At 40.5% G+C, this 57,671-nt stretch carries 51 protein-coding genes, 3 tRNA genes and 3 pseudogenes (1 of these 57 running past the window's edge); 24 read left to right on the forward strand and 33 right to left on the reverse strand.

Annotated features, from left to right (window positions below):
• Nucleotides 1-100: 100 nt before the first annotated feature.
• Nucleotides 101-571: pseudogene (locus H6G41_RS10575) on the reverse strand (2OG-Fe dioxygenase family protein); the annotation flags it as partial.
• Nucleotides 572-1,046: 475 nt separating this feature from the next.
• Nucleotides 1,047-1,715, reverse strand: coding sequence for a 2OG-Fe dioxygenase family protein (locus H6G41_RS10580; RefSeq protein ID WP_190746160.1), 669 nt, complete (start codon nucleotides 1,713-1,715; stop codon nucleotides 1,047-1,049).
• A 240-nt stretch (nucleotides 1,716-1,955) separates the two neighbouring features.
• On the opposite strand from H6G41_RS10580, the gene sfsA reads away from it, so the two are divergent.
• Nucleotides 1,956-2,681: a DNA/RNA nuclease SfsA gene (gene sfsA / locus H6G41_RS10585; RefSeq protein ID WP_190746269.1), complete on the forward strand. Its 726-nt coding sequence runs from the start codon at nucleotides 1,956-1,958 to the stop codon at nucleotides 2,679-2,681.
• An 82-nt stretch (nucleotides 2,682-2,763) separates the two neighbouring features.
• Here sfsA and H6G41_RS10590 read toward each other — a convergent pair whose 3' ends face one another.
• The 6 genes and pseudogenes from H6G41_RS10590 to nifH form a co-directional block, all read right to left on the reverse strand.
• Nucleotides 2,764-4,302, reverse strand: coding sequence for a slipin family protein (locus tag H6G41_RS10590; protein WP_190746161.1), 1,539 nt, complete (start codon nucleotides 4,300-4,302; stop codon nucleotides 2,764-2,766).
• Nucleotides 4,303-4,350: 48 nt separating this feature from the next.
• Nucleotides 4,351-4,674 (reverse strand): annotated as a pseudogene (locus H6G41_RS10595) (YdeI family protein); the annotation flags it as partial.
• Nucleotides 4,675-5,752: 1,078 nt separating this feature from the next.
• Nucleotides 5,753-5,827, reverse strand: a tRNA-Leu gene (locus H6G41_RS10600).
• 26 nt (nucleotides 5,828-5,853) lie between these two features.
• Nucleotides 5,854-5,928 (reverse strand) — tRNA-Thr (locus H6G41_RS10605).
• Between the two features lie 2 nt (nucleotides 5,929-5,930).
• Nucleotides 5,931-6,001 (reverse strand) — tRNA-His (locus H6G41_RS10610).
• Between the two features lie 266 nt (nucleotides 6,002-6,267).
• The gene (gene nifH / locus H6G41_RS10615; protein ID WP_190746162.1) at nucleotides 6,268-7,158 is read right to left on the reverse strand and encodes a nitrogenase iron protein; all 891 of its coding nucleotides are present in this window, start codon (nucleotides 7,156-7,158) and stop codon (nucleotides 6,268-6,270) included.
• Between the two features lie 1,725 nt (nucleotides 7,159-8,883).
• On the opposite strand from nifH, the gene H6G41_RS10620 reads away from it, so the two are divergent.
• From H6G41_RS10620 to H6G41_RS10630, 3 genes are all read left to right on the forward strand, one after another.
• A complete protein-coding gene (locus H6G41_RS10620) occupies nucleotides 8,884-9,183 on the forward strand; it encodes an RNA-binding protein (RefSeq protein ID WP_190746163.1) in 300 nt (99 codons plus the stop codon).
• A 217-nt stretch (nucleotides 9,184-9,400) separates the two neighbouring features.
• On the forward strand, nucleotides 9,401-9,595 hold the full coding sequence (rpsU, locus tag H6G41_RS10625) for a 30S ribosomal protein S21 (RefSeq protein WP_190746164.1): 195 nt from the start codon (nucleotides 9,401-9,403) through the stop codon (nucleotides 9,593-9,595).
• 74 nt (nucleotides 9,596-9,669) lie between these two features.
• A complete protein-coding gene (locus H6G41_RS10630; RefSeq protein ID WP_242037879.1) occupies nucleotides 9,670-10,206 on the forward strand; it encodes a hypothetical protein in 537 nt (178 codons plus the stop codon).
• Between the two features lie 40 nt (nucleotides 10,207-10,246).
• Here the strand turns inward: H6G41_RS10630 and H6G41_RS10635 are convergent, their stop codons facing one another.
• The 7 genes from H6G41_RS10635 to H6G41_RS10665 all read right to left on the reverse strand — a co-directional run bounded on the left by H6G41_RS10635 (nucleotide 10,247) and on the right by H6G41_RS10665 (nucleotide 18,480).
• On the reverse strand, nucleotides 10,247-10,756 hold the full coding sequence (locus H6G41_RS10635) for a hypothetical protein (protein ID WP_190746165.1): 510 nt from the start codon (nucleotides 10,754-10,756) through the stop codon (nucleotides 10,247-10,249).
• Between the two features lie 121 nt (nucleotides 10,757-10,877).
• Nucleotides 10,878-11,210, reverse strand: coding sequence for a thioredoxin (gene trxA / locus H6G41_RS10640; RefSeq protein WP_190746166.1), 333 nt, complete (start codon nucleotides 11,208-11,210; stop codon nucleotides 10,878-10,880).
• A 254-nt stretch (nucleotides 11,211-11,464) separates the two neighbouring features.
• The gene (locus tag H6G41_RS10645) at nucleotides 11,465-11,770 is read right to left on the reverse strand and encodes an RNA-binding protein (protein ID WP_190746167.1); all 306 of its coding nucleotides are present in this window, start codon (nucleotides 11,768-11,770) and stop codon (nucleotides 11,465-11,467) included.
• A gap of 174 nt (nucleotides 11,771-11,944) precedes the next feature.
• On the reverse strand, nucleotides 11,945-12,154 hold the full coding sequence (locus H6G41_RS10650; protein ID WP_190746168.1) for a hypothetical protein: 210 nt from the start codon (nucleotides 12,152-12,154) through the stop codon (nucleotides 11,945-11,947).
• A 147-nt stretch (nucleotides 12,155-12,301) separates the two neighbouring features.
• A complete protein-coding gene (locus H6G41_RS10655) occupies nucleotides 12,302-12,556 on the reverse strand; it encodes an RNA-binding protein (RefSeq protein WP_190746169.1) in 255 nt (84 codons plus the stop codon).
• 1,231 nt (nucleotides 12,557-13,787) lie between these two features.
• On the reverse strand, nucleotides 13,788-14,681 hold the full coding sequence (locus H6G41_RS10660; RefSeq protein ID WP_190746170.1) for an aminoglycoside phosphotransferase family protein: 894 nt from the start codon (nucleotides 14,679-14,681) through the stop codon (nucleotides 13,788-13,790).
• Nucleotides 14,662-18,480: a PAS domain S-box protein gene (locus H6G41_RS10665; protein WP_199316125.1), complete on the reverse strand. Its 3,819-nt coding sequence runs from the start codon at nucleotides 18,478-18,480 to the stop codon at nucleotides 14,662-14,664. The genes H6G41_RS10660 and H6G41_RS10665 overlap by 20 nt, the downstream gene beginning before the upstream one ends.
• Here H6G41_RS10665 and H6G41_RS35725 point away from each other — a divergent pair.
• On the forward strand, nucleotides 18,479-18,604 hold the full coding sequence (locus H6G41_RS35725; RefSeq protein ID WP_277878090.1) for a hypothetical protein: 126 nt from the start codon (nucleotides 18,479-18,481) through the stop codon (nucleotides 18,602-18,604). The genes H6G41_RS10665 and H6G41_RS35725 overlap by 2 nt on opposite strands.
• A 292-nt stretch (nucleotides 18,605-18,896) precedes the next feature.
• On the opposite strand, the gene H6G41_RS10670 is transcribed toward H6G41_RS35725, so the two are convergent.
• Nucleotides 18,897-19,874, reverse strand: a complete 978-nt coding sequence (locus H6G41_RS10670; RefSeq protein ID WP_190746172.1) for a carbohydrate kinase — start codon at nucleotides 19,872-19,874, stop codon at nucleotides 18,897-18,899.
• A gap of 353 nt (nucleotides 19,875-20,227) precedes the next feature.
• Here H6G41_RS10670 and H6G41_RS10675 point away from each other — a divergent pair, with 353 nt between their 5' ends.
• The 4 genes from H6G41_RS10675 (at nucleotide 20,228) to H6G41_RS10690 (ending at nucleotide 25,187) form a co-directional block, all read left to right on the forward strand.
• Complete coding sequence (locus H6G41_RS10675; RefSeq protein WP_096603268.1) at nucleotides 20,228-20,491, forward strand: helix-turn-helix transcriptional regulator; 264 nt, start codon at nucleotides 20,228-20,230, stop codon at nucleotides 20,489-20,491.
• A gap of 546 nt (nucleotides 20,492-21,037) precedes the next feature.
• Nucleotides 21,038-21,745 carry a DUF6391 domain-containing protein gene (locus H6G41_RS10680; protein ID WP_190746173.1) on the forward strand — a complete coding sequence of 236 codons (708 nt, stop codon included), beginning with the start codon at nucleotides 21,038-21,040 and terminating at the stop codon, nucleotides 21,743-21,745.
• 129 nt (nucleotides 21,746-21,874) lie between these two features.
• Entirely contained in the window at nucleotides 21,875-22,873 is a 999-nt protein-coding gene (locus H6G41_RS10685; protein ID WP_190746174.1) for a glycosyltransferase, read from the forward strand.
• Between the two features lie 379 nt (nucleotides 22,874-23,252).
• Complete coding sequence (locus tag H6G41_RS10690) at nucleotides 23,253-25,187, forward strand: DUF1565 domain-containing protein (protein ID WP_190746175.1); 1,935 nt, start codon at nucleotides 23,253-23,255, stop codon at nucleotides 25,185-25,187.
• Between the two features lie 297 nt (nucleotides 25,188-25,484).
• Here the strand turns inward: H6G41_RS10690 and tkt are convergent, their stop codons facing one another.
• The 3 genes from tkt to H6G41_RS10705 form a co-directional block, all read right to left on the reverse strand.
• The gene (tkt, locus tag H6G41_RS10695; protein WP_190746176.1) at nucleotides 25,485-27,497 is read right to left on the reverse strand and encodes a transketolase; all 2,013 of its coding nucleotides are present in this window, start codon (nucleotides 27,495-27,497) and stop codon (nucleotides 25,485-25,487) included.
• A 337-nt stretch (nucleotides 27,498-27,834) separates the two neighbouring features.
• Nucleotides 27,835-29,082 carry a beta-ketoacyl-ACP synthase II gene (gene fabF / locus H6G41_RS10700; RefSeq protein ID WP_190746177.1) on the reverse strand — a complete coding sequence of 416 codons (1,248 nt, stop codon included), beginning with the start codon at nucleotides 29,080-29,082 and terminating at the stop codon, nucleotides 27,835-27,837.
• Between the two features lie 157 nt (nucleotides 29,083-29,239).
• Complete coding sequence (locus tag H6G41_RS10705) at nucleotides 29,240-29,491, reverse strand: acyl carrier protein (protein WP_190746178.1); 252 nt, start codon at nucleotides 29,489-29,491, stop codon at nucleotides 29,240-29,242.
• A gap of 298 nt (nucleotides 29,492-29,789) precedes the next feature.
• On the opposite strand from H6G41_RS10705, the gene H6G41_RS10710 reads away from it, so the two are divergent.
• On the forward strand, nucleotides 29,790-30,695 hold the full coding sequence (locus H6G41_RS10710) for a CoB--CoM heterodisulfide reductase iron-sulfur subunit B family protein (protein WP_190746179.1): 906 nt from the start codon (nucleotides 29,790-29,792) through the stop codon (nucleotides 30,693-30,695).
• Between the two features lie 151 nt (nucleotides 30,696-30,846).
• Here H6G41_RS10710 and H6G41_RS10715 read toward each other — a convergent pair whose 3' ends face one another.
• The 6 genes from H6G41_RS10715 to H6G41_RS10740 all read right to left on the reverse strand — a co-directional run bounded on the left by H6G41_RS10715 (nucleotide 30,847) and on the right by H6G41_RS10740 (nucleotide 36,090).
• The gene (locus H6G41_RS10715; protein ID WP_190746180.1) at nucleotides 30,847-31,350 is read right to left on the reverse strand and encodes an Hsp20/alpha crystallin family protein; all 504 of its coding nucleotides are present in this window, start codon (nucleotides 31,348-31,350) and stop codon (nucleotides 30,847-30,849) included.
• 210 nt (nucleotides 31,351-31,560) lie between these two features.
• Nucleotides 31,561-32,604, reverse strand: coding sequence for a UDP-3-O-(3-hydroxymyristoyl)glucosamine N-acyltransferase (gene lpxD / locus H6G41_RS10720; protein ID WP_190746181.1), 1,044 nt, complete (start codon nucleotides 32,602-32,604; stop codon nucleotides 31,561-31,563).
• 132 nt (nucleotides 32,605-32,736) lie between these two features.
• Nucleotides 32,737-33,294 carry a hypothetical protein gene (locus H6G41_RS10725; protein ID WP_190746182.1) on the reverse strand — a complete coding sequence of 186 codons (558 nt, stop codon included), beginning with the start codon at nucleotides 33,292-33,294 and terminating at the stop codon, nucleotides 32,737-32,739.
• A complete protein-coding gene (locus H6G41_RS10730; protein WP_190746183.1) occupies nucleotides 33,285-34,118 on the reverse strand; it encodes a DUF692 domain-containing protein in 834 nt (277 codons plus the stop codon). The genes H6G41_RS10725 and H6G41_RS10730 overlap by 10 nt, the downstream gene beginning before the upstream one ends.
• 5 nt (nucleotides 34,119-34,123) lie before the next feature.
• The gene (locus H6G41_RS10735; protein ID WP_190746184.1) at nucleotides 34,124-35,092 is read right to left on the reverse strand and encodes a TIGR04222 domain-containing membrane protein; all 969 of its coding nucleotides are present in this window, start codon (nucleotides 35,090-35,092) and stop codon (nucleotides 34,124-34,126) included.
• 206 nt (nucleotides 35,093-35,298) lie between these two features.
• Nucleotides 35,299-36,090 carry an ion transporter gene (locus H6G41_RS10740; RefSeq protein WP_190746185.1) on the reverse strand — a complete coding sequence of 264 codons (792 nt, stop codon included), beginning with the start codon at nucleotides 36,088-36,090 and terminating at the stop codon, nucleotides 35,299-35,301.
• A 91-nt stretch (nucleotides 36,091-36,181) separates the two neighbouring features.
• On the opposite strand from H6G41_RS10740, the gene H6G41_RS10745 reads away from it, so the two are divergent.
• Nucleotides 36,182-36,607: a nucleoside deaminase gene (locus H6G41_RS10745; protein WP_190746186.1), complete on the forward strand. Its 426-nt coding sequence runs from the start codon at nucleotides 36,182-36,184 to the stop codon at nucleotides 36,605-36,607.
• 55 nt (nucleotides 36,608-36,662) lie between these two features.
• On the opposite strand, the gene H6G41_RS10750 is transcribed toward H6G41_RS10745, so the two are convergent.
• Both H6G41_RS10750 and H6G41_RS10755 read right to left on the reverse strand, forming a co-directional pair.
• Nucleotides 36,663-37,325, reverse strand: a complete 663-nt coding sequence (locus H6G41_RS10750) for a response regulator transcription factor (RefSeq protein WP_190746187.1) — start codon at nucleotides 37,323-37,325, stop codon at nucleotides 36,663-36,665.
• A complete protein-coding gene (locus tag H6G41_RS10755) occupies nucleotides 37,322-38,557 on the reverse strand; it encodes a sensor histidine kinase (protein ID WP_190746188.1) in 1,236 nt (411 codons plus the stop codon). Before H6G41_RS10755 ends, H6G41_RS10750 begins: the two co-directional genes overlap by 4 nt.
• A gap of 232 nt (nucleotides 38,558-38,789) precedes the next feature.
• Here H6G41_RS10755 and H6G41_RS10760 point away from each other — a divergent pair, with 232 nt between their 5' ends.
• Nucleotides 38,790-39,341, forward strand: a complete 552-nt coding sequence (locus H6G41_RS10760) for a Spy/CpxP family protein refolding chaperone (protein WP_190746189.1) — start codon at nucleotides 38,790-38,792, stop codon at nucleotides 39,339-39,341.
• Between the two features lie 364 nt (nucleotides 39,342-39,705).
• Here the strand turns inward: H6G41_RS10760 and hemL are convergent, their stop codons facing one another.
• Nucleotides 39,706-41,004, reverse strand: coding sequence for a glutamate-1-semialdehyde 2,1-aminomutase (gene hemL / locus H6G41_RS10765; protein WP_190746190.1), 1,299 nt, complete (start codon nucleotides 41,002-41,004; stop codon nucleotides 39,706-39,708).
• 107 nt (nucleotides 41,005-41,111) lie between these two features.
• Between hemL and H6G41_RS10770 the strand changes: the two genes are divergently transcribed.
• The 5 genes and pseudogenes from H6G41_RS10770 to H6G41_RS10790 form a co-directional block, all read left to right on the forward strand.
• The gene (locus tag H6G41_RS10770) at nucleotides 41,112-41,300 is read left to right on the forward strand and encodes a ChaB family protein (protein ID WP_190746191.1); all 189 of its coding nucleotides are present in this window, start codon (nucleotides 41,112-41,114) and stop codon (nucleotides 41,298-41,300) included.
• 100 nt (nucleotides 41,301-41,400) lie between these two features.
• Nucleotides 41,401-42,051: a bifunctional phosphoribosyl-AMP cyclohydrolase/phosphoribosyl-ATP diphosphatase HisIE gene (hisIE, locus tag H6G41_RS10775; RefSeq protein WP_190746192.1), complete on the forward strand. Its 651-nt coding sequence runs from the start codon at nucleotides 41,401-41,403 to the stop codon at nucleotides 42,049-42,051.
• A gap of 51 nt (nucleotides 42,052-42,102) precedes the next feature.
• A complete protein-coding gene (locus H6G41_RS10780) occupies nucleotides 42,103-42,255 on the forward strand; it encodes a hypothetical protein (RefSeq protein WP_190746193.1) in 153 nt (50 codons plus the stop codon).
• Between the two features lie 527 nt (nucleotides 42,256-42,782).
• The gene (locus H6G41_RS10785; RefSeq protein ID WP_190746194.1) at nucleotides 42,783-42,980 is read left to right on the forward strand and encodes a DUF2811 domain-containing protein; all 198 of its coding nucleotides are present in this window, start codon (nucleotides 42,783-42,785) and stop codon (nucleotides 42,978-42,980) included.
• A 326-nt stretch (nucleotides 42,981-43,306) separates the two neighbouring features.
• Nucleotides 43,307-43,585, forward strand: a pseudogene (locus H6G41_RS10790) (zinc ribbon domain-containing protein); the annotation flags it as partial.
• Nucleotides 43,586-44,198: 613 nt separating this feature from the next.
• Here the strand turns inward: H6G41_RS10790 and H6G41_RS10795 are convergent.
• Nucleotides 44,199-44,918, reverse strand: a complete 720-nt coding sequence (locus H6G41_RS10795) for a response regulator transcription factor (protein WP_190746195.1) — start codon at nucleotides 44,916-44,918, stop codon at nucleotides 44,199-44,201.
• 681 nt (nucleotides 44,919-45,599) lie between these two features.
• Between H6G41_RS10795 and H6G41_RS10800 the strand changes: the two genes are divergently transcribed.
• Nucleotides 45,600-46,226 (forward strand): CPP1-like family protein, encoded by a 627-nt coding sequence (locus H6G41_RS10800; protein WP_190746196.1) that lies wholly within the window; start codon nucleotides 45,600-45,602, stop codon nucleotides 46,224-46,226.
• A gap of 146 nt (nucleotides 46,227-46,372) precedes the next feature.
• On the opposite strand, the gene H6G41_RS10805 is transcribed toward H6G41_RS10800, so the two are convergent.
• The 3 genes from H6G41_RS10805 to H6G41_RS10815 all read right to left on the reverse strand — a co-directional run bounded on the left by H6G41_RS10805 (nucleotide 46,373) and on the right by H6G41_RS10815 (nucleotide 49,701).
• Nucleotides 46,373-47,086 carry an HAD family hydrolase gene (locus H6G41_RS10805; protein ID WP_190746197.1) on the reverse strand — a complete coding sequence of 238 codons (714 nt, stop codon included), beginning with the start codon at nucleotides 47,084-47,086 and terminating at the stop codon, nucleotides 46,373-46,375.
• Nucleotides 47,087-47,232: 146 nt separating this feature from the next.
• Nucleotides 47,233-48,522, reverse strand: a complete 1,290-nt coding sequence (locus H6G41_RS10810) for an NYN domain-containing protein (protein ID WP_190746198.1) — start codon at nucleotides 48,520-48,522, stop codon at nucleotides 47,233-47,235.
• A gap of 396 nt (nucleotides 48,523-48,918) precedes the next feature.
• Entirely contained in the window at nucleotides 48,919-49,701 is a 783-nt protein-coding gene (locus H6G41_RS10815) for a phosphate ABC transporter ATP-binding protein (RefSeq protein ID WP_190746199.1), read from the reverse strand.
• Between the two features lie 558 nt (nucleotides 49,702-50,259).
• Between H6G41_RS10815 and H6G41_RS10820 the strand changes: the two genes are divergently transcribed.
• The 5 genes from H6G41_RS10820 (at nucleotide 50,260) to H6G41_RS10840 (ending at nucleotide 56,238) form a co-directional block, all read left to right on the forward strand.
• Complete coding sequence (locus tag H6G41_RS10820; protein ID WP_190746200.1) at nucleotides 50,260-51,264, forward strand: PstS family phosphate ABC transporter substrate-binding protein; 1,005 nt, start codon at nucleotides 50,260-50,262, stop codon at nucleotides 51,262-51,264.
• A gap of 277 nt (nucleotides 51,265-51,541) precedes the next feature.
• The gene (gene pstC / locus H6G41_RS10825; RefSeq protein WP_190746271.1) at nucleotides 51,542-52,456 is read left to right on the forward strand and encodes a phosphate ABC transporter permease subunit PstC; all 915 of its coding nucleotides are present in this window, start codon (nucleotides 51,542-51,544) and stop codon (nucleotides 52,454-52,456) included.
• 47 nt (nucleotides 52,457-52,503) lie between these two features.
• Nucleotides 52,504-53,430, forward strand: coding sequence for a phosphate ABC transporter permease PstA (pstA, locus tag H6G41_RS10830; protein ID WP_190746201.1), 927 nt, complete (start codon nucleotides 52,504-52,506; stop codon nucleotides 53,428-53,430).
• Nucleotides 53,424-54,218, forward strand: coding sequence for a phosphate ABC transporter ATP-binding protein PstB (gene pstB / locus H6G41_RS10835; RefSeq protein ID WP_190746202.1), 795 nt, complete (start codon nucleotides 53,424-53,426; stop codon nucleotides 54,216-54,218). Before pstA ends, pstB begins: the two co-directional genes overlap by 7 nt.
• Before the next feature lie 511 nt (nucleotides 54,219-54,729).
• The gene (locus tag H6G41_RS10840) at nucleotides 54,730-56,238 is read left to right on the forward strand and encodes a UbiD family decarboxylase (protein ID WP_190746203.1); all 1,509 of its coding nucleotides are present in this window, start codon (nucleotides 54,730-54,732) and stop codon (nucleotides 56,236-56,238) included.
• Between the two features lie 143 nt (nucleotides 56,239-56,381).
• Here H6G41_RS10840 and H6G41_RS10845 read toward each other — a convergent pair whose 3' ends face one another.
• On the reverse strand, nucleotides 56,382-57,044 hold the full coding sequence (locus H6G41_RS10845; protein WP_190746204.1) for a CAP domain-containing protein: 663 nt from the start codon (nucleotides 57,042-57,044) through the stop codon (nucleotides 56,382-56,384).
• 313 nt (nucleotides 57,045-57,357) lie between these two features.
• Here H6G41_RS10845 and H6G41_RS10850 point away from each other — a divergent pair, with 313 nt between their 5' ends.
• A protein-coding gene (locus H6G41_RS10850; RefSeq protein ID WP_190746205.1) for a ribonuclease crosses the window boundary here: on the forward strand, nucleotides 57,358-57,671 show its start. It continues 355 nt past the right edge of the window; only the first 314 of its 669 coding nucleotides appear in the window; the start codon lies at nucleotides 57,358-57,360; its stop codon lies beyond the right edge, outside the window.

Consider the following 57,671-nt stretch of genomic DNA (forward strand, 5'->3'; position numbering starts at 1 on the left):
TACATCAACTTTTAAATGAAGGAGAGTTAATTATTAAATGGGGGCGAAAACTCAAAAATAAAGGCGACGCTGTTATCACAATTTAAATGCACAACAGCTTATTATCTCGATTCACAGAGAAGATACCAATAAAATCTGTACCATCACTATGGATACCTTCAGGTGCAGGATTACCCATATTCTCAGGGGAACAGCTAATTCTAATCTGATGCACTCCTATTTCTGCTTCGGGATGAAGTTTACATGAATCAGTGAATGCGAACACCAAGCTTTTAAATATATCTAGTTCTATCAGCGCATCATCTAATTCTGCAAACTCTCTTTTAATATCTCCCATTAATGGATTGTAATCTTTGCTTTGATAAAAATAACCGTGAGGTAGTTTAACTAATTTATCGCCGACAACTGTAAATCTGGATAATCTTCGCGAGCGATAATTCCCTTTAATATAAGGGTCTACAGGCAAATTGTTAAAAAATGGTTTAAACCCTTCTAGCTTGATGGAATTTACCTTTCTGAGAGTAAACAAAAAGGCATATTCTAATTCCGTCACTCTCTGAACTGTTTGCATAGGATTTACCTACTTGCAGATTGCAACCCTCCTAACTTTTTTGATTTCAGGAGGCTGGTAATATCTATTGTATGCTAATATTTCTTAAAATGTCTTAGAAAACACTACAAAATATACCAAACTATGGTAAAGAGATTTTGTGCTATTTAAGCACAAGTAGTTTCTTAAGCAACAGTGCGATCGCACATTTGCTGTTACATTGGCCTAAGTATTATTATTGAGGCATTTCATTGATGTAGCAACTAGAGAAATTCAGATAGATAAATCACTATTAGCCATATTATTTCCTGTTCAACATTAAAAAAGCTGGGTAAATGACTACATTCAATTCCCCAGCTTTTATAGATTGCCAAATATTTTAGCTAGATTAATTATTCCGCCAATTTAAAGTCATTAAGAGTTATAAAAAAGATGAATCTGTAGGTTTGCGGCTTCCCTTTCTCATGACAATCTATGCTTCTATTATTTAATACTATTAAATAGAAAGCAAACTAGGAGAAGTTAGTACAAAAACATCCCATGTTCCTGGCTCTGGAATCTCTGGTTTAATGGGAGCAGCATAATGGAAAAATTCATGGTCATTGACTAATAAAAGTTCTCCCGGATTGAGAATTTTACTAAAAATTGGTTTTTCCTTCTTAGCTGTATATAAACGTGTTTCGCCACCGACAATATTATGTCGATTAACTGAGAAAATACCAATAAAATCTGTACCATCACTATGGATACCTTCAGGTGCAGGATTACCCATATTCTCAGGCGAACAGCTAATTCTAATTTGATGTACTCCTATTTCTGCTTCTGGATGAAGTTTACATGAATCAGTAAATGCGAACACCAAGCTTTTAAATATATCTAGTTCTATCAGCGCATCATCTAATTCTGCAAACTCTCTTTTAATATCTCCCATTAATGGATTGTAATCTTTGCTTTGATAAAAATAACCGTGAGGTAGTTTAACTAATTTATCGCCGACAACTGTAAATCTGGATAATCTTCGCGAGCGATAATTCCCTTTAATATAAGGGTCTACAGGCAAATTGTTAAAAAATGGTTTAAACCCTTCTAGCTTGATGGAATTTACCTTTCTTAGCGTAAACAGAAAGGCATATTCTAATTCCGTCACTCCCTGGACTATTTGCATAGGATTTACCTACTTGCAGATTACAACCCTCCTAATTTGTTTGATTTTAGGAGGCTGATAAGAGCTATTGTATGCTGAGTTTTATTAAACTGCCGTAAAAATAAATACAAAAAATGCCAAACTATGGTAAATAGATTTTCTTCCTCAAGTTGTACTCAAAAAGTAAAAATAGTCATCCTTTAGAGGTAAACTTATGTAGCTCTTAATCATCTCTTTGCTTTGATGCAAGAGATTGTCAAAATTATGGATTGGCTCTATCGCTACCCAACTTTATATCCTGGAATTTTACTAAAGCGCTACAAGCGCTTTTTTGCTGATGTGCAGCTATTAAATGGCGAAATAGTAACAGCACATTGTCCCAATACCGGGCCGATGACTGGAGTATCTACTGTTGGTAGTGCGGTGCAACTTTCTCAAAGTGCTAATCCGAAACGCAAATTAGCTTACACTTTAGAATTAATTCAAGTGGATGATAATTATCCTACTTGGGTAGGGGTGAATACGGCTTTACCAAATCAGATAGTTAAGTTAGCTTTAGCGAGATATTTATTCCCTGAGTTGGGTGAATATAGTCACATCAAGGGCGAGGTGGTATATGGACAAGATAAAAAAAGTCGCGTTGATTTTTTCTTGACAGGAATTGATGCAGAACGCCCAATTTTTTTAGAGGTAAAAAATACAACTTGGTGCCAAGGTAGTTTAGCACTGTTTCCCGATACGGAAACAACTAGGGGACAAAAGCACTTAAGAGAACTGATGGCGCTGTTACCTCAAAGTCGTGCGGTAATGCTGTACTTTATCAATCGAGGTGATTGTACAGAGTTTGCCCCTGGTGATACTACAGACCCTATATATAGTAAGTTGTTACGGGATGCGATCGCTCTCGGTTTAGAAGTCTTACCCTGTCGGTTTGATATCTCTCCCGAAGGTATACGCTATTTAGGTTTAGCAAAACTCAAAATCTGATTCCAACTTAAACAAAAGATGCACGCAGATAACAAGCATTGCTTATCGGCGTGCATCTATATTGATATATATTTTTCTGAGTTTACTGGCGATTTATCTGAATTAAATCGGTTAAAATGCTATCCAAGCTGCCATTAACTTGAATTTTCTCGATTTTCTCAGCAATTCGCTCTAATACTTCCAACTCCTTCAAACGTAATGCAACGGGGTTATCCTCCATTACCTTAGCCGTATTTAACATACTGCGAGTTGCAGCAGTTTCTTCCCGACGACGAACTACGTTGGCTTGGGCGGCTTTTTCCGCTTCTACTACTTTGCTCAAAATAGTTTTGATTTCGCCAGGGAGAATAATATCTTTTACCCCAACTGAATCTATTTCGATTCCGTAGTCGGCGATTTTTTGGCGAATGTAGTCAGAAACACTTCTATCAATCGCCCCTTTATCCTCTAGTAACGTATCTAAGCTTCTTTCGCCTACTGCACCACGCAAAGCAAATTGTAATTCTTTGTACAAGTAGCTCACAATATCTGATAAGCCATTTTTTGCTCTGAGAGGATCGAGGATACGGAAGCCAGCAGTTAAATTTAAGCGTAAAGGCACTTTATCCTTAGAAAGGATATCTTGACCAGATACTTCTAGGGTTTGCTGACGCAAATCAAAGACTTCCGTTTGTAAGGAACGTCCAAACACCCACCAGGCGTGCTTACCTGGCTGAAGTTGGGTTTGAAATTCTTGATTGATATACAGCAAGCCAACATGTTGTGTGGGAACTTCGCAAATATGCAGGCTGTTGCGGCTAAGACTTAAAGCCTCTGGTAAGCCGGAAACTAACTCTGCAACTAGGCGAGATGGTAATTTTGCATCATTGCTGATATCAATTACTTCTACTTCCACACCTTGCCAAAATAGCTTACGACTACATGGCGCGAGAATGGAAATTACTTTGCCTTGATAGCGGATAATTGCTACTTGCTGATTCTGTAATTGTACTATTTCACAGTAAGCAGATACAAAGTCTGGATGTCTCTCAATTAAGACATCTTCTAAAGGAAAGCTGGGATTAGGTACAATCCGGCTAAAATTGCGTACAGAAACAACTCTATCAAAAGACCAGAAAGCATAGTCACCTGGTTCTAGAGGTTGGATAAAGTTGTTTTGCACGTACAGTAAGCCAATTTCATATTCAGAAATTTGGATTTTCTGAATACCACTTAAGGAAGTTCTGCGTAATTTCTGGACAAATTCAGCAGGAATTTCTAAGCTTTCTTCTAAGTTAAATAGATGAGTTTCTACCTCAATAAAACCAAGCCAAAAAGCCCGTAATTGGTTAGGTGAAATACTCAGCCAATTTTGTCCTAGACGGACTAAAGCAGCTTGATTAAATTCTGTACGGACAACTGTTAAGTATTGTTGTAACTCAGAACTGTGATTTTGTAACAACAGTTCTAAGTTCTCAATGTTAGCTTCTGGTTGGTTGAGATCAAAGGTTGTGACTTGCCAATGCCAACCAAAATAATTATAAGTACCAGGTTGTAAGATTTTTTTGAAATCACTGCGGTGATATAAAATGCCAATTTCGTTAGGTTTGATATAGAAAGTTTTCCAAAGAGAAATTTTCATAGATATTTTAGGTAGTCTGAGATGACGTAGAAGATTTAATAAAAACATTTACAACATAGGATTTTTATTTTGTGCTGCTGAATTTATAGTTTGCTGAATTCTTTTTAACCTTGTTTCGGGACGTTTAGCACTTTGAATCCAAGCAAGGATATTCTTCTTGATTGAATTACTAAATGCTTGAAAATATTTATTAGCAGTTTCATTAGCAGCTAATGCTTGTTGTAAATCATCGGGAATAATTAATGCTTCTATGGCATCTAATGTAGTCCAAGATCCATCTTGTTGTGCGGCTATAATTTTTTGTAAGCCAGCGTCAGTCATTAAACTTTGGGCAATAAGTTCTTCTATATACTGCTTATTTAACTTTGACCATGAAAGGTTTCTAGTTGGTTATCAAAGTTTGGCATGGCAAAAATTTATTAGTAAAGAAGTTAACAGCCTTTTACTATATCTGTACACTACATATACTACAATATATTTTTCAACTCTGCAAATATTGGTGTTTACAGAAAGTCGGCGCTCGATTGCTCACTCCTTCTAGGAGTGGGATGAACCGCCCTACCCTTCTCCTGACGGAGATGCTACGGGAACGGTAACGCTTTCAGCAAAAGGGTTCGGCAATCCGCTCATGGGGCATGGGAAAAGCCATCAATACCCAATGTCCGTGAAATTCCACTCCCTTTTAGGGGTGAGATGAGCTTAATGACTTCCCAAATTCCAGAATCAAATTTTAGAACTCCCTAAGCAGCAAGTTGCTTTTGTTGGTGTAATGGAATGGAAATTATAAATTCTGTACCATTACCAAAAAAATAAAGCTGACTGGGTTATTAATTTCCTGTGCTACTCCTGCTACTAACTGACTCAAGCTTGACATTTTTTCAGTTTGAATCAAGTGAGCTTGAGTTTGTTTTAATTATCGTAAAGCTTGCTCTAGTTCTTGTGCTTGCTGTTGCAATGTTTCTTGTTGTTGACTCAGCAGTACAACCTGCATTTTCGCTTGTTGAGATAGTTATATTTGTCGCTAAGGCTGGTTACCTTAGACCTATAAATTGTCTATTTTATTCTTGTTTCTAATTAAAATTACTACTTTGTATACAATTGCCATTGTATTTTAAAACTCTGCAAATGTAAGTGTTTGCAGTTCAGTTGCGGACAAATACATCTCCAAAACTGGATTAAGATTGCTAGTTTTTTCTCAACTACTCCAGGGTAATTAAGAAAAATATAATAGCGCTCAGATATGCCGTTCTTTTTGCCAATTCTCGTAAGCTGAATTTGCTCAATGAAGGACATACTCAAGTTAGGAAGCCATGCATTTATTCGAGCTTCTTTACTGTTACTAATAGACATCACTAGGTAATGGCTAGTAGTAAACACTTACATCACAGAGTTTTGCATAAAGTTAAAGGGGCTACCTTAAAAGGGTAGTGTCTTTTGACCCGGACAGGGTTGGGGCAGAAGGTGGATTTGAACCACCGATTTTTGGAACCTAAATCCAACGAGCTACCAGACTGCTCTATTCCGCAATTTGTCCTTTGACCCGGACAGGGTTGGTTGAAAGTACAGGAATCGAACCTGCAACATATCGATTACGAGTCGATCGCTCTACCAGTGAGCTAACTTTCGGGAGTTTGATGTAGGACTCGAACCTACGCTCAGCCGATCATTTCGGCTTGCTCTACCACTGAGCTAATCAAACGACGGCTTAGTAACGCATTCATCAGCGGTATACGCTCAATCCAGTGGTTGGCGCACCAGTTGGGTATACTGAACCCGAACTATAGCGACATATTTGTATTACTATTCCACTACTTAATGTAACATATAAAAATCTCAGGCGGTAGTGGATAACTACTGATGAAAAATTAGGATATACGAATTGCTACCCATAAATGGATAGCAAACTCTAGTTATACCTATAAAAAAGTGAGGCAGGATGAGAGCTTCCCCACCCTACCAGATTATTTATTTGGTGCTTTCAGCTGGCTGACCAATCATTTTGGCAGCATTTTCTTCACTTTCGAGAATACCGAATTCAATCAATAACTCTTCTAGTTCTTCCATTTCAATTGGGGTAGGAATTTGAAGATTCTGGTTATTGATGATCTTGTTAGCTAAGGTGCGGTATTCGTTAGATTGGTTGCTTTCAGGTGCGTACTCGTTAACAGTCATCCGACGCAATTCTGCGTGTTGAACAATATTGTCGCGAGGTACATAGTGAATCATTTGGGTGTTCAAGCGTTTTGCCAGAGTTTCAATCAGTTCGATTTCTCTGTCAACATTACGGCTGTTACAAATCAAACCACCCAAACGAACACCACCAGTGTGTGCATATTTCAAAATACCGCGAGCGATGTTGTTTGCAGCGTACATCGCCATCATTTCACCAGAGGTAACGATGTAGATTTCTTGTGCTTTGTTTTCACGGATGGGCATAGCAAAACCACCGCATACAACGTCACCTAGTACGTCGTAAGATACAAAGTCAACATCTTGGTAAGCACCGTTTTCTTCCAAGAAGTTAATAGCAGTGATGATACCCCGACCTGCGCAACCTACACCTGGTTCTGGGCCACCAGACTCTACGCACTTCACGCCACGGAAGCCAGTCAACATGACTTCTTCGAGTTCTAAATCTTCAACTGCGCCACGTTCAGCAGCCAAGTGCAAAACGGTGGTTTGAGCTTTACTGTGCAGCATCAACCGAGTGGAATCAGCTTTAGGGTCGCAACCAACAATGAGGATGCGTTGACCCATTTCTGCCATAGCTGCGAGGGTGTTTTGAGAGGTAGTAGACTTACCAATACCGCCTTTACCATAAAAAGCTATCTGTCTGATTTTGCTATCGATAGACATGGTTTGTGTTTTCCTAGAATTAATTGGTTGATGAGAGTGAAAGTTTACCTGGGACTTAACCTTTGGTAATTTTGGTACATAGCGTTTACCAACAAACACACCAGGCAAAAACAGTAAGAGGTTGCATAAAAGAGGATGTAGTTTGCGTTGCCGGAAGATTGCAAAGATGACTTTCAAGCGCTAGCATTCGGATATATTTCTTAGGAATTTCTATCAGCAGAACTTTGACATTAGCATTGGAAATAGTTGTAACTAAATCCCCATCGGTTGCTCAAGCCTTCAGAGTTTTTGCATTAGCAATTTCAACCTTAACAGGGTTTTTGCCCTGTACCCAACCAACCAAGATTGCAGGTTACTCTTAATGGTGGCTACAACTTTCCTGATTTTGCCTGTGCCATAGTTGCTCGATTTGATATCCTAAAATATCGAGCGATCGCTTTTTAGTATTTCTGCTATTTATTCCTCAACAGTCATTTCATCCTATTGCTGTTAATGCAGAGAAATAAATTCTTAATTACAAGATAAATTTCTGCATTTACAACCTTTAACACTATGGCTGAGGCAGTGTATTGGTGAATTTTGCTAATCTAGTTAAATTCCTTAATTTTGGTCAACGGTATCTACTTTTTTGGAAGTTTTATGTTCCTAATAAGCATCTGCCAGAACAGAGTTATGTCCTAAGTTCAGTAACCGTTTTCAATTATTTCGGATTGCCAGGATGTACTAAGAGTCTTGATTTCTCCCTAGGCTCTAAGAGTAATTAGAACTGGCAGTTTAAGTAACTAGATATAGCCAAATGTTACTGGCTATTATCTAAGCAAGATTTGATTGACTTCAAGTACTTACTAAGGTAATTATCTTGCTTATCTGGCTGTTGTTTATCGTTACAAAAAAGCATAACGATATTGAAGCGGACTTACCAGAGCAAAAGGACTTTATCGAGTTTACCTCAATATTGTCTTGAAGTCTTTTTGCATTCTTACTTTTTGATTCCTGTTTTTAGATTAGCACGGATTTATTAATTTATTTCCTCAAATCAAATTATTTTTCTATTTGTCAGGATATTGTTTTTCCGATATTTAACTATTGCTCACATTTAACTTATTTATAATTTATTCACATTATTTACATATATAGGAATCCTATTTGATTTTTGAAAAATCTAATTCGCTAGAAGCTTGCCATACAAGGGTTTGTTTCTAAGTATACCTAGCAAGATTCAAGTATGATTCCTATATATAAATGCATTTTGATTATTGACAAAAATTAAGTACTTGTAGAGTAAGCAATCCCACCATATCAGGGTTTCGGTGGGCAATGCGCCCCTTAATTATTTGTTGCAAAATTAAATATTAGTTTTATATAAAGTATAAATTTTACCAATTTTTATGAGTAAAAAGTTTGAGCATCGCCACCATTTCAACTAAAACAACTAAATAAAATGTTATATATAATACTATATAGCCACATAGAAGACATGGTGCAGTTTGGCAATTTTTCCCGAAAATCAAGCTATAGATAGAAAATTTACCCTTGTACAATCTACAACTCAACCTTTATCGATAGATTCTGTAGAGTGATTGAATATTGTGTTAAGGTTGAAGATGAGAATAAAAATCGGACACAAATTTTGTTTTTATTATTAGCAGGCTTTTACTTTTTGTTATTGACAGGCTTGTCTCCGAAATTTAAATCTCTACACAATTTTAATTTTGGAAACAATTTATGTCACTTTATGTAGGTAACCTCTCATATGAAGTTACACAAGAAAATCTCAATAGTGTGTTTGCAGAATATGGTTCTGTAAAGCAAGTTTCACTACCTACTGACCGTGAAACAGGCCGTTTGCGTGGTTTTGCTTTTGTAGAAATGACTACAGAAGCTGAAGAAAATGCTGCCATTGAAGCTCTCGATGGTGCTGAGTGGATGGGACGTAACTTGAAAGTTAACAAAGCTAGACCCAGAGAAGATAGAGGTTCATTTGGTGGAAACCGAGGTAATTCCAATTTTCGCAACCGCTACTAAACTTTGAACTCGGAAATTTAAATTTTCAACCTGGATTTCTTACAAGCAGTAGGGGCAACTTCACCACTTAACCAGCCCCTACAATCTCTGAGCATCCAGAAAGCTTAAGTTTGAAAACAGCACTTCATAGCCGAAATAAGAAATGAGTCTATCTTGTTGCTCTCCCATTGGCTCAATTACTGAACAAGCAGTAGTAATAATTAGGTAAGGAAATAGAATGACCCAAATAAGAGTAGACGATAATGAAGGAATTGAATCAGCTTTACGTCGTTTTAAGCGCAAAGTTTCCCAAGCAGGGATTTTTCCAGATATGAAGAAGAATCGTCATTTTGAAACACCAGAGCAGAAACGTAAGCGCAAAGAAGTTGCCAGACACAGACAGAATAAGAGAAATTTCCGCAAAGGCATTTAAGTCTAAGCATTCGCACTATCTCTCTATATCGATAACTACTTCAGACGCAGATTAAAAATTGCAACTTTAACGCGATGGTAGTCACCAATTCCCCACAGCAGCAATGTGGGGAGCGTATTCTGGTTGGCTGGCTGAATCAAAATATTCCTAGCATTCCAGATTATTTTTACTTAATCATGCGATCTTATCTATTTATGGAAGCTAAAAAATACAAAATTGATTACAAATTTCATTCAATTAATATTGAAGAAGAATTATTAAGCAGGAAAGCTTATTACTATAAAATTTCTGGTGAATTATGTCATAATAGCGGGTTTGTCAATTCAATTGCTGAGGCAGAAAAAGAAGCCAAAGCAAAGATTGACGAAAAATTTCATCTCATAGAAAAAAAAGCTGCATTACACAGATATTGCGTGATGCGTGATTTTGACAGCTTTGTTGAGTTGTTAAACCAACAACAAGAAATGTCAAAAGAGGTAGCTTATAAAGTTGCTTCTCAACTAGCTTTAGCTTCGACTTTAAAGTCTTTTACCAAAGAATCGTTAAGTGTTGATGCCAATAAATCAGTAGAAGTTAGTGAAGATATCAGCATAGAAGCCTTCCAAGAATAATCAGTGTTACTTGCCTTTTATTAATTAAGTAAACTGATTACTAAAATGTTGGTTGAACCATCTTTGTCAGGTGGTGAGCTTCCAAAGTCCATGCATGATTACATAGTCCGACATCTGGTAATTTTAATTCAAATGGATGGGGTGGTGACTGTATGAGCGGGGGCACAACTTGATTATGAGCTTCAATTAAGCTAACTATCCAAGGAAGAAAATCTAAAATTTCTTTGGGTAATACAGTTAACTCGAAGTCCCATAATAGATTAAGTCCTCGGGATTTCTGCCACTTTTTTCCCATCATGAATTGAAGCGCACTTTTATTAATAGCTAATCGCAAAATGAACGGTCGCAATGGATTAAATTCATCTGGTGCTGTATAAGCGTATATATTTACATAATTAAGTTGTTGTTTATCATCTATCCAAGATGCAATAGGAGAATTACTACTATAGGATGTACTACTTATTCTTACCGGCATCTTCATTGCAACAGCGAATAATGAGTAGAATTCATGCCTGAGTTCGTTAATAATATGTTTGGCTTCTGGTGTCATGGTTACTACACCCGATTATTGTGTAGATTGTATGTATAAGAAAATTTTACAAGGTTAATATAATTATGGTTTAGTACCTCCCAAAAAAATGGGAGCACTAAAGAATATTACCAAAAATAAGCTAAAGAAGTTGAGAAACGGCAGTGCTAAATTGTTCGTAAGGAGAAACGCCGACGATAGTTTCTGCTAATTCAGCATCTTTAAAAATTAAAACTGCGGGAATACTGCGAAGACCGAATTTTTTGAACATCGGTTTGTTATTATCTACGTCTACCTTGACAACTTTGGCGCGACCTTTGTATTCTTGAGCGAGTTGCTCCATTAAGGGAGCAATCAAGCGACAAGGGCCACACCAAGTAGCAGTAAAGTCAACTACCACAACTTTTTCTTCACTTAAAAGAGTTTCAAATTCACTTTCTTGAATATAAGACACTAAATCGGTGTTAGTAGACATTTTTTAATTCCTCATCATTAAAGTACAATTGCAAAAAGATAATTTTTGGCGATATTCTAGCCAAGGAATATTCAATATTTTACCGACAAATGGATACAAAAATTTTCATCAATAAAAGTTGATGAAGAATTGCTAGATATTAGAGTCAAATTTGTTGAGAAAAAAGGCTCAAGCAGAAATGCCTGAGCCGCATAACACATCAAGTTAATTAATTGAACTAACCCGTTAGTTCAATTATCTAAATTTAGTTAAACTTAGTAACGGTTACGGGCACCGTAATTGCCACGGTTACCACCACCAAATGAACCACCTCTGTCTTCTTTAGGCTTAGCTTTATTGACTTTTAGGTCACGTCCCATCCACTCGGCACCATCAAGGGCTTCAATAGCAGCGGTTTCTTCAGCGTCTGTACCCATTTCTACGAAACCAAAACCACGCAGACGACCTGTTTCTCTATCGGTAGGTAGTTGGACTCGCTTGACAGAACCATATTCTGCAAACACTGCATTCAGACTATCTTCTGTAACTTCGTAAGAAAGATTGCCTATATAAACTGACATAGATTGTCTCCGAAATTGTAAATGTGTAGAGATTTAGATTTCGGAGAAAAGTTTGTAAATACCAAAAACAAAAAACCTGTCAATACTAAAAACAAAAGCTGTTAACCGAATTAATTCTCATCTTCTATTATGACATATAAATCAAGTTTTAGGTGAAGGATAGAAAAAATAATGTTAGCTGACTAATTCAACTAAAGCTTCACCCTGAAACCTGACTACGCATGAGACTAAGCAGCCACGATAATGCTCAGATGTAAATACTGAGAGCGTGACATTGTTCTGACCTAGATCTAAAATTTGTTTAACCTTACAGATTTGCCGTTTGTTTTTACAGTAGGCAATGATGCGATCGCCTGCTTTAACATCCAAAGCTTTAATTTTCAATTTCTTCTCACTCCTACAGTCATTCATATAAACCATCAAATCTATTGGGATTTTCTCACCTGCTTTTGCTGAAAATCTCTTTTGGGTTGATCTCAGCAATCACGAGAATACAAACACTTCAGAGTCACAGATACACTGTATATGAGATTAAGCTGCGTCTACGATGGTTTTAGCTCTATTCACTTTTAGACTATAACCCATCCATTCAGTACCTCTTAATCCATTTATTGCTGCTACTTCCTCTGTGTCTGTTTCCATTTCTACAACTGCAAATCCCCTCTTTTCACCTGATTTTTGCTTTGTAGAGACTAAAATTCTCCTCACAGAACCATACATTAAAAAAACTTGTCTGATATCCTCATCTTCAATTGAATGGGATAGATTACCAATATAAACTGACATAGAAAATCTCCGAATTCAAAAAATGTAGAGATTTAGATTTGGAGAGGCATCTATATAGTCACTTGACCAAAAATATTTCTCACTGATTTAATAGTAGCATGATTTAGATTTGAAAAATCTTGAAATTACTCAGAGTGTATAGCAGCTAGGCTCTTCAGCTTTTAATCTTATTCTAAAGTCCGACAATCAAGCTCGTTTATAAAAATAATAAGTATCTAATTCCTTGCAGAAGAGCAACTGATATTTACCTGAAATTCGGAAAATTGACAATATTGACAGGGAAATTTAACTAGAAACAGCAGCATTTTGTAGTTGCACCCACAATTGTTGTTTCCATTTTAATGTTAAGATTTCTGGGACTTTAATTCCCAAAGATTTTAAACAATTAGTTATGTCTTTCTTGCTTAATGAGTTTGGTTCTATTGCTGAAGCAATAAAGCGAGCAAAACTATGTGAGATAAAAGTAGAAATTTGTAAACTTGTTGAAACCTCTATGAAGTATGAAAGTCTTTGATGTAGACATGCGAACCAGGTAAAGCAGCCACTTATAACTTATATGGAAAACCAACACCCATATTCTTAGACTATTCCTAATAATCATGAGATTTACTATCCCCAAGTAAATGTGTTTGATAGCAAATTACTGAGATAAACTGACATCAAAATATCCCGAACCCAATATATTTGTAGAGATTTAGATCCGGGAAGGTGCTACGGGCTTATTCACATAGCCGAAAATATTTCTCTTTGAATTCTCTCTTATCTAAAGATAGCACTTAAATCTATGATGAGTTTTGAGGTACTCCGCAGATATTTATTACCACAAGTACATATCTTTGTAAGCTTGACTGTTAAATGATTGTGGCTTCTGTTTGTGGCTAAAAAAGTTAATTAATATCTAGAAGCATTTGCAGCAATAACGGAGAAACGTAATACAACTTTAACGTATTATTAGGTATTTATAGAGTACTACAAATACTACTAAAATTTTAATTCTTTATATTTCTTGATATTCAGGACTTATGCAAATGGCATATAACTTTAAGTTTTTATTATACCCCTCCGGGGAAGCAAGCTAGCAAGAGCGTCCCATAGAGAAGAGAGGACTTTAGTCCTAAAAATCAGGGATAGAGGCGCTGACTAGAGAAGAAACTTTCATTTTTTTGCGAAACTTGGATTACTCCTAAGATTTTCTCGTTCAAAGTTTTGATGTTCATATATTGTCGTTTACTTAACCTTGGCGTTGACGAAACCATTGCAAACGTCCTTCAAACCGTTTCCAGCTTTCGGGGTGTTGTTGTCCCATAACATAGTTCCAGAGGATGGTTTGAAATGCGCGTGCCTCAATAAAGATATCTAATACTTGAGTATCAATATTTATGCCATAGCTTTTGAGTGCAGCATCAGCTTGCTCTACATGTTCGCCAAAAACCCGTGATGGCGCAATCAGACAGGCAAGATCCCAAAAAATCGGTGCAATAAATGTATCTTCCCAGTCAGCCCAGAGCACACCTTGAGTTGTATTTAATACATTCGAGAAGTTAGAGTCGCCGTGAATGGGTTGCATGGGTAACTGCAATTGCTGGAACTGAGTTTTGATGCTTGCGTTCGCTTGTTGTAGCATCTCTGCATCTGCGGGGCTGAATACTCCCTGGCTAGATAATTGAGCGAAAATCTGCTCTGATTCTGACAAAGCATCAAAAATAGGCAGATCGTCATCAAAATCGATTAATGCTGAGTGACAATCACGCAAAGCCCGTCCTACAGCGGTTGGCTCGGCTGGATCAGCTAATTCTTGGACAAATTCCCAAAAGGTCAATACTAAACCGTTATGGTGATACAACCTCAGTGTTATTACTGTGCTAGAAGGTATAACAGGTGCGCAGGCTATTGCGAGGTGGCTGGCGATCGCAATTTCTCTTTTTAGCCAGGTATCACCCTGACGGACTGTGCCTGTGGTTGTCGCTACCCTCGCTACCACGGGACTGGGGCTTAGATGCACCAGTAAATTGCTCCGATCTGCAAGAATAATTGCTGTATCAAATTTAATGAACTGCTGTTCGGCAACCTCACATACAGTCTGTACCGCAGCTTGCACGTTAAATCTATTCACCATTGCCGCCATGATTTAAACTAGTCTGGATTACCCCAACAACCGCGTCTATCAGCACTTCTGGCTCCACTGGCTTAGATAGATGGAGTTGAAAACCAGCAGCCAAAGCCTGATTGCGATCGTATTCGCTAGCGTAAGCAGTCAGCGCAATGGCAGGTATTATCCCTCCTTGTGCTGGTGAAAGTTCTCGTAACTGTCGCATCAGCATATACCCATCCATTTCTGGCATACCAATATCACACAGCAGCAGATCAGGCAGGGATTGCGTTAAAATTGTTAATGCTTCAGCTGCGGAAGTAGCTAAAGTCACATTTGCACCATGCTGGGTGAGAATAAATTCTGCTAAATAACCCATATCAGCTTCATCATCTACGACCAAAATGCGCAGACCTGTTAGGTTTACAGATAGGTTCGCAGGTTGAGCGTCTGAAGAGAATTCGGAGTTGATGCTTGTGGCTGGTAACAGAACTGTAAATGTCGCACCTAAATCTTCCCCTAGACTCTGGGCTGCTACTGTACCCCCGTGTAGCTCGACAATCTGACGGGCGATCGCTAGTCCTAAACCCAATCCACCAAATTTCCGGGTTGTGCTGCTATCGGCTTGGCGAAAATACTCAAACACATGAGGTAAAAAGTCTGCTTTAATACCTTTACCATTATCAATCACTTGAATTTGCACTCGGCTGCCAATTTCTTGTAAATTTACTGTTACTCGTCCGCCCTCTGGTGTAAATTTAATGGCATTAGAAAGCAAATTCCAGACAACTTGTTGCAGGCGATTGGCATCTCCGAATACAGTTTGCTTACCAGGTTGCAGAACTGTTTGAATGTGAATAGATTTACTATTAGCAGCTAACTCTACTGTCTCTATGGCTCCTGTAATTACTTCTATCAGATTCACAGGAGCTGTATTCAGGCTAAGTTTACCTCGCAACATCCGAGAAATATCCAGCAAATCTTCAATGAGTTGGGCTTGGAGTTTGGCGTTGCGCTCGATTGTCTCTAATGCTTGCTGGGTTTTTGTGGGCGATAATTTTTGTGTTTGCAGTAACTTTGTCCAACCCAGAATGGGATTGAGGGGCGATCGCAATTCGTGAGAAAGTACCGCGAGAAACTCATCCTTTACCCGGTTCGCCTGTTCCGCCTCGGCTCTAGCTTTGCGTTCTGCTTCATACAACTGGGCGCGGGAAATTGCTTGAGCACATTGACGGCTAATTGCCAAAATAAATTGGCGATCTTCTGGTGTTAGTTGCTGATACTCGGTGAAAGTTAGGGACATTCCCCCCACCGATCTACCTTCAGCCACTAGAGGTAGGGACATCCAGGCGCTGGTATCATATTTGCTGTAATCTTCAGCTAAATGAGGATAGCGGATAACTCTTTGCGCCACGGTTTCCATCCATACTGGCTCCCCAGTTCTCACCGCTTCTGCTAAGGGAACAGCACTATTAATGGAAAATCGTCGCCAAGATTCTAATAACTGACTTTCATAACCGATAGCTTTGATAATTTCTAGCTCTGTTCCATCTTCGCTGACTAACACCACCATTGCAGAAGCCGCTTCTAATACAGCCATACTTTGTGCCACTATGACCTCTACTACTTGCACAGGAGTGAGAGATTCAGATAGGGCGGCTGTGACAGTTTGTAAGCGGGCGGTGCGATCGCAGGCGATTTCAGCTGCTTGTCTTGCTTGTTGGGCTTGCTGATAAAGACGAGCATTATCAATCGCGATCGCCGCTCGCCGTGCTAAATCTTCAGCTAGAGTTAAATCCTTGTGGGAGTAATGACGATTAGACTCGGTAAAGATGAAGGAAATGCTGCCAAAAACTCGCCCCCGTGCTTGTAAAGGCGAAATAATAGCTGATTTTAACCCCAATTCCCGTAAAATTTCTAAATATTCAGGATCGGGAATGGCTGCACTTAACTGCTCATCGGTAATCTGGCTAGCAATTTGACTCTGCCCGGTTTGCATCACCTGAGAGATACCATAGCTATCAGCTAAGTTGCGCGGATAGCTTTGAGCTACTTCCCAGCCTAACTTCACCTTTTGCGGATCGCTATGGGCAACAGCAACACGGCTAATCATGCCATCATCATTGAGTAAATCGACGCTACACCAATCTGCAAAGTAGGGCACGGCTAAATCGGCAACGCTCTGAAGCGTTTGTTGGTAATCTAATGAAGATGCTAGAACTGCACTCACTTCTGCTAAGAAAGCTGACTGTTGTTGTGCGGCTTCGGCGGCTGCACGGGCTACTTGTTCCCGTACTAGTTGCACTCGTTTTTCCTCAGCTTGTTGGCGATCGCGTAATGCGGCTTGCTGCTCAGTGATATCAAAAAATGACGCTACCACTGCATAAGGCTGATGGCTATTTACATGAAATAGGGGGCGCGTGTTAATCGAAATCCAGGTTAAGCTGGCGTCAGGTTTGTGAATGCCCATGATGATATTCGTTTGGGCTTCTCCCGTGCGCAGCGTCACCATTGCTGGGTGTAGTTCCCCAGGGAATGGAGAACCATTTTCATACACAGCACGCCAACGGGGATCGAGAGATGTACGCCCCATCATTTGATCGGCTGTTAAACCTAAAATTTTCTCCGCACTGGGATTGCAGGTAAAAATTTCACCATCAGCGTACTGTAAGACGATGCCTTCAGCAGCAGCTTCAATGACGGAACGATATCGTTGTTGGGATTCTTGCAGTGCGGCTTCTACCTGCTTGCGCTCAGTAATATCACTAATAGCAGTAATGACGCTAATAATTTCCCCTGCGGCATTAAATAAAGGTGAAGCATTAATCGACAGAATCGAGGTTGTACCATCAGCGTGGGCGATCGCGTGTTCAATTCCATAAACTGCTTTGCCAGTAAGCATTACCCGCACAAAAGGCAGTTCAGCTTCGGGAAAAGGTTGCCCAGTAATCGTGGTAATTGACCAAGATGGATCGTTGTATACTCGTTCAGTAATCCCGCTATTGGTTAATTTTAAAATTTGCTCGGCTGCTCGATTCGCACCAATAATTTTGCCGACAGAATTGAGAATGACAATACCATCAGGAATTGTCTGAAAAATACTTGATAGTCGCGCTTCACTTTCGCGTAGGGCATTTTCTATCTGTTGGCGATCGGTGATATCGTGCATCACCACCACCGCACCTTGTTTTTCACCCTGTAAATTGGCGATCGCTTGTCCATGTGCCAAGAGAATCTTTGGTATTCCTTGCTTAGGAATAATCATCATCTCCACGTTATCAACCTGCTCCCCTTGTAATGCACGAAATAGGGGAATATCGCTTGTCTTCATGGGTGTTTTCCCATCGGGCAAGTACAGATTGTAATATTCTGCCCATTGCTCTGGTAGCAGCGGTTGTGCAGGCAATCCATGAAAAGCTCGCGCTGTTTGGTTAAATAACTTTAATTGTCCGTTAGCATCACAAGCTACGATTCCCGCTTGGACGTTATCTAGCAAAACGTTGAGAAAATCTTGTTCTTTGCGTAGTTTGGTTTCTAAATCTTTTTTATCTTTAATATCTAAGAAATAGACTAATAAGCCAGTGGAAATTGGCACCAGGCGCACCTTTAACCAGCGCTTAAAAGCTGGATAAAACTCTTCCAACTCAATGGGTAATTGTTTACTAATTGCTTGCTGAGAATATTCATAGAGATTGCTCGTCGCCTCTAAGGACAATACATCCCATAATGTTTTATTGAGCAGATTCTCTGGTTTGATTCCCAAGAGGGCTTCTACTTTATTATTAACAGAAATCGCACGCCATGAAGTGTTTATTTCTATTAACGCTTCTGCCATGTTTTCTAACATCGCTTTGGAGCGTTCTTCTACAGATCGATCGCTCGCTGGGGATGGCTGTGGAGACAGTTCAGAAAATGGTTTCTGTGGATTGAATATTTCTGGGCGATCGCTGTTCAGATGAGCCTCCTTTATGCAGGCAATACTGTCACCTACCGAAAATAATTTAGCCTATCACTAAATTAACAATGGTTGATATGAGTTTATCTGGTTCCACAGGTTTAGAAATAAGCTAATGCACATCTAAATTACATAACTACTAATAAGGGCTGTTAAATGTTGACTGTTGACCGTTGACACTCAGCAATCAACAGCCCTGATAATGGATTGTGCAACTTAAAAGCAGAATAGCTTATGTTGTTGGAAACCAGCCGTCCCGCATCAGCAGTAAGTGCGATCGCCGGAATTTCTCTACCTTACAGTTGATGGGAAGCGAGAAAAGCATCAACTTCAGCCGCAGTTGGTTGCGAAGCGATCGCTCCTGGTTTAATAGTCGTTAAAGCACCTACAGCACTGGCATAAGTCACTATACTTTTGGCTGTTTCTGCATTTTCTAAGTTTTTAATGCCATGCTGAAGTAGCTGGTGAATAAACCCTGCTAAAAAGCTATCTCCCGCACCAGTTGTATCCACTACAGGTATAGAAAATGAGGGTAGTTTACCTTCATTCTCAATTAAGCAATAGGCACAACCGTTTTCGCCATCTGTGACTAGCACTCCTTCCAGGGAAGCGGCTCTATAAGTAATTGCTCCAGGGTCGCTAGTATCAAATAGCCATTCAGCTTCTTCTTTAGAAAGTTTAACAAAATCAACTTTCTTCAATATTTTCTCAATTTTTTGCCGAGCAATCTGATGATCGTGCCAAAAGACAGGACGCCAATTCACATCAAGTAAAATCTTGAGATCGTAATATTCTGCTAATTCCAGGGCGCGGTGAATTGCTTGTTCGCTATCTGGATAAGCTAATTCCAAAGTACCCAAAACCAAAAAATCTGCCTCTTGAAATAAAGAATCAGGCAATTTTTCGGCTTTAAGATGCGTATCGGCAAATTCAGTGGTATCATACTTGCCAAATCCGGCAAAAGTGCGATCGCCTGCCAGATCCCTAGTCACATAAACTAGTCTTGTTGGGGCTGTATGATGGCGTTGCACCCCAATTGTATCTACACCTATTTCTTGTAAAAGGTTTACCAATTTATTCCCTGGTTCATCTTCACCAACAGCTCCGATAAAACCCGCTGGTGTCCCCAGTTTTACTAAAGCACAAGCCACGTTAGCTGGCGCTCCTCCTGGGTAAGGAGTCCAAGACTGAACTTCTTCTAGCTTTAGCCCCAATTGATCGGCTAAACAATCAAACAAAATTTCACCGAGACATAAAACGCGGGAATTGCTCATTTCATTTTAGAGTTTCGATTTGGGAGGAAGATTTTCCAGTATAAAATCTACAATAATCTTGGCTATCTGTCGCCAGTCCTTCATAGAATGAAATAGCAATTTTTGCTACTAATATTCAGGTGTATATAGTTGCGCCCCACTTTTTATTGCATCGGTAAAAAGGCTGATTTGAATTATAAAATGGTAGTATTTATTACTGGCATTTTGTTAATTTCAGCACTATGAAGCAAAAATAAACAGAAAATAATGGCAATTGTAATGCTGATAGCACGGAAAATGCCTGCCAACAGAAGAATCTTCTAGAATTAGAGAGAGCGATTAAGTACATATACCAAGGGAGGATAGAATAAGTCATGGCTGCTGGCGAGTCTCAGACCCCTGTTAGTCTGTCAGACAGAGAACTGCAAATTATCGACTTAGTGGCCGCTGGCTTAACTAACCAAGAGATTGCAGGAAAACTGGAAATTAGCAAACGCACAGTTGATAACCATATCAGCAATATTCTCACTAAAACTCAGACGGAAAACCGAGTAGCGCTTGTGCGCTGGGCTTTACAGTGGGGCAAAGTCTGTTTGAATGATGTCAATTGCTGTTCTCTGCCTAACCATAATGATTAGACAAGTTGCTAGTCAGGACGCGATCAATGGTGTTGAATTAGGACATCATTGATTGCGTTATCACATTCAAGTTCTTTTGGTTTACAGCCTAGGCAAATTTGACGCTTAACTAAGTGTTCTGCTCTTCACGCCTTTATTTCATCAGTGTGAACTTCTACCACCAACTTTTTAAGCGTCGAAGTCAACCAATTTTGGATTTTGGATTTTGGATTGAGCCAAGCAGTAGGTTACTTGGCTCAAGGATATTAAATTTTGGATTTGTTCTGCTCCAGGCTGTTTATGAACCAAAAAATCTAAAATTGGCTATCTAAAATCTAAAATTGGCACTTTCAGGCAAAAATTAGCAATATGGGCGGCTCATGCTCGTCCAAGGGACTGTTTTCACTATCGGTAAAACGTTTTCTCGACTTTACCGATAGGAAATCTCCCGGAAATGCATAGGGTATTTACTCAAATATCAATAAAAATTAGCAATAATATATTGCCGCAAGCGCTACATTTGAAAGAAATCTATGTTGCTCCATCAGTTTGGGGAGCAGTGTTCCTATGAATACTTCTGCTTCTTTTCAAAGTGGCTCCTCTCCCTTTGATTTTTTCAACTTTGATTTGACGGTTCCTATCTCAGAAAATTTTACCAACGTAGCAGATCCAACTGCTGCGGGGAATTTTTCCCAATCCACACAAGATGCTGATCTACTCAGACAGCTATCATTTATTCCCGGATTGAAAGAAATTTTGCTCCTGCGACAAGTTCATGCCCTAGAACATGCTACTGTTTGGCTCCTGGGAGAATCAAACAGTACCTTTACTCAAACCAGAGACGCCAAGAATATTCAAGTTGATAACGAATTATTAAGCGGCTTGTCTACAGAACAGGGATTTTACCTTTATGGTGAAGTGAATATCAGTGATTTACGCCGAGCAGTCACTCTTGCTTTACATCGCCTAACGAGTGGCGAATGGGATTTAGCTATCCATCCCCGCTGCGGTACTAATTTATCTGTAGCGATGCTGTTAACAGCTGGACTAGCTATGGGCGTGCATTTGTTGTTACCATTTCGACCAATTGAACAACTGATAGGTTTAGGATTAGCCGCGACAACAGCAGCAGAACTGTCACCAGATTTAGGTTTTATGGCCCAGCGCTACATCACAACCGCCATCCCCTTTAACTTGAAAATTGAACAAATTATCCGGACAAGAGACGTTTGGGGACGGGAGGCGCATTTTGTGAAGGTGAATTGGCAAGAATAGGATCTCAGCTGCTGGCTGCTAGGGAATATTTGCCTAGTATCTGTTCTGCTCTGCCCAGCGGTATTTCTATTAATATAGTGACTTACCGTTATGCGATCGCGCGATCGCGCCTTTTCAGAGAGTTAAGTCATGAGAAAGCTGTATTTTTTACTTCCGGGAACACAGGGTAAATTTGCCTGTGGTGGTCTGTGGGCAGAGTTAAAAACACTTAATTTAGCTCAACAAATTTGTACCGCTGAGGTTGTTACTTATCGGCAACGAGAAACAGGTAAACTGTTTCTTGACGATGTGCTGCAAGCAAAAAAATTAGATGATGTAATTTTTGTGATTAATTGGGGATTTGACATCCCGAAACTAGCAGCTAAGATTAAGAACCATAATGTTATCTATCATGCTCACAGCGCCGGTTACAAATTTCGCTTACCAGCTAGTATTCCCATCATTACTGTCAGCCGCAATACAATGGGATATTGGGGGCAAAAATCTCCCAATGCTTTGATTTATTATTTACCTAATCAAATTAGTAACGAATTTAAAAATTTACATCTAGAACGAGATATTGATGTTTTAGTTCAGACCAGAAAATCTTCAGAATACTTAATGAAATCATTAGTTCCCGCATTAGAAAAAAAATGTAAAGTATTCGTTGTTAATTCCTTTGTGGAAGATTTACCTGGACTATTCAATCGCGCCAAGATTTATCTTTATGACTCTGCTGAATATTGGGCACAAGAGCTTGTAAGTGAGGGATTTGGACTCCAACCAATGGAAGCCCTTGCCTGTGGCTGTCAAGTCTTCTCTAGTGTTAATGGCGGTTTATCTGATTACTTAGATCCGGGTTTTAATTGCCATAAAATTGCTGGATATTCCCAAGAATTTGATATCCAAAGAATTTTAAAAGTTTTGGAATCCCCAGTCAATGTCACTTTATCTGAAGATTTTTTTGCCGAGTACCGTTACGACAATATTATTAAACGGTTCCGAAGTATTCTGACAGAATTAAACGAATTTTTCGATAGTAGAATTCAGCATCCACAAAATATCCCCGATTTGACAAACATACGTCTTGCCAAATTAATGGCAAAGAATATATACCGTAAGGTGCGTAAAAAATATTTTCAAGGATAACTAAATTACCCCTTTTGACTAATATCTTTCTGTATTTTTCATAACCGTAGGGTGGGCACTGCCCACCACAAATAAATCAGAGTTTCAGCAAAAATTAATCATACCTAACTGAGAAAAATTTTAATATTAATTCTTTTATACAAATCATCACCAAATTGTCCAACTGAGGGGTTAGACCTATCATTCGCCAAGTGTAGGTTAGATTACGCCTAGTTTCACCAAAATCTTGTATCTTTAACAGCCCAGCAAAAAATTTTCTCAATTTTGCGGAATCTATCATCAGACTCTGGAAGTCAATGTTGCAATTTAATTCTTAGCAAATGCTACCTAATTAAATAGTTAGCGTTAGTATATCTATGTCTTTTTTCGCAGTATAAATATGGCACAAGATTTTTACGTAAATCCAGGGTCTGGCAATGATAGCAATGTTGGTAGCCAACAAGCTCCCTTCAAAACCATCGCCCGCGCTCTTAAGGCTGCTACACCAGGTAGCAAAGTCCAACTAGCAGAAGGTAATTACAATACCACTACTGGTGAAGTTTTTCCCCTAACCGTTCCATCTGGTGTAACAGTAGTAGGTAACGAAGCTAACAAAGGTAGCGCTATTGTCATTGAAGGTAGCGGTAACTACCTCAGCCGGACATTTGCTGGACAAAATGTCACCTTTGTGATGCTGAATGAATCACAGCTACGGGGAGTTACTGTAACAAATCCAGCTACTCGTGGTTCTGCTGTTTGGGTGGAATCAAGTACGCCAACTATTGCCAATAGCACCTTCATTAATTCCAAACGCGAAGGAGTGTTTGCAACTGGGGATGCAAATCCTGTAATCCTCGGCAACATCTTTTCAGAGAATGCTGCTAATGGTGTTTCCATAGCTAAAAATTCCAAAGGCGAAGTTAAAAGTAATACATTTTCCAAAACTGGTTATGGTATCGCCATTAGTGATGCAGCATCTCCCACAATTGTAGATAACAAAATTTCTGAAAACCGTTCTGGGATTGTTATTTCCGGTACTGCACGTCCCATTCTGCGTAATAATGTCAGCGAGAAAAATACAGACGATGGTCTAACAGTAATTGCTAGTGCCTTCCCAGACTTAGGTAGTATCAATAATCCTGGGGGTAATATTTTACGCAATAATGGTAAGTTTGATTTGCAGAATGCTGGTAGCAACAAGCTGGTATCTATAGGAAATCAAATCGATCCATCTAAAATATCTGGCAGCATTGAGTTTGCTTCTACACCAACCCCAGGCGGACAAACACCAACCCCAGGCGGACAAACACCAACCCCAGGCGGACAAACACCAACCCCAGGCGGACAAACACCAACCCCAGGCGGACAAACACCAACCCCAGGCGGACAAACACCAACCCCAGGCGGACAAACACCAACCCCAGGCGGACAAACACCAACCCCAGGCGGACAAACGCCAACCCCAGGCGGACAAACACCAACCCCAGGCGGACAAACACCAACTCCAGGTGGACAAACACCAACCCCAGGTGGACAAACACCAACCCCAGGTGGACAAACACCAACTCCAGGCGGACAAACACCAACCCCAGGTGGACAAACACCAACTCCAGGCGGACAAACACCAACCCCAGGTGGACAAACACCAACTCCAGGTGGACAAACACCAACTCCAGGTGGACAAACACCAACTCCAGGCGGACAAACACCAACTCCAGGTGGACAAACACCAACTCCAGGTGGACAAACACCAGCACCCGCTGACTTGACAGACATTGCTAATCATTGGGCGGCGGCGTTTATTCGAGAATTAGTCAAACAGGGGATAGTTAGTGGTTTCCCCGATCGAACTTTTAAACCTGATGCAACAATGACTAGGGCACAATATGCGGCCTTATTAGTAAAAGCTTTTAACCCTTCCCCAAATCGTGCAGCCACCAAATTCAAGGATGTAGCAGCAGATTTTTGGGCGGCTAAAGTAATCCAGCAAGCATATCAAGGTTTATTTCTCGCAGGTTTTCCTGATGGTACCTTCCAACCCAACAAAAATATCCAGCGCGTACAAGTGATAGTTTCTTTGGTAAATGGCTTGGGATTATCTGGTAATACTACCACTGCTTTCAAATTTGATGACCAAGCCAAGATTCCCGACTACGCCAAGGATGAAGTCGTCAAAGCCATAGACAAGCAAATTATCGTTAATTACCCCAATCCCAAACAACTCAACCCTACCCGCGATGCTACACGCGCTGAGGTAGCGGCAATAGTTTATCAAGCTTTGGTAGATGCCGGTCGTGTAGCGGCGATTAACTCGCCTTATATCGTAGTTGGTTAGTTTATATACATAGCCGATAGGTTAAAACCTGCGGCTATGGAAATTTAAGGGCGGGATTTTTCCCGCCCCTACAGAATTCTCAGGTTACGGCTGTTTTAGACAGGCTAGTAGGAATATAAGGCAACAGCAATCTCAAAATTAGTTTCAATAGGGGCACAGCAATGCTGTGTCCTATTGTGTATTTCAACCAAACGAGAACGCTATATTTAAATTGGTATAATTATCAACCTAAATCCTAAAAAAAAGGCGGGCAAGATGCCCACCCAAAAGAAAATAAAGAGAATATTCTGTTGCTAATTAACCCAACAATGCTTTAGCTTTAGCTAATACATTCTCAACGCTAAAGCCAAACTTCTCTAAACATACGCCGCCAGGAGCAGAAGCACCAAAGCGATCAATGGCTATAACATCGCCTTCGGTTCCGACATACTTGTGCCAGCCGAAGCTAGAACCAGCTTCTACAGCCAAGCGCTTGGTGACAGCTTTTGGTAGCACAGATTCTCTGTAAGCTGCATCCTGTGCTTCAAACAAATCCCATGCAGGTAAGGAGACAACACGGACTTTCTTACCTTCAGCAGTCAGCTTTTCAGCAGCAGTGACAGCAAGACTGACTTCTGAACCGGTAGCAATGATGATCAGATCTGGTGTCCCTTCGCTATCTACTAATATGTATCCACCCTTGGTGACACCTTCAATTGATGAACCTGCCAAGTTGGGGACATTTTGACGGGTGAAAGCTAACAAAGTCGGAGCATTTGCTTTTGCTCTTTCAATTGCTACTTTGTATGCACCGGAAGTTTCAGTTCCGTCTGCGGGGCGGATAACGGTGAGGTTAGGAATAGCGCGCAGGGAAGCCAGTGTTTCTATCGGTTGGTGGGTGGGGCCGTCTTCACCTTGGCCGATGGAGTCGTGAGTCATTACCCAAATACTACCGGCTTGGGACAAAGCGGATAAGCGGATTGGTGCCCGCATGTAATCTGAAAAGATGAGGAAGGTAGCACCATAGGGAATTAAGCCAGAACCGTGCAACGCTATACCATTGACAATTGCACCCATACCATGTTCCCTTACTCCATAGTGGATGTTGGGATTTTGGTATTGTCCTTTTTGGAAATCGCCCTTACCCTTAAGTTCGGTTAAGTTGGAGTGGGTTAAGTCGGCGGAACCACCAATTAACTCTGGTAAAACTGCTGCTAGTTTGTTTAAGCAGGTTTCTGAGTGTTTGCGGGTGGGTAATGCTTTGTCTTCGGGGGTGTAGGTAGGTAGTACCTTATCCCAACCATCAGGCAGTTTACCGCTGATGTAACGCTCAAATTCAGCTGCTTCTTGGGGATACTTAGCTTTGTAATCAGCAAAGGCTTTATTCCACTCAGCTTCGTAGGCTGCACCACGCTCAACAGCTTTGCGGGTGTGGTTGAGAGCATCTTGGGGAACTACAAAAGGTTCGTATTCCCAGCCCAAATTTTTCCGAGTCAAAGAGACTTCATCTGTACCTAAGGCAGCACCATGAACGCCCGCGGTGTTGGCTTTGTTGGGAGAACCGTAACCGATGGTGGTGGTGACTTTAATCATCGAAGGCTTGTCAGTAACAGATTTGGCCTCTTCGATGGCTTTGGCGATCGCTTCTAAGTCAGTGTTACCTTCTTTAACATGGAGAACGTGCCAACCGTAAGCTTCAAATCGCTTAGAAACATCTTCGGTGAAGGCAACATCTGTAGAACCATCAATAGAGATGTGGTTGTCGTCATACAGAGCGATGAGTTTGCCTAATCCCAAGTGTCCCGCAAAGGAAGCAGCTTCACCAGAAACACCTTCCATGTTACAACCATCACCCAAAATCACGTAAGTGTAATGGTCAACAATTTTGGCATCGGGCTTGTTATATTTAGCTGCTAGGTGTGCTTCAGCGATCGCCAAACCAACGCCATTGGCAATGCCTTGTCCTAGGGGGCCGGTAGTAACTTCTACACCAGCAGTCATAAAGTTTTCGGGGTGTCCGGGGGTTTTGGATTCCCACTGCCGGAATTGCTTGATGTCCTCAATGGTTACACTGTCGAAACCATATAAGTAGAGCAGGGCATACTGCAACATGGAGCCGTGCCCAGCAGACAGGATAAAGCGATCGCGGTTAAACCATTTGGGATTCTTGGGGTTAAACCGCATAAAGCGATCCCATAGTACAAAAGCCATTGGAGCAGCGCCCATCGGCAGCCCTGGGTGTCCCGATTTTGCTTTTTCTACGGCATCAATAGCCAAAAAGCGAATCGAGTTAATAGATAGTTCTTCGAGGGATTGGGTTGCAACAGCCATAATCTCTTGTTTTTAACGACGGGTTAGCACTCTTGGTAGCTCACTTACCGGGGAGGCAAAAAGCGAAAAAAGCGTTGTTCGGTTTCCGGACAAGCTATTTTTCCAAACCGGGATGGGGATTTTCTTCCCACTTGATTGCCTTGTTCTTTTGACATTCCCCCTATCTTTATCATCCCACTCCCAATTGTTGATGGACAAGCGGGATTTTTGGTGATGACGGTGATAAATCCAGCTAATAATTGGGTTGTGTTGAACCCTTGTTTTAGTTGGAAATGATGTTGATGATACGTTTACCACCAATTTTCGTCTCAGCGATTAGCTAATGTCTGGGGAATTTTTAAACGTATTTCTTAAAGGCTAGCGTGACATTGTGACCGCCAAACCCAAAAGAATTAGATAATGCCACATTAACTTGTTGAGTGCGGCTCTTGTGCGCAATATAATCCAGGTCACAATCTGGATCGGGATTTTCTAAATTTATGGTTGGTGGAACTCGATCGTTGGCAACCGCCAGTACTGTAGCTACGGCTTCAATACCGCCAGAACCGCCCAAAAGATGACCTGTCATCGATTTGGTAGAGCTGATGGCTATGTTATGAGCACTATCGCCCAAGGCTTTTTTCATCGCCGCCGTTTCTGTGGAATCATTTGCTGGGGTGCTGGTGCCATGAGCATTGATATAGTTCACCATTTCTGGGGTGAGTCCCCCATCTTTCAGCGCTAGTTCTATGGCTCTGGCTGCTCCCAATCCACCAGGGACTGGGGAGGTCATGTGATATGCATCACAGGTCATCCCATAACCGACCATTTCTGCATAAATGCGAGCGCCACGACTCAATGCGTGTTCTAGTTCTTCTAGCAGCAAAATTCCCGCACCTTCACCCATGACAAACCCATCGCGATCGCGGTCAAAGGGACGGCAAGCATTAGCCGGCTCATTACGAGTGGAAAGTGCCCGTGCGGCAGCAAATCCTGCTACACCCAAGGGTGTAATTGCCGCTTCGCACCCGCCACAAATCATGGCTTTGGCATACCCCCATTGAATTTGGCGAAAAGCATCTCCTATGGCATTAGAACCAGCTGCACAAGCAGTTACAGAGCAGGAATTGGGGCCTTTAGCTCCGGTATGAATAGCTGTTAATCCGGCTGCCATATTGGCGATCATCATTGGGATCATGAACGGACTACAGCGATCGGGGCCGCGGTTTAGGTACACTGTTTGCTGGTCTTCTAAAACCTTCAGTCCACCAATACCAGAACCAATAATTACACCAACTTGTTCGGCATTCAGTTCATGAATATCTAAACGCGCGTCAGCTACAGCTTGTTTTGCAGCCGAAACCCCAAACTGGGAGAATCGATCCATGCGCTTGGCGTCTTTGCGCTCCAAGTATTCGTGTGGGTCAAAGTTTTTTACCTCACCAGCAATGCGGCAATCGTGTTTAGATGCATCAAAAGCGGTGATGTAGTCAATGCCATTACGACCACTTAACAATCCTTCCCAATACTGTTCTGGTGTATTGCCAATCGGTGTAATCGCGCCCACACCAGTTACCACAACGCGTTTACGTTTATAATCTGTCATGACTCAGTTAAAGGTGGCGAAAAAGCAGCAAAAAAGGTGACTAGTGAATAGGGAATAGGCTTCGGCTACGCTCAGCCTAAAGGGGTTAGGGGCTAGGAACTAAGGAATGGAGTTTTTCCCGATCCCCAATCCCTAATGCTCGATCCCTAATTGCTTTTCAGGCAGATGCAGCAGCTTTTTCCTTGATATAATTCACTGCATCTTGAACCGATAAAATCTTTTCAGCGGCTTCATCAGGAATTTCAATATCAAATTCTTCTTCAAAAGCCATTACCAGTTCCACAATATCTAGGGAATCAGCTCCCAAATCGTCAATAAATGTGGCTTGTGGTGTGATCTTCTCAGCGTCAACACCCAGTTGTTCGATGACGACTTTCTTAACTTTTTCCAACACTTCGTCTTGGCTCATAAATATAAAGTCCTTAACCAGTTGCTATGATCTGCTCTTTATAGGCGACATTGTTTTGAGCATATACATCTTATCGGAAAGCGCGATCGCCCGTATACTGTCGAGAGATTTTCTGACTATATAGGTTATGGGCGGCGCTATGCGATGGCATACGCTGTCAACATGTGTCTTTTTTGCAATTCTTACTGATTTTTTTTACAATGTCCAAACTCGGATACATAGCCTTGCAAGCTACACTGGCAAGGGAAGATCAATAATTTATTGTTGAGAGCTGTTGCCCTCAACCAAATATACTTCTATGCTATCTCAAACACTAAGATACGCTTACTTTCCTGGTTGTGTAGCTCAGGGTGCTTGTCGGGAACTTTACCAATCAACTCAAGCCTTAACCCAAGCACTAGGTATTCAACTAATTGAACTGAAAAAAGCAGCTTGTTGCGGTTCTGGCACTTTTAAGGAAGATTCCCAACTGTTAGAAGACACAGTAAATGCGCGGAATATTGCTTTAGCAGAAGAGTTAAATTTACCTTTACTTACTCATTGCAGCACTTGTCAAGGTGTGATTGGTCATGTCGATGAACGCCTCAAAGAATGTCAAACAAAAAAACCAGAATACATTCAGCAAGTAAATGGTTTGTTGGCGAAAGAAGGTTGTTTACCTTATCGCGGAAGTACAGAAGTTAAACATCTTCTTTATGCTTTGGTAACTGATTACGGTTTAGAAGAAATTACTAAACGAGTTAGCCGCAAGTTAACTGGATTAAAATGTGCGGCGTTTTATGGTTGTTATCTTTTGCGGGCGCAAAAATCTATGCCCTATGACGATCCTTATCGCCCAGAAGCAATGGAAAATGTTTTTCGGGCAGTGGGTGCAGAACCCATTTATTATCGAGGTCGGACTCAATGTTGTGGTTGGCCGTTAGCTAGTTACGCGACTACCGAATCTTTTAAGATGGCGGGGACGCATATTCAAGATGCTATCGCTGCTGGTGCTGATTGTTTAGTTACCCCTTGTCCTTTGTGTCATCTCAATTTAGATTCGCGTCAACCAGAGGTAGAAAAGGTAATTGACAAGAAACTGGGTTTACCGGTGTTACATTTACCCCAGTTAATTGCTTTGGCTTTAGGAGTTAGACCAGAAGAATTGGGTTTAGAACGTCACATTGTTTCGACAAAACCAGTGTTAGAAAAGTTAGGATTTTAATCATTAATTGAATTGATTTTGTGATATCGATTCAATTAATGATTGTGACATATGGATTGTCGCAAAGGGTGGGGGAAAACCCGCCCCTACAAATTAACCCCGGCTTATTGAATAAGTCGGGGTTATTAATGCAGCTAATTCTTAATTAGAATTAGGAATTACTATCAGACCAAACATCATTTTTTACTGCTGAATCAGCAGGTGCGATCGCACCTTGACTATCTGCCAAATTAATTTTGACTACTTTCTTTTTGACTTCTTCTACCTTAGGTAAGGTTAATGTCAAAATGCCATTCTTAAATTCGGCTTGTACACGATCGTTTTGGATGGGCACAGGTAGATTGACAATCCGTTGGAACTTTCCGTAGCGGAACTCTGAACGGAAGAAACGTCCTTCTTGATTTTTGGTTTCTTGGCGAGTCTCACCAGCAATAGCAACTGCTTCTCTAGTTACATGAACATCTAGGTCTTTGCCTTCAATTCCAGGAATTTCAGCTCGTAAAATTATGCTATCGTTGGTATCTTGCAATTCAATCGCTGGTGTCCAAGCTTGAGTAATTTGTGAGTTAACTCCTGCTAGTTCATCAAACATTCTATCCATTTGACGGCGGAGAGTTTCCATTTCCGAGAAGGGTTGCCAACGTACTAATGCCATAACGATAATAACCTCCAAACAAACAGTAGTAATAACTAAATTTGGTTAATTAATTAGTAATTGAGAAGGAAAAAATTGCAGAATTTAGAATTATTTATTTGGTGTGGCTTTGCTCGATCGCCTATGTTTATATATTGGCTGAAACCCCAAATTTAGTTATTAGGGGAAACCCTACTTATGGTTGTAGTGCTTCCCCGAATGGTTAACTTCTCACTTGGGTTCTTGACGTTGGAATTGTTTCACCAATTTATAAATTTCTGGCAGGCGGTTATAAATCGCCGATACTTTGAGATATAGTTTGTGGGGAATGGCGGGAGTACCAGAGACAATTTCCCCAGGTGCGACATCGTTGTGAATTCCCGCTTGCGCCGATGCGATCGCACCGTCACCAATTTTCACTTGATTGGCTATTCCTGTTTGTCCAGCCAGAATCACGCGATTACCAACTTGTACGCCTCCAGCCATCCCAGCTTGACCAGCGATCGCACAACCAGAGCCAATTTTGCAACCGTGACCAATTTGCACTAAGTTGTCAATAATGGTATCGCTGCCTACCCGTGTTTCTCCCACAGCAGGACGGTCAATGGCGGTATTACAACCAACTTCTACCCGGTCTTCTAAGACAGTGTAACCGGATTGTTCCATTTTTACCCAACCAGTACGGGTAGGCACATAGCCAAAACCTTCTGCACCAATAACAACGCCACTATGAATCACGCAATCCGCACCAATTTGGCTGCGTTCGTGGATGGTACAGTTAGCATGTAAGGTAGTGCGATCGCCAATGGTTACATCTGGATAAATGACGACATTCGGATGAATAATCGCCCCATTGCCCACTTTTACCCCGGGCTGAATCACTACATGGGGGCCGATGTAAACATCGCTACCAATTTCTGCTGTCGGGTGAATCACAGCCGTAGGATGAATTTCTGGACTGGGGCGGTATGGTTGATAAAAAAGTGCGATCGCTTTTGCAAATAACAAGCGCGGTTCTTTTGTAGCTACCCAGACGATATTTCGCTCTTGCGCTTGCATCTGTAATTTTTCGTCCTGAGGCAAAATCAACGCACTCGCATTAGTTTTACCCACCCAGAAACCAAATTTTGGCCCTTCTACATAGCTGAGATTCCCAGGAGTCGCTTCATCAATCGCTGCTAACCCTGTAATCTCTGGATCGTGGTTTTCGTTAGCGGTAAGACTGCGATCGGTAACAATGTCACCAAGTCGGCTCACAATTTCGCTGAATTTCATCTTATTACTTTAAGAGTCATCTAAACAAAGGCAAGATAATTGTCGCTCTTTGTTAGCCATATGTTCATTATTTATACTGAATTTTGGGCATTGGGCATTAGTTACTTCCCCATTTCCTTGTCCCCTAACTCCCTACCACCAGCGCAAAGTATGATGTAAGCGCGATCGCTCGTTTAACCGCCACCAAATTGCTAAAGTTAATTGGCGAGAAATCTTTTCTGTAGTTCCCAGCTTGTCAACAGGGTAAAAAAACCAGCACACCCGCAAACAACGCGGAGAATCATAAGCTAACAGCCAAGTTTTTTCATAACGAACTAAATCAGCTATCCAAACTGGTTCTATCTTCTGGGTTTGGATGAAGTTAGCAAATGCGATCGCATCTAGGCGATGTTTCTTGATACCTTGGGGTATATAAGTTTCCGCATATCGCCAAAATAAATCGTTGAATTTTTTCCCGAGAACTTTTGCTGTACGTGGTAATAGTTCGCGCACTTCTCCTAACCGCTTCCATTTGAGAGAATTCGCAAACATATTTACCTGTTGGCTAGAAATTGCAGCTAATTCCTGTATCTGTAATTCAGTTAATCCCAACTCTGCGCCCACACTTTGCGGATTAGCAAAAAAACGCTGTCTCAATTGCGAATTAGTATACAGTTGGGCTAAAACTTGCTGTGTTTGTGCTAACCCCATCGCTGATGACTCCTACCGATTTCTCTAGCTTGTTGTAGTTCTCCCACTAATTCGCTAAATAATGGCAAATTTTCATCTCTTTCCAAGACAATCCCTTTGACTGGAACCTGAGCAACAACTTTATCCATCAATTGCCAAACTTCCATCGGGGTTGATTGAGAATGACTGTCAATCAATACACCATCATGCCAATGTCCGCCAACAAAATGCAACTGAACTATCCGTTCTAGAGGTAATTGACTGAGAAAATCATCCACGTTATAGCCGTGATTGACAGCATTAGTATGCAGGTTTGTCACATCTAACAGCAAGCCACAATCAGCGCGTTCTACTATTTCCGCTAAAAACTGCGCTTCTGTCATCTCCGCACCGGGAAGCGTCACCATATAAGTGATATTTTCCACAATAAACGGCACCTCAATCCAACGCCGTACCTCAGCGATATTCCGACAGACAACTTCCACTGCTTCTTGGGTATAAGGTAGGGGTGATAAATGTCCGATATCCACCCCACCAGCTTGAGTAAAACAAATATGTTCGCTCCACCAAGGTGGGTTAAGCTGTTTTACTAGTGCTGCTAGTTTCCGCAAATAATCTACATCCAAACCTTCCGCACTACCCAATGACAAATTAATAGCATGGGGAATTATCGGAAAATGCGCCGCCAGCAATTCTAATTCCTGTTGTTTGTGCCAAGGTGAATCTAGATAATGTTCAGCAACAATTTCCAGAAAGTCTACTTGCTGGCGGTTAAGAAACAAATCGCTTTTAAATGGTTGGCGAAAACCTAACCCCGCGCCTAAAGTTGGAAGTTGAGACAACATTGTTTTTAACCTCCGCAACCACCGCCACAACCACCACAACCGCCACCGCAGGAACTCCCGCAGGAACTCCCGCTACTACAGGAACTACCACTGCTACAGGAACTAACGCTACCGCAACCGCTACTGCTACATGAGCCACCGTTAGAGTTGCTTTGTCTGCTATTTGTGGAAGCGAATCTTGTAGGAAAGAAAATTTTGTAATATGAGTCGTAGGTACTACCAGCTAATGATTCGACACCAAATAGTGCGACGACCAAGTTATAGTCAAATGCAGAAGGTAAGCTATATTTTACCTTGGTTTTTGATTCAGCAAAGGTTTGTTGCAGTTGTTTGAGGTAGGCTTCACCACGAATACTTAAACGCGATCGCCTACTCGCAAACCATATAATAAACATAATTGACAGGACAGCCATCACAATCAGAAACCCTACATTATGCCGTCCTTTTCCTAAAGCGATGAAGAGTTTATACGCCCCTAAACTCAAAATTATTGTCGCTGCAATCAAGCCAACTTGAATATTTGCTGCTTGCCATTTTTGAGCATATAGTAATTGCTCATTGTCTAACTGCTCTTCGTAGATTTGGCAGTAAGACTGCACTTTTTCAGCGATTGATTCTATAGATTTAGTTCCTGGATTAGAAGAAAAATTAGTCAAAACCTCACGTTCTATCTGCTGTAGATCCGAAAAATTATCATTTGCTGTGCGGATAATTAATTGTTCAGAAACTTGTAAATAATCCCTCTGAATTAAATTCAAAATTGCTACTTTTACAACTTCTACGGCTCCCGAACGCAAGTAAGCAATTTCGTAGGGATCTGGTTGACTGGGAATTAACGGTAAAGATTGATTTTTTGTGGGATCTTGTACAAACCATCCACAGACGATTGCGATCAAGATAATAACACTGCCATACAACAGTAGAAAATCCGGCCCGTACATATCTGCTATAGGATTATGTAGCAAGGCATCCATAAAGTTTACTCCCGATTGGCATCAATCAACTTCTGGGCTGGCAACAAAAGCCCTATGTTTATTCACGCTGATATATTTCTACAATTCCATTCCCAACCTTTACGGAAACATTCTAAGATACTGTTGACTGTTGCCGGTTGATTACTTGTACGGGCGGGTTCACAAATATCCTCAACGATCAACGATGATTCTCAATAAACCCGCCCCTACTGACTATTAACAATCGGTAACTTAGCCCCACAACTTTTACAAAACCGCGCATCTGCATCGTGAAAAGCTAAACCACAATTTGTACAAATAGTTTCTACTTGATTAGCAGTTTTTACCAATCGCTTAATTAAATCCCCAACTTGCCAAGGTATTAAAGCAATCCCTGTCAAAATCATAAATACTGTTAGCCAACGCCCTAATTCTGAAGCTGGTGTGACATCACCAAAGCCCACAGTTGTCATTGTCACAATTGAGAAATATAAGGCATCTAAAAAAGTTGCAAAACCTTGAGGATTAACTGGATGTTCAACTTGATAAATTAATCCAGAGTAAACAAATATAATTGCAAATAAAGTAAATAATATCCTAGCAAATATTACCCCATCTTCAGTACTTATACTACCAAAGAAGAACCTTTTATCAATAAATCTAATTAACCTTAAAATTCTAAACCATCGCAGCAAGCGAATAAAGCTCAGATCTACTGCTCCCAGAAAAAAAGGTAAAATTGCTATTAAATCAATAATTGAATATAAACTCAAAAAATACTTAACCTTATTTTCCGCACTCCACAGCCGCAAGACATATTCAACAACAAAAATTATAAAAATAGCAGTATCGACAATATTTAACTGAACCCGAATATTATCAGGAATATTATAAGTTTCTGCTACAAAAATTCCTGATGATAACAACACCAATCCCGCAATAGTCAAATTAATTATTTGACCGATTGGTGTCTCTATATCTGTTAAGTAAAATTCAGTTTTTTCTCGACTAAGTAACATATTTAACAATTAGCTATTTTTCCAACTTGCGTAGCATAACATTGAAAATACGGTATTCTTAACTAGGATATTTCGCACCCCCCACACTTATATGCAACCTGAAGACTTTATGCATTTAGCAATAACAGAAGCCAAAAAAGGAGATTCCCCTTATGGTGCAGTTATTGTCAAAGATAACGAAATCGTTGCCGTAGGTCATAATACTGTAAGACGAGATAACGATCCATCGGCTCACGCAGAAATCAATGTTATTCGTAGTTTAACAGCTAAAATTAAAAAGCCTGATTTAACAGGTTATACCATCTATACCACTGGCGAACCTTGTCCGATGTGCGCTACAGCTTGCGTTTGGAGTGGTGTATCAGAAATTGTCTATGGTGCTTCAATTCAAGATTTGATTTCTGTGAATCAATCACAAATTGATATTTCTTGTGAAGAAGTTATCTCTAAGTCGTTTAGAAATATCAAAGTAACTAAAGGTATTTTAAGAAACGAATGTATGAAATTATTTAAATAAATTTCTTTTCTACTCTATCTCTCTGCGCCTCTGCATCTCCGCGTGAAATAAAAAATTAATCAGACTCATTTAAATAAGATAAATATGTATTAGCAAAAATTGCTGCTTGAGTGCGATCGCGTAAATTTAGCCGATTTAACATATTTGTAACATGGTTCTTCACCGTCCCCTCAGAAATGTAAAGTTGTTTAGCAATTTCGCGGTTACTTGCACCTTGCGCAATTAACCGTAAAACCTCTTTCTCTCTCGGAGTTAATTCTGCCAAGCTGGGTGGTGTAGGTGGTGATTGAGTTGCTTCTAAACTGGGAAACTGAGTTAACAGTTTTTTGACGATTCCTGGGCCTAATTGAGTATAACCTTTATCCACAGCACGAATAGCTTCAGCTAATTCTTCTGAAGGGGTATCTTTCAATAAATAACCCATCGCGCCATTTTGTAGCGCAGCTTTGACATATTCATCATCGTCAAAAGTAGTTAATACTAAAATCTTAATATTACTAAACCGCTTTTGAATTTCTCGCGTAGCCGCAACACCATCCATAATAGGCATTCTCATATCCATGAGTATTACATCTGGCTGTAATTGCTCAATCAAATTCAGCGCCATTTCCCCATTTTCAGCTTCTCCAACTATTTCTAAATCTGCTTCCAGTTCTAATAATGCTTTTAATCCTTGACGAATTAAATTTTGGTCATCTACCAGTAAAACTTTAATCATTTATTCAACCTAATTTGTGGGATATCAACTATAATTTTACAACCATGTCCAGGATTACTGATAATATTAAATACACCACCCACAGCTAAAGCGCGATCGCGCATACTCTGCAAGCCAAAACCAGTAGTATTTTGCCGAAAATCAAAGCCTACACCATTATCCTGCACAATTAAACGTAAATTTCTCGGACTTTCTTCAATTTCTATCCTAACTTCTGTTGCTTTCGCATATTTAGAAATATTCGTCAACGATTCTTGGAGAATGCGATAAATCGTAGTTTTCAGTTCATTAGACAGAGAAATTTCTAAATTAATGACACAAATTGGTGAAAAACCATTTGCATGTTGGAAATCTTCTAATAATCCGGGAATCGCCTGTGCTAAAGTTTTCTCTTGCAAAGGATGAGAACGCATAGTAGACACAGACTGCCGCACATCTTGTAAAGCTTTAGAACCTAATTCTTTCGCTCTGACTAAAAAACTCTGAGCTTTACTAGGATTAGATTGGGAAAGTTTTAAAGCAGTTTCTAACTGCAAATTTAAAGCAGTTAGTGAATGTCCCAAAGAATCATGAATTTCCCGCGCAATTCGATTTCGTTCTTCTAACGTTGCTTGATTTTCAATCCTCACAGCATATTGACGGAGCTTCTCATTTGCCAGCGCCAATTCTTCCCGACTTTGACGTTCAGATAAAACAGTATTCATCAATAGTAAAACGAAAATCAAACTTAACCCAAATAATAAAGATAAACTCAAAGTAAAATATTGAAAGCGTTCTAAAGCTTGCGGTGATAGCGGAAAATTGTGTAAGCGCCGTTTGAGTGTCAGCAAAAATAAAATAAACGAAATAGCCGTGACTACCAAACGTCCTGGTAAATTAAAAATTAAGCAACTGCGAGTAACTAAAATAATATAGATAAAAGGAAATAAGCGCGAAATTCTGCCACCAATAAAACCAGTAATTAAAATTAAAAATATTTCCGCAGCAGTATAGATAACTTTCATGATTTGACTACCAGTTGGTAATCTTAAACCCATTAAACCAAAAATAATCAAACAACCAGTAGAAATAACTAAACTTTCTGGTGTGGGTTCTGGAAATCTAGCAGCAAATCGCGGTGGTGGTGAGGGATTTGGCATCACAGCCGTTATGGTAGCGATCGCTAATAATATCCACTCTAAATAAAGTAAAAATTTAAAAGGGTGATTGTGAAATTGGATAGAACGTTTCATATAGGTAATTTGGCGTAAATATATATCCTTAAGGCAGATTCTACCCTCTGCCTTTCTGCATTCAGGAATTTTCTAAGCCTAGTTTAAATTACCTTGATTGACTAGTATTATTGCTCACAAATGAATAATGACTAAAGTCATGGTTGTAGTCGTGACTTTCTCCCCATGTGATTTTTGGTAATGAGTTCTTATGATGGTGACATCAAACAGCAAAACACACACGAGGTCATCCATGAAAGCCAAAAAGTTATCATTAATAGCTAGTGCGATCGCTTTAACTTTAACAGCCATTCCTTTTACCGCTCAAGCCCAACGCGGTAGTGGTTCACACTTCAAAGTCTCACAAGCCACAAACCAACAAACTCCACGTAAAGGAGGTTGGGATCAGCTAGGACTAACAGATACACAAAAAACCCAAATTCAAGCAATTAAACGCGATACCCGCAACCAAATAGAGCAAATTGTTCTTAGTAGAGTAAACTTTACCCAAGAACAAAGAGATAAATTAAATGAATTAAAAGCACAAAGAGATCAAGGTCAACAAGCTCCGCGTCAAAGAGGTGAGCGTGGTAAGAAAGGAGGGTTTGCTGGACTGAATCTAACTGAAGAGCAAAAAACCCAACTGAAGCAAGTCATGCAGTCTTCTGAAGTTAGACAAATCATGCAGTCATCGCAACAAAAAATTCAAGCATTACTCACTCCAGAACAACAGCAAAAAATGCAACAAATGCGCGAAAATGGACGCGCGCGTTGGCAACAAAGACAACAACGCAATCCTAATTAAGGTACACAACAATAGACAGGGACTAGGGACTAGGGACTAGGGACTAGGGGCTAGGGGAAAGAGATTTTCGCGTTCTTCTTTGCGTCTTTGCGCCTACCGCAAGCGGAACGCCTAGCGGCGAATGCGTGAGATTTTCAAATGAATACTCAACAACGCCAAAATCCAAAATATTTATGCAAGAAGTTTAATAAACCGCAAAATCTTGAATCTGGCATAAAAATCAGCAACCCCACTCTATTTAGGGTGGGGTTGTTTTCTTAGCAGCAAGGCTTTTATTTACCAGGGATCATGAACTACGTACAATAGGAAGAAAATTTTTCTTCCCTAGCCCCTAGCTCCTAGTCCCTAGCCCCTCACACATAGCCTACAAACTAGATAGCACTTCCCGCGCCACAGCTATAGTCTGCTCAATATCTTCGTCAGTGTGCGCCAAAGAAGTAAATCCAGCTTCAAATTGAGAAGGAGCCAGATAAATACCCTGTTCTAGCATCCCGCGATGAAAACGTCCGAATTTGGCTGTATCGGAGCTTTTCGCATCTTCGTAGTTATGCACCGGGCCAGCTGTAAAGAATAAGCCAAACATAGCGCTGATATGACCGCCACAAGCCGCATGACCGGTTTCTTGCGCGACTTGCAACAAGCCATCGGCTAGCTTTTGGGTGATTTTTTCCAAATACTCATAAGTACCTGGTTTTTGCAGCAATTCTAGGGTTTTAATTCCTGCTGTCATCGCCAAAGGATTACCAGACAGAGTTCCCGCTTGATAAACAGGGCCGGCTGGGGCAATCATAGACATAATATCGCGACGACCGCCATAAGCGCCTACTGGTAAGCCACCACCAATCACCTTACCCAAGGTGGTTAAATCGGGGGTAATGCCAAATTTCTCTTGCGCGCCACCATAAGCGATGCGGAAGCCTGTCATTACTTCGTCAAAGACTAATAAAGCCCCATTTTCTTGGGTAAGTTCTCTCAATCCTTCCAAGAAGCCAGCATCAGGAGTAATAAACCCAGCATTACCCACCACTGGCTCTAAAATCACCCCAGCAATTTGATCGGGGTTTTCGGCAAATAAAGCTTTAACAGCTTCTAAATCGTTGAAAGGTGCGGTTAAAGTATTGACAGTTGCTGATTTAGGTACGCCTGGGGAGTCGGGTAAGCCAAGGGTAGCTACACCAGATCCCGCCTTGACTAGAAACATGTCGGCGTGACCGTGATAGCAGCCTTCAAACTTGATGATTTTTTCCCGATTTGTAAACGCCCGCATCAGGCGCAGCACAGCCATACAAGCTTCTGTCCCAGAATTGACAAATCTGACCATTTCAATGCTGGGTACGGCATCAATCACCATTTCTGCGAGAACATTTTCTAAGGCAGAAGGCGCACCAAAGCTTGTGCCTTTTTCTAAGGCTTCATGAAGGGCTGCAATCACTTCTGGATGAGCATGGCCACAAATTGCCGGCCCCCAAGTACCCACGTAGTCAATGTATTGGTTGCCGTCTACATCCCAAATGTATGCGCCTTTAACGCGATCAAAAACAATTGGTTGTCCACCTACTGATTTGAATGCACGCACGGGAGAACTAACGCCTCCGGGCATAAGATTTTGAGCAGCAGCGAAGATTTCTTGTGATTTGGTTGTTTTAATCGTCGTATTTACCAAGGTTCTCTCCTAAATCAGTGGCAATAAAAAGCTCTATCTCAGGATAGGGTGAAAAACTGCTTAGAACATCTATCGTATAGAATTATAGGAACCAAAAAAATAACGTTATGTTATACAAGTCAAATCAAGACTTGCCTTTAGAAATTAGAAATCGATTGCCTGAAGCATACCAAGATATTTACCGAGCGGCGTTTAACTCGGCAATTCATTGGTATGGTGAAGCTACAAAGGCTCATCAAGTCGCTTTAAGTGCAGTTAAAATGCAGTCTGCTATGGATAAAAAAGTTCTCGTTTAAGAGAACATCAGCAGCTGCAATTACGAAAAGCGTATCAGATGCCCTATTGAGAATGGTATCGTGAATCAATGAATCATTCTCACTGAATAAATTAGCTGGTATGTCTTCTACAGAACCCAATTCACTACACCACGCCATCCCTGTGGAAAAAATTAAATATGATGCGCAAGGTTTAGTGCCAGCAATTATCCAAGATTATCTAGATGGCACCGTCTTAATGATGGCGTGGATGAATCGGGAGTCTTTACAAAAAACTTTAGAAACTGGAGAAACTTGGTTTTGGAGTCGTTCCCGTCAGGAATTCTGGCATAAGGGAGCGACTTCTGGTCATATCCAGAAGGTACACAGTATCCGTTATGACTGTGATAGTGATGCCCTCCTTATCGGTGTAGAACAGATAGGAGATGTGGCTTGTCATACGGGAGAACGCAGTTGCTTTCATCAAGTGGAAGGACAAATTGTGGCACCACCAGGAGATACATTGTCACAATTATTTCAGGTAATCTGCGATCGCCGCGATCGCCCTACAGAAAATTCCTACACTTGTCAGCTATTTGCTGGTGGCGATAACAAAATTTTGAAAAAGATAGGCGAAGAAACGGCTGAAGTAGTTATGGCTTTTAAAGATGATGATGCCGATGCGATCGCTGGAGAAGTCGCAGATTTGCTCTACCATACTCTAGTTGCTATAGCACATCACCAAGTCGATGTCAAGGATGTTTACCGGAAGTTACAAAAACGTCGGCGGTAAACATTGGTGCGATGCGGAAGGGGACAAGGGGGACAAGGTAGATAGTTATCAATGCCCCATACCCCATTCCCAATGCCCCAAGTCGGCGGGCGGGGGTTCATCCCACCTTTGAAGAAGTGGGCTATCGAGCGCCGACTTTCTGTAAAGCCTGTACCTATTTCCGAAAGGAACCTACCAACGATCAATATCCCCACAGGACTCTGAAGTTGGGAAAGCCATAAAGATTAGCGATCTTGGGGTGCAAATTCTAAAAGCTTAAATTTCGTGCAAAGAAAATGTTTTTGTAATTCTTATCATTCACAAGTATTTTCCTCACAGATTCCACAGAGTTTCCACAGCCACTTTCCCAGTTTTCCACAGATCCCCCACGAGTTAATCAACTCTTCCCATCCTCCTGGGGATTTTTTATTTCCTACCCTAGGGAATTTCAGTGACTGAGTTTTCATAAAGTTATGTAACAAAAAACTTCTTTAAACCCTTATTATTCCGTTGCGTTTTACTTTTTATACCACCGTTTTTAACATTTCGCAGCATTGACAAACCCACCCCCTCATAGCGCACAATGATTCGGCTTGCTGTTTTAGTTCGTTGCATCGCTGACATCAACTGTGTAAAATTACCTTAAATGTTGGCGGAGATTGTCAGGCAGGTGAAAGATTGCTTATGCCGCCTCTGGCTACTGACTGCAAGCAACTGGTACCTCTTGATTGACCTCAGAGGAGGAAAATCTCATGAACACAACGGTTAACATTTTTACAGAAATCCCAGAAACACTTCACGAATCGCTGAAAACCTATTTAGATACGCATCCAGACTGGGATCAAAACCGAGTATTAACGGCAGCCTTGTCACTGTTTTTACTCCAAAATGGCGAAAGCGATCGCCGTGCTGCTCGTGTTTACCTAGAAACCCTGTTTCATCACAGCTAAGTTACTGTGCATCGCATATGCACGTTCTTGGCTGAAGACAGTCATTTGTCATTTGCCCGTGTTTACAAATATGACGCAGTTTCCAGGCTTGTGCTTTGTTTGTAAATACAAATGACTAATGACTCAGCACAACTACTCATCTTAAAATGTGGGTCTGTTTGAGTTATTGAATGTTTGCTAGCTAAAATTTTGTCGCTGATATTTATATTGATGAGATGTCAGCACAAAACTATAGCATGGCTAGTATATTAAATGAAGCCAGAAGACTTTAAACAGATGTTAACAAAGGAGAATCAGGAAGGGGTTCAAGGAAAGAGAAAACTGAGAACTATGACACATCGCAGGAATGCTCTAATTGTGGTGCTATAGTCCACAAATTTCTATCCACAAGAACTCATGTTTGTGAATGTGGATTTGTACTGGATAGAGATTGGAATGCTGCCATCAATATTCTGAAATTAGCCTTGAGTACGGTATGGCATACCGGAACTTCGGTTCGGCTTCGCTCACCGAGCGTAGTCGAGGTGAACGCTTCAGGAGATTCGACCTCTACTCATGCTGGTGAGTCAGCGCGTTGCGGGGGTTCCCCCCGTTGTAGCGACTGACGAACCCGTAAGGGAGAAGTCTTGTATGAGCAAGCTGGGTCTATGATTGAAGAATTTTCGCCCTTCTAGGGCGGAGAGTGTCAAAAACCGATGAAGCAAAATCTCCCATCAAGCTTATACCAATTTGAAAAAAGAATGCGACAGATGGTAGGGGCATTGGCATTGCCATGCCCTCTAAAATATATTGATGTGCCGCAAACACTATTTAAATTGGTATTATTTCCGTGATGGTGAAAGTGCCAATACGTTAATAATCTGCTATCTCTGGGCAGACTGAGCTATTAAAAATTTTAAGTAGCACTGACCCTAAAAGTCAGAGTCTCAGCTAACCTTTATACAACAAACTAAAATTAATCCTCCGCAAGGAGGATTTTTTATGAACTGGAGTGCTTATTTATTTGTACTTTCTTAAAGAATGAGTATTATCCTGTCAGCCAATATATTCTGATTCAAATCAGATATATCCCGATCTGGTATTTATAAATTTAGGGAAGTAGTTTCAACGAATATATTCACCTAGGCAGTTAGCCAAGGCAAAAAGCTCATCAATGTTGACAATTTAGCCCTTAGTCAAAAGTCAAGAGTTAAAAACTCTGGACTATAGACTAAAAACTTAAGAATTGACTTCCAATTGTGGCGAGTGAGTTGGGCTTTCAAACTTATACCCTACACCACGTACTGTCTGAATTAATGCAGGCTGGCTCGCATCAATTTCTATTTTTTTGCGAATTTGACCGATATGTACATCAACAACCCGTTGGTCGCCAACATACTCGTAATCCCAGACCTCTTGAATCAGTTCTGCACGCCGCCATACTCGACCTGGATGGCTAGCTAAAAAATGTAACAAATCAAATTCCAACGCAGTTAAGGGTACTGGTTGGTTATTCAGTGCGACTTCCCGGCGTACTGGATCGATCATCAGCTTTTCAAATACCAGACGTTTTTGTTCAGCTGTGGTGACAACTCGCTGACGCCTTAAGATAGCGGCTACTCTGACTTCTAGTTCTCCCAATCCAAAGGGTTTGGTGAGATAGTCATCAGCGCCTTTAGCAAAGCCACGAATTTTGTCAGCTTCGTCAGCGCGGCTAGTCAGCATGAGCACAAAAACACCATTACGGCTTTGCATCTCTTGGCAGAGGTTAAACCCAATCACATCTGGTAAATTTACATCTAAAATCACCAAATCGGGGTTAAATTGCTCAAATAGAGCTAAGGCTGTTTTACCATCCTCAGCAGCTTCTACTTGATAGCTCTGCTTCATCAAAAAGCGTTGGATTAAATTCCGAACCGCAGGGTCGTCGTCAACTACAAGAATCTTGGCAGGAGCCATGACCATCACTTTGCACAAAAATTCTAAGGATTTACAGGAGTTTTGCGTAAAAACGCAGTTTCCACTTTGGGATTTAGTTAAGAATCTACAAGGCTAAGAGATGCATTTCCTGATTACCTACTTAATCATAGTCTAATCAAGATTCCGGACAACTAAACTTGTAGGCAAACTTGCCTGGATGTTGAGCAAGTTCTGCTATTTTCTGAATTTTTGTCCAGTCAGCAATGCTTTTGACCTTAGCCACAGTCATCTAGTAAACTAGAATGCTCTCCCTTCCCAGAAATGGTAATCTAAATTGTTTCAATCTTAAATCGATATGCCGATTGAGACCAGTGATTATAACCAAACTCATTCATGAAAACTTCATCAGAATCGGTTAAGTCACTCAAATTGCCACAAGAAAAGTAATTTTTTCATAAAAATAGCTATTTAGGTATTCCTAGTTCAAATTCTAGGTTAGAGCTAGAACTAGGTAACGACATGAGGGGATACACGGAGTTATGGCAATATGTTAAAGTGACTTATAGTTAAAATTCCCAAGTCGATCAAACTAACCCATGCTACTATCCTGGTAGGGCATAAAATTTTGATCGGCATCTGGGTGAAGATCAAAATAAAACCTAAAGTTGTATTTCCGTCAACAAAAGACTGCCGCTGACCGAGGCTGAAGTATAAACTCCCATGAGCGATCAAAATCCCTACGAAAAACTTGGGGTCTCAGAAGATGCTAGCTTCGATGAAATTCAAGATGCTCGCAATCGCCTGATGGAGCAACATATTGGCGATGGCAAGAGTACTGAAGTAATTGAAGCGGCTTACGACGCGATTTTAATGGATCGCTTGCGAATGCGCCAGGAAGGTAAAATTAAAGTCCCTGAGCGAATTCGATTTCCAGAAACTCGAGTGCAATCGCTTCCCAAAGAAAGCCCAACTAAGAGTGAGCAGTCGCCAGCATGGCTGCAACGCATGTTAGATAGGCCAACCCCTACTGATGTGCTGCTACCTGGAGCTTGGTATTTGGGTTTAAGTGCTGCCAGTGTATTTTACCCAGCTACAGGCGATCAAGTGTTGCAGTTAGCATTAGTGGTTGGGGTGGGAATTAGTATTTACTTTCTCAATCGCAAGGAGGGTAAATTTGGTCGAGCAGTTTTATTTACACTGCTTGGGCTAATAATTGGCTTAATTGTCGGGGGACTTGTTGCTAACTGGCTTTTGTCACAAGTAGCATTTATTAATATATCGTCAGAGCAGTTTTCTACAGTACTGACGTTTATATTGTTGTGGTTAGTTAGTAGCTTTTTACGTTAGCTTCACAGCACAGCTTACCCGATTTTATTATTGCTAAAGCTGCTTAATTCTAATGTGTAAAAATTTCGGGTTTTTTATGGCTAACGGGTAATAGATATTCTATTACCCGTTAGTTATTATTGATACCAATAATATTTAATCAGCTACTACGGAATGTAAATTGGTTGTGGTTGGGATAATTTACCTTCTAGAATCAAATTTACAGCGGTACTCAAATCGCGAACAATTAAGTCGGGTTGGTAAAATTCTAGTTGAGCGCGATCGCGGATACCAGACTCAACAGCGATCGCTTTAATACCATGTTTTTTCGCTGCTGTAATATCGGCTTCTGTATCTCCTATCATCCAGCTATCAGCCACAGCAGGTAGTTCTGCTATTGCTTTGGCCATTAATAACGGCTTATCCTCAATATCGCGGGTTTTCACATAATCGTTAGTTAAGCAGTAACAGCGATTCTCTGGGAAAAATCTCCCTAGCTGGAATTTTTGGAAAGCATAGTCTAGTTCCCAAACTCGCCGCATTGTCATTACAGCTAAATCGATACCTGCTTCCTGAATTTTTAACAGTGCTTCTACTGCACCAGGTACTAAAGTATCGTAGGCAAAGTAAGGTTCTGTATGGACTGTTTGTCGCCGTAGTTGAGCAAATTCAACCGCTTGTGCTTCATCTAATCCAGAGTTGAGCGCAATTTGTTTTTCCGGAACGCGCGATCGCTTTAATTGCCAAAATTCTACCTTAGAAAGTTCTTGTACTGCTTGATCGGAGCGTCGGGTTTTTTCTAAGCAAAATTGATAAACACGGTAGTAACGTTCGGAAACATCAACTATAGGGCCGTCGAAGTCAGTAATTAGTCTTAGCATCGGCGGAAACAAGCATGTTAAATTTTATTAAATTATCTCACATTTTGTCATTAGTCAGTAGGGGCGAGTTTATTGAGAATTATCGTTGATCAGTGAGGATTTTTGTGAACCTGCCCGTACAGTTGTCAACAGTCAACAGTCAACAGTCAACTATCAACAGACTTCAGTACTTCATATTCTCGGCCACGCGGTTGTAAGGTAAAGTGAGGAGATGATTGCAAAAATTTAGTAAAATTACTACCTAGTTTTAACTTTTTCACAATTGAATTTGGCGATTGTCCGCATATTTTCTGTAACTCTGTACCTAGTTTGGATACAGATAATTTGGTTTGAGGAGATTGGGCTTGCATATTATCAAAAATATCTAGCAGTAACTTTTCTAAATCTGCTTTGGATGTAATTTCCTGTGGTGGAATCGATGCGATCGCAGTATTTACTGTTGCTATTAAATTCTCGTTATCAGAGGATACTGTGGTTTTTGCTTCTAAAGTAGAATTGTTGTGGTTAAATTCTAGATTACATCTTTCTTGAAAAAGATTGGCGATCGTTGTTAGGTTGTTCAATCGAGAACTAATTGATTCTTGCTCAGCTTTAATTAAATCTTCAATTTTATCAACTACTCCTATTAACGAAGGAATTTCCGTTGCGAGTGGTACAGAGTAGAAAATAAACTTTCCTGTATTGCGATTTTCGATATGTAAAGTTTGCGATTGTCTGCGAACCCAATATACAGTTAAACCTTGATTTTGCAGTTCATTGCAGAGGTGGGTTAAAATTCCATCTCCCGAACAGACAAAGATTTCTTTAACTGTAGGATAAGAACGCAATAAACACGCGCCAAATGCAATCATTTTCGCATCAGCGCCGTCTTTACCATCAGGGACATGAAAAAGTTGATAACCACGCTCATATAATTCTGTATCTTGTTTACCATTGCTAGGAGTTTTCCAATTAGCAAAGGCGATTTTTACTTGCAGAGGATAATTACCAATACTGGCTAAAAATTCCTCAGCAGCAATATCTATCTTGAGATTTTCTGCATCTAAAAGTAATAAAGAAATTTCTGTTATTGATTGAGGTTGAATATGAATATTTGGGCTAATTTTTTGGATTAACTGCTTAAATGCAGCAGATTCTAGGAATTGTGGGGATAAAAAAGTTTGTATTAGTTCTTGGGCTAAACTTACAGCCAGAGATGGGGAAATGCTGTTTGTACTTGTCTCGGCTGAGAAGTCTTCACTTAAAGACAGTTCTTTGACATCATCCAAAGGTAAATTACTATGTCCGTTACTATTCCCAACCAACTGCTGCTCCGGATAATTAAGTAATACAGGTGCAAAGAATTGTTTTCGGCAATTTTTGCACAAATAATACTGCTTACCATTTCTATGACCGTTTTTGCGATATGAAGTTGATTCGCATCGGGGGCATTTCATTTTGTTATTTGGTTGGTTTTGTGCTGATAATTACCTTTGAGTCTACAATTGGGAAAGTTTTATTTATAAATTTTAATATACCGCAGGTTGCATATTGATGGAATACCTGTTACAGACTTCTAAGTAGAAAAATCTTCCCTTGCTACTGTTGAGTGTTGAGTGTTGAGTGTTGAGTGTTGAGTGTTGAGTGTTGAGTGTTGAGTGTTGAAGGTTCACAGTTAACACTCAACAGTTAACGACTTGAAATGTAAACATAATTTGGCAGCAAACCTCTTGTTTTTTGTGATTCACAAATATGTTTAGTTATGCTATCTGCCAAGGTGTTGTGGCAAATACAAGTATCAATTAATTGCATATTCCATCTTACCTTGGTTCAGAATAGCAAAGTCAGATATATTAATTCATACGTGGTAAAACGTAGTCGCGGGTGCGGTAATCTGAGGGATTAGAAAAGAGTTTACTTGTACTACCAAATTCAACTAGGTTACTAGCCTGATTTTCGTTAAGACAAAAGAAAGCTGTAAAATCTGATATGCGAGTGACTTGCCGCATGTTGTGGCTAACAACCACTATTGTGTAATGAGAGCGTAAACTTTGGATTAACTCCTCGACTTTTGTGCTGGCGATGGGATCTAGTCCAAAACAAGGCTCATCCATTAAAAGAACTTTTGGCTTAACGGCTAACGCACGAGCAATACACAGACGTTGTTGTTGACCGCCAGAAAGATCCAAAGCAGATTTATGCAGTTTATTTTTGACTTCATCCCAAAGATGAGCGTTTTTAATAGCTGATTCGATAATTTCGTCTAATTCTGCTTTTGGTCGCCATCCTACAAGTTTGACCCCATAAGCAACATTATCATAAACGCTCATAGGAAAGAGATTTGGTTTTGGCAGTACCATACTAATTTGGCGGCGTACTCGATTTAAGTTAACACGACGCTCATAAATGTTTTGACCGAAAAACTCTACTTTGCCTTGAATGCGTATTTCTTCTGTTTCTAGTTCGCTTAAACGATTAAGAGATTTGAGAAAAGTCGTTTTACCACAATTAGTAGGGCCAATAATTGCAGTTACTCTGTCTTGGTAAATATCTATTGATATATCTTCAAGTATCTTTTTAGTGTCGTAATAAAAACTAAAATTGCTGACTCTTATGGCTGGTACTAATTTACTCATGGTCACCAAGACGTGATAGCAAACTTGACTAGATAGAATAGTTACAATTCCTTTGTCTATGAAATTATTTCTACTCTTTTATTGGTCAAACTTTTATAAAGTATTTGTAAATTCACAGATATAGGATTCATAGTTGATTTGAAATCTACGTAGTTGGGCAATACCCACCATATCAGAGTTTCGGTGAGCAATACCCACCCTACTGATTACCCTATAGATAGGGAAAGTTTTTCACCAAATCAAATCAAATTCCTATAAAAGCAAAAGTTTCTCACAGAGAGGTCTATGAAAAATACTTAAATAAGTAATGCGTTAATTGCATTTGATTTTTAAATACAGTCTCAAGCTGTTAATAAACAATTATTTTATTAGCGATCGCAACTTACCCTCCATATAACCGCTGGTTAACTTTTATATTACCTGAGTACGTCAAATTTCAGGCAGTGAACAGTTAATTAATATGTTCACAACTTTTTAACTTCAGGCAATTATTGTCCTTTGAGAGTGATTCGGTGGCAATCGAAGGTCTGATAAATTAGGAGTATCCTGGTGAACAAGATGAATTTTAAGCTTAACAGCTTGACAGTATTAGGTGTAACCTCAGTAGTAGCTGCCACTTTTGGATTAACAATGTCTGCGGTTCAATCCCAAGGTGTGAGCACAATTCAAATAGATGGTTCTAGTACTGTCTTTCCGATTACGGAAGCAGTAGCGGAGGATTTCCAAAAAGCTCAAGGCGGTAGAGTCAGAGTTACCGTGGGTGTTTCGGGTACTGGCGGTGGCTTTAAAAAGTTCTGTCGTGGTGAAACGGATATATCTAATGCTTCCCGTCCTATCCTGCAAAAAGAAATCAACGATTGCAAAGCTAATGGTGTTCGTTACATAGAATTACCAGTAGCATATGATGCTTTAACTGTTGTAGTTAACCCCCAGAATAATTGGGCAAAGAATCTGACAATTGCTGAACTTAAGAAGGTATGGGAACCTGGGGCACAAGGTAAGGTAAATAACTGGAGTCAAGTCCGTTCTGGATTTCCTAATGCACCATTGAAGTTGTTTGGCCCTGGGAGTAATTCTGGTACCTTTGACTACTTTACTGAAGCTGTGGTTGGTAAAGCTAAATCTAGTCGGGGAGATTTTACCGCTAGTGAAGACGACAACGTTCTAGTACAGGGTGTTTCCCGTGATAAGAATGCGTTGGGCTATTTCGGTTATGCTTACTATGCAGAAAATAGCAAAAGACTCAAAGCTGTAGCAGTTAACGGGGTGTTACCATCAGAAACTACCGTCAAAAATGGTACTTATACGCCTCTATCTCGCCCTCTGTTTATTTATGTCAGTTCCAAGTCTATTGATAAACCACAGGTGAAGCAGTTTGTGCAATTTTATTTGCGCAATGCTGGTAAGTTAGCTAAAGAAGTCAGATATGTGTCTCTGCCAAGTTCAGCTTACACTACAGCCCAAAGCCACTTCAATAAAAAGAGATATGGTAGCGTATTTGGTGGTCAAGAAGCAGTTGGGATGAAGATTGACGAACTATTGCGTCGTGCAGCGAAAGAATAAAGTAATTGTTGAAATTTGAATTGGTATCGGGGAGGTTTTTACCTCTGTCGATTTGAATTGAACTTTATATAGCAATCTAAACTAGTCATGGGAAAGCAACGTACTTTGAATTTACGTATTTTCTCTGGGTTATTTGGGGATTGCTATACCAATTCAAATAATGTTTGCGATATCTCAATTATTCTTGAGGGCACAACATTGTTGTGTCCCTAGCTATCTGTTGCATTCTTGTTTCAAATCGGTTTTATATTTGCGAGAGCGATCGCTATCCTGTAACATGATTGGTGCTAAACCAACCCGACTTTCTCCCAAAGTATTACGCAATCTCCGAGAACGGACGATTGAGTTTGTTTTGTTTCTCGCAGCACTTTCGTCTGTGGTGACTACCATAGCGATTGTCGCCATATTAGTTTACGAATCCATACTGTTTTTTCAAAAAGTATCGCTCTGGGAATTTCTCACAGATACTCAATGGACGCCTTTATTTGATGACAAGCACTATGGTATTTGGCCTTTGGTATCTGGCACTTTAGTAACTACGGTGGTTGCTTTAATAGTCGCAATCCCACTGGGAACGATTATTGCTATTTATCTGAGTGAATTTGCACCACCGCTAGTGAGAGAAATTATCAAACCAGCTTTAGAATTATTAGCCGGGATTCCTACAGTAGTGTATGGCTATTTTGCCTTACTATTTGTTACGCCTTTATTACAGGTAATATTCCCCGAACTACCTGGATTTAATATGTTGAGTGCGGGTTTAGTCATTGGAACAATGATTATTCCCTATGTTAGTTCGTTGAGTGAAGATGCGATGCGAGCAGTACCCGCACATTTGCGCGAAGGTTCCTATGCAACTGGTGCTACCCGCTTGCAAACGGCTTTACGAGTTGTAGTACCAGCATCGATTTCGGGGATATCAGCAGCGTATATTTTGGGGATTTCCCGGGCTGTAGGTGAAACGATGATAGTCGCGATCGCAGCTGGTGGTCAACCCAACCTCACCTGGAACCCAATGGAACCAGCTGCAACTATGACTGCTTATATTGTCGCTGTCAGTTTAGGCGATTTACCACATGGCACTTTGGAATACGAAACTATCTTTGCTGTGGGGTTAACTCTGGTGCTGATGACTTTGGTATTTAATATCATTGGCCATTTTCTTGCTAAGCGCTATCGAGAGATTTATTAGGTTGTCATTGGTCATTAGTCATTGGTTAGTTAATTAAGAATTTCGTTATGGCGACCACTCAAAATATCCGGCGAATCCGCGCTGTTATCAATCGCAACAGGCTATCTGAATATATTTTTAGTATTGTGGGCTTGGTGTCAATGTTGGTGGGGATTATTACCCTATTCGCACTAATATTTGACTTATTTAGTGATGGGTTACCGCGTCTTTCTTGGGAGTTTTTTACTTCTTTTCCCAGTCGGAGGGCTGCAAATGCGGGGATTCTTTCGGCTTGGGTAGGAACACTTTTAGTCATGTTGGTGACGGCATCAGCGGCAATTCCTATTGGCATAGCGTCAGGAATTTATTTAGAAGAATATGCCCGCAAAAATTGGTTGGCTGATTTTATCGAGATAAATGTTACTAATTTGGCTGGCGTTCCTTCGATAATTTACGGTCTTTTGGCGCTGGGTTTATTTGTTTATGGCTTAAATTTAGGCTCTAGTATAGTCACTGCGGGATTAACATTAGCACTTTTAGTTTTACCTGTGGTTATTGTCACCACTCGTGAATCTTTACGGGCGATTCCTAATAGTATCCGCGAAGCTGCTTATGCTACTGGTGCTTCTAAATGGCAAATGATTTGGGATCATGTTTTACCTTATGCAACTGGTAGCATTCTTACAGGAATTATTGTGGCTTTAGCAAGGGCTATTGGCGAAACTGCACCGCTTGTGACTATTGGGGCACTAAATTTTATCGCTTTTCTGCCAGAATCACCAATTAAAAGTGAATTTCCGTTTATTTCTTTTGCTTGGTTATCATCAGCGTTTACTGTGATACCGATTCAAATGTTTGATTGGGTGTCTCGTCCGCAAGAAGCATTTCAAGCGAACGCCGCCGCTGCTGGGATTGTTTTGATAACTATGACTTTGGCTATGAATGCTGTAGCTATTTATTTCCGCTATCGTTTACGAAAGACAATCAAATGGTAGAAAAAAAATCTTCAACTGTAGAAAAACCGATTAAGGCTGCGGTTAATTATCTTAATTTTTACTATGGGGGTAAAGTCCACGCCCTCAAAGATATTAATTTGCCTATTACTGAGAAACAAGTAACAGCATTGATTGGCCCTTCGGGATGTGGTAAAACTACTTTGTTACGTTGTTTCAATCGGATGCATGACCTTTATCCGGGAAATCGTTATCGGGGAGAAATTAATTTAGCACCAGATGGAATTAATTTATTAAGTAATAAAGTTGATCCGATTGAAGTGCGGATGCGGATTAGTATGGTGTTTCAAAGACCAAATCCTTTTCCGAAGTCAATTTACGAAAATGTGGCTTATGGTTTGCGGGTGCGAGGTGAAACAAAACGCAGTGTTATTGATGAAAAAGTCGAGAAAGCTTTGCGTGGTGCTGCTTTGTGGGATGAAGTTAAAGATAGATTGCGGGATTTAGCTTCTAACCTTTCTGGTGGTCAACAACAGCGTCTTTGTATTGCTCGTGCTTTAGCAACTGACCCAGAGATTGTTTTATTTGATGAACCAACATCTGCTTTAGATCCGATCGCAACTTCTAGCATTGAAGAGTTAATTGCCCAACTCAAGCAAACAGTAACAATTTTAATTGTCACTCACAATATGCAGCAAGCAGCCCGTGTTTCTGACTATACGGCGTTTATGTATTTGGGCGAGTTGGTAGAATTTGACAGAACAGAGGCAATTTTTAATTATCCTGCCAATAAAAAAACCGCAGATTATGTCAGTGGGTTATTTGGTTAAGGGAAAAATAGCGATCGCAACTCCGCTTAAATAAACTCCGGTTCAATGTAGCCTAAATTACTAGCAACTTTTACACATAAATAAACCCAGCAGGTATCTGATAAGCAGACTTCCTGCCAGGGTTGTGTTTTATATTCTGGCCATGTTTGATCTGGTTAACGCTTATTTGTAATAAATAATGCTTTATCCTTATTTAGGTTAACCAAATTGTGCAGTATTGGTAGTTAAGAAAAGTAAAGAAATTGGTTAAGTTGTTGTTAAAAAATATTTACGCGGCAAAAGAATTTCTCTAGAGGTTTATGTAATTAATTTTCTGGAATTGGGAGTCAGCACAAAGGCTGTGGCAAAATTTACCAACTAAAGCCTTAATGTCATTTCTCATCGCTTTTGATCATCCTCCTTACCTCCCTCATCTTCCGACTGCGATCGCCTGCGGTGTGAAACGGCGAAGAATAGCTAATAATATAAGAGAACGCTTCACAGTTCTTAACTATTCAGCTTTACTAAAACAATGGCGAGAGATTTGCGGGGATTTATCAAACTTCTGGAAGAAAGAGGGCAATTAAAGCGAATTTCTGCTTTAGTGGACTCAGATTTAGAGATTGCGGAGATTTCTAACCGGATGCTGCAACAAGGCGGGCCGGGCTTACTGTTTGAAAATGTCAAAGGCGCATCCTTCCCGGTGGCGGTGAATTTGATGGGAACTGTGGAAAGGATCTGCTGGGCGATGAATATGCAGCAGCCACAAGAGTTAGAAACTCTGGGTAAAAAGTTGAGTATGCTGCAACAACCCAAACCACCGAAGAAGATTTCCCAAGCCATCGATTTTGGTAAGGTGCTGTTTGATGTCCTGAAAGCTAAACCAGGACGCGACTTTTTCCCCGCCTGTCAGCAGGTGGTAGTTCAAGGAGACGATTTAGATTTAACTAAGTTGCCTTTGATACGTCCTTATCCAGGTGATGCTGGCAAGATTATTACCTTAGGGCTAGTAATTACAAAGGATTGTGAGACTGGTACGCCCAATGTGGGTGTGTATCGCTTGCAACTACAATCAAAAAATACCATGACCGTACATTGGTTATCGGTGCGGGGTGGGGCGAGACATTTACGCAAAGCCGCAGAACGCGGTAAAAAATTAGAAATTGCGATCGCTCTTGGTGTAGATCCTTTAATTATTATGGCAGCCGCTACGCCCATACCCGTAGATTTATCAGAATGGCTATTTGCTGGGCTTTATGGCGGTTCTGGGGTGCAGTTGGCTAAGTGTAAGACTGTAGATTTAGAAGTTCCCGCAGACTCAGAATTTGTTTTAGAAGGAACAATTACACCAGGGGAAATGTTACCGGATGGCCCCTTTGGCGACCACATGGGATATTACGGCGGTGTGGAAGATTCGCCATTAATTCGCTTTGGGTGCATGACACACCGCAAAGATCCGATTTACTTAACAACATTTAGCGGTCGTCCACCCAAAGAAGAAGCGATGATGGCGATCGCACTTAATCGGATTTATACACCAATTTTACGGCAACAAGTCTCCGAAATTGTCGATTTCTTTCTACCAATGGAAGCTTTGAGTTACAAAGCCGCGATTATTTCCATTGATAAAGCATATCCCGGACAGGCACGACGAGCAGCTTTGGCGTTTTGGAGTGCTTTACCCCAATTTACTTACACCAAGTTTGTGATTGTGGTCGATAAAGATATCAATATTCGCGATCCCCGCCAAGTTGTCTGGGCGATTAGTTCTAAAGTTGACCCCACCAGGGATGTATTTATCTTACCAAATACACCCTTTGATACCTTAGATTTTGCCAGCGAGAAAATTGGTTTAGGTGGACGCATGGGAATTGATGCTACTACCAAAATTCCCCCAGAAACTGACCACGAATGGGGCGCGCCACTAGAATCAGATTCCGATGTAGCGGCGATGGTTGATAGACGCTGGGCTGAATATGGGTTAGCAGATTTGCAATTAGGTGAAGTTGACCCAAATTTGTTTGGCTACGATATGAAGTGATACCAATTCAAAATAATTCGTAATTACGAATTATTAATTACGAATAGACTTCCAAATCAAAAAACATCCAACTATTAATTTACCAAGTAGGGGCGAGGTCACCCCACCCCTACAATTTGGGATAATTTATTTTTTGGAGTTTACTAATCGCTAAACATTTGCACTGCATAAATCCGCCCATCTAGTCCAGTTACAATTCCATAACCAAATTTGCTGTATTCAACAGTGAGGAGGTTTTCCCGATGTCCATTACTATACATCCAACCCCGTTGAAACTTTTCTGCTTCCCCGTAAGTTAAACCAAAACCTTGGGTTTTTCCTTTGACAATGTTTTCGCCAACGCCAACCCGGCGACTACCACCAACTGCAAGATAGCGATCACGCGGACGCATACCTTCAGGAGAGGTATGATTAAAATAATTGCGCTTGAGCATATCCTCTGCATGAAGTTGCGCTGCTAAAGAAAGTAGAGGATCTTCGCGTAAAGCTGACAAACTATTTAAATTGCGATCGCGATTTACTAAATCTAAAGCAAAAGTTCTGATTTCTGGTAGAGAACGCAATTGTTCTGCATTCCAGATTGTAGCTTTTGGTTTACCTATTTTCCAGTCTGCACCGCCTTCGCCATTATCAAGACCACCAGAAAGAACTTTTTTCAAAGAAAATTCGCTGACAAAATAGTGAATATCGAGAGGGTGTCCTCGTAAAGCCTGGTTCACAAAATGAAAAGTAGGGCTAGAAACTAAAAGCGCCGTAAATAAGAGAACGTATCTCCACCAAATATTAACTTTGTTCTCTGTCTTCATTTTATTTATCCAAGCTTTGGGGATGCACAGACAATTTAGTAGATGCTACAGTTGTGTGCGGTTCAACTTCGCAAACCCTGAGCGATATTAATACCAATTATTGACTATTTGACAAAAGTCTTAAACTCTAGAACTTATGAGATTTAAGAATTTCCTAATTATGAATTGGTATAAATTGCATTTTGCCAGAAAAGGTGTCTTCATGAATGCTGGCAATGAAAATTTTGCAATAAATTCACATCTTTCCAATTTTTACGCAACTGAGTTAAGGTATATGGCGTAAATTACATTACACAAAATACTGACGCCGTATATGCAGTTGAAGAAAATCCTGGTTGCATCTTCCCTCGTAATTACCAGCTTGGCTGTCCCTAACGCCGTTAGCGCCCAAAATCGCGGAACTCCCGGACAGTTTGACTTTTACGTACTCACTTTATCTTGGTCGCCTGATTATTGTGCTAAAAATGGCGAGCGCGATCCACAGCAATGCAAAGCCGGTAAGAAACTCGGTTTTGTTTTACATGGACTTTGGCCTCAGTATCAAAAAGGTTATCCAGCTAATTGTACTCAGGAAAAATTACCGCTAACAGTAAAACAGCAGTTTCCGGGTTTATTTCCTAGCGATAA

The organism is Tolypothrix sp. FACHB-123 (genome assembly GCF_014697075.1).
Taxonomy (GTDB): domain Bacteria; phylum Cyanobacteriota; class Cyanobacteriia; order Cyanobacteriales; family Nostocaceae; genus Aulosira.

Bases quoted from the DNA above. Each gene is read 5' to 3' on its own strand.
- H6G41_RS10580 (WP_190746160.1), bottom strand. From the start codon at position 1,715: ATGCAAATAGTCCAGGGAGTGACGGAATTAGAATATGCCTTTCTGTTT.
- H6G41_RS10590 (WP_190746161.1), bottom strand. From the start codon at position 4,302: ATGAAAATTTCTCTTTGGAAAACTTTCTATATCAAACCTAACGAAATT.
- nifH (WP_190746162.1), bottom strand. From the start codon at position 7,158: ATGTCTATCGATAGCAAAATCAGACAGATAGCTTTTTATGGTAAAGGC.
- H6G41_RS10620 (WP_190746163.1), top strand. From the start codon at position 8,884: ATGTCACTTTATGTAGGTAACCTCTCATATGAAGTTACACAAGAAAAT.
- rpsU (WP_190746164.1), top strand. From the start codon at position 9,401: ATGACCCAAATAAGAGTAGACGATAATGAAGGAATTGAATCAGCTTTA.
- H6G41_RS10630 (WP_242037879.1), top strand. From the start codon at position 9,670: ATGGTAGTCACCAATTCCCCACAGCAGCAATGTGGGGAGCGTATTCTG.
- H6G41_RS10635 (WP_190746165.1), bottom strand. From the start codon at position 10,756: ATGACACCAGAAGCCAAACATATTATTAACGAACTCAGGCATGAATTC.
- trxA (WP_190746166.1), bottom strand. From the start codon at position 11,210: ATGTCTACTAACACCGATTTAGTGTCTTATATTCAAGAAAGTGAATTT.
- H6G41_RS10645 (WP_190746167.1), bottom strand. From the start codon at position 11,770: ATGTCAGTTTATATAGGCAATCTTTCTTACGAAGTTACAGAAGATAGT.
- H6G41_RS10655 (WP_190746169.1), bottom strand. From the start codon at position 12,556: ATGTCAGTTTATATTGGTAATCTATCCCATTCAATTGAAGATGAGGAT.
- H6G41_RS10660 (WP_190746170.1), bottom strand. From the start codon at position 14,681: ATGGCGGCAATGGTGAATAGATTTAACGTGCAAGCTGCGGTACAGACT.
- H6G41_RS35725 (WP_277878090.1), top strand. From the start codon at position 18,479: ATGTTTTCTAACATCGCTTTGGAGCGTTCTTCTACAGATCGATCGCTC.
- H6G41_RS10665 (WP_199316125.1), bottom strand. From the start codon at position 18,480: ATGGCAGAAGCGTTAATAGAAATAAACACTTCATGGCGTGCGATTTCT.
- H6G41_RS10670 (WP_190746172.1), bottom strand. From the start codon at position 19,874: ATGAGCAATTCCCGCGTTTTATGTCTCGGTGAAATTTTGTTTGATTGT.
- H6G41_RS10675 (WP_096603268.1), top strand. From the start codon at position 20,228: ATGGCTGCTGGCGAGTCTCAGACCCCTGTTAGTCTGTCAGACAGAGAA.
- H6G41_RS10680 (WP_190746173.1), top strand. From the start codon at position 21,038: ATGAATACTTCTGCTTCTTTTCAAAGTGGCTCCTCTCCCTTTGATTTT.
- H6G41_RS10685 (WP_190746174.1), top strand. From the start codon at position 21,875: ATGAGAAAGCTGTATTTTTTACTTCCGGGAACACAGGGTAAATTTGCC.
- H6G41_RS10690 (WP_190746175.1), top strand. From the start codon at position 23,253: ATGGCACAAGATTTTTACGTAAATCCAGGGTCTGGCAATGATAGCAAT.
- tkt (WP_190746176.1), bottom strand. From the start codon at position 27,497: ATGGCTGTTGCAACCCAATCCCTCGAAGAACTATCTATTAACTCGATT.
- fabF (WP_190746177.1), bottom strand. From the start codon at position 29,082: ATGACAGATTATAAACGTAAACGCGTTGTGGTAACTGGTGTGGGCGCG.
- H6G41_RS10705 (WP_190746178.1), bottom strand. From the start codon at position 29,491: ATGAGCCAAGACGAAGTGTTGGAAAAAGTTAAGAAAGTCGTCATCGAA.
- H6G41_RS10710 (WP_190746179.1), top strand. From the start codon at position 29,790: ATGCTATCTCAAACACTAAGATACGCTTACTTTCCTGGTTGTGTAGCT.
- H6G41_RS10715 (WP_190746180.1), bottom strand. From the start codon at position 31,350: ATGGCATTAGTACGTTGGCAACCCTTCTCGGAAATGGAAACTCTCCGC.
- lpxD (WP_190746181.1), bottom strand. From the start codon at position 32,604: ATGAAATTCAGCGAAATTGTGAGCCGACTTGGTGACATTGTTACCGAT.
- H6G41_RS10725 (WP_190746182.1), bottom strand. From the start codon at position 33,294: ATGGGGTTAGCACAAACACAGCAAGTTTTAGCCCAACTGTATACTAAT.
- H6G41_RS10730 (WP_190746183.1), bottom strand. From the start codon at position 34,118: ATGTTGTCTCAACTTCCAACTTTAGGCGCGGGGTTAGGTTTTCGCCAA.
- H6G41_RS10735 (WP_190746184.1), bottom strand. From the start codon at position 35,092: ATGGATGCCTTGCTACATAATCCTATAGCAGATATGTACGGGCCGGAT.
- H6G41_RS10740 (WP_190746185.1), bottom strand. From the start codon at position 36,090: ATGTTACTTAGTCGAGAAAAAACTGAATTTTACTTAACAGATATAGAG.
- H6G41_RS10745 (WP_190746186.1), top strand. From the start codon at position 36,182: ATGCAACCTGAAGACTTTATGCATTTAGCAATAACAGAAGCCAAAAAA.
- H6G41_RS10750 (WP_190746187.1), bottom strand. From the start codon at position 37,325: ATGATTAAAGTTTTACTGGTAGATGACCAAAATTTAATTCGTCAAGGA.
- H6G41_RS10755 (WP_190746188.1), bottom strand. From the start codon at position 38,557: ATGAAACGTTCTATCCAATTTCACAATCACCCTTTTAAATTTTTACTT.
- H6G41_RS10760 (WP_190746189.1), top strand. From the start codon at position 38,790: ATGAAAGCCAAAAAGTTATCATTAATAGCTAGTGCGATCGCTTTAACT.
- H6G41_RS10770 (WP_190746191.1), top strand. From the start codon at position 41,112: ATGTTATACAAGTCAAATCAAGACTTGCCTTTAGAAATTAGAAATCGA.
- hisIE (WP_190746192.1), top strand. From the start codon at position 41,401: ATGTCTTCTACAGAACCCAATTCACTACACCACGCCATCCCTGTGGAA.
- H6G41_RS10780 (WP_190746193.1), top strand. From the start codon at position 42,103: ATGCCCCATACCCCATTCCCAATGCCCCAAGTCGGCGGGCGGGGGTTC.
- H6G41_RS10785 (WP_190746194.1), top strand. From the start codon at position 42,783: ATGAACACAACGGTTAACATTTTTACAGAAATCCCAGAAACACTTCAC.
- H6G41_RS10795 (WP_190746195.1), bottom strand. From the start codon at position 44,918: ATGGCTCCTGCCAAGATTCTTGTAGTTGACGACGACCCTGCGGTTCGG.
- H6G41_RS10800 (WP_190746196.1), top strand. From the start codon at position 45,600: ATGAGCGATCAAAATCCCTACGAAAAACTTGGGGTCTCAGAAGATGCT.
- H6G41_RS10805 (WP_190746197.1), bottom strand. From the start codon at position 47,086: ATGCTAAGACTAATTACTGACTTCGACGGCCCTATAGTTGATGTTTCC.
- H6G41_RS10810 (WP_190746198.1), bottom strand. From the start codon at position 48,522: ATGAAATGCCCCCGATGCGAATCAACTTCATATCGCAAAAACGGTCAT.
- H6G41_RS10815 (WP_190746199.1), bottom strand. From the start codon at position 49,701: ATGAGTAAATTAGTACCAGCCATAAGAGTCAGCAATTTTAGTTTTTAT.
- H6G41_RS10820 (WP_190746200.1), top strand. From the start codon at position 50,260: ATGAATTTTAAGCTTAACAGCTTGACAGTATTAGGTGTAACCTCAGTA.
- pstC (WP_190746271.1), top strand. From the start codon at position 51,542: ATGATTGGTGCTAAACCAACCCGACTTTCTCCCAAAGTATTACGCAAT.
- pstA (WP_190746201.1), top strand. From the start codon at position 52,504: ATGGCGACCACTCAAAATATCCGGCGAATCCGCGCTGTTATCAATCGC.
- pstB (WP_190746202.1), top strand. From the start codon at position 53,424: ATGGTAGAAAAAAAATCTTCAACTGTAGAAAAACCGATTAAGGCTGCG.
- H6G41_RS10840 (WP_190746203.1), top strand. From the start codon at position 54,730: ATGGCGAGAGATTTGCGGGGATTTATCAAACTTCTGGAAGAAAGAGGG.
- H6G41_RS10845 (WP_190746204.1), bottom strand. From the start codon at position 57,044: ATGAAGACAGAGAACAAAGTTAATATTTGGTGGAGATACGTTCTCTTA.